This is a genomic window from Marinitoga sp. 1154, from assembly GCF_013363285.1.
Lineage (GTDB): Bacteria > Thermotogota > Thermotogae > Petrotogales > Petrotogaceae > Marinitoga.
In genome coordinates, this window is sequence record NZ_LBFB01000005.1 from 57,672 (window position 1) to 111,824 (window position 54,153).

Annotated in this window: 54 protein-coding genes, 1 tRNA gene, 1 other RNA gene, 3 pseudogenes and 1 CRISPR repeat array (1 of these 60 cut by a window edge); of the genes and pseudogenes, 16 read left to right on the plus strand and 43 right to left on the minus strand. The window is 26.8% G+C overall.

Going from position 1 to position 54,153, the window contains the following annotated elements; genetic code table 11:
• The 3 genes in view from murB to XO12_RS03735 are tightly spaced (at most 2 nt apart) and all read right to left on the minus strand, a layout consistent with a single transcriptional unit that may run on beyond the window.
• Nucleotides 1-736, minus strand: partial view of a UDP-N-acetylmuramate dehydrogenase gene (murB, locus tag XO12_RS03725; protein ID WP_175419688.1) — the 5' portion only. The gene continues 161 nt to the left of window position 1, outside the view; the window shows 736 of its 897 coding nt (coding positions 1-736); it begins with the start codon at nucleotides 734-736; its stop codon lies off the left edge, out of view.
• A 2-nt stretch (nucleotides 737-738) separates the two neighbouring features.
• Nucleotides 739-1,353, minus strand: a complete 615-nt coding sequence (locus XO12_RS03730) for a hypothetical protein (protein ID WP_047267182.1) — start codon at nucleotides 1,351-1,353, stop codon at nucleotides 739-741.
• Nucleotides 1,343-2,983 carry a DNA repair protein RecN gene (locus XO12_RS03735; protein WP_175419689.1) on the minus strand — a complete coding sequence of 547 codons (1,641 nt, stop codon included), beginning with the start codon at nucleotides 2,981-2,983 and terminating at the stop codon, nucleotides 1,343-1,345. The genes XO12_RS03730 and XO12_RS03735 overlap by 11 nt, the downstream gene beginning before the upstream one ends.
• A gap of 171 nt (nucleotides 2,984-3,154) precedes the next feature.
• Here XO12_RS03735 and XO12_RS03740 point away from each other — a divergent pair, with 171 nt between their 5' ends.
• The 3 genes from XO12_RS03740 to XO12_RS03750 all read left to right on the plus strand — a co-directional run bounded on the left by XO12_RS03740 (nucleotide 3,155) and on the right by XO12_RS03750 (nucleotide 4,710).
• Nucleotides 3,155-3,682, plus strand: a complete 528-nt coding sequence (locus XO12_RS03740; RefSeq protein WP_175419690.1) for a DUF402 domain-containing protein — start codon at nucleotides 3,155-3,157, stop codon at nucleotides 3,680-3,682.
• Between the two features lie 25 nt (nucleotides 3,683-3,707).
• Entirely contained in the window at nucleotides 3,708-4,592 is an 885-nt protein-coding gene (locus tag XO12_RS03745; protein WP_254867671.1) for a sugar transferase, read from the plus strand.
• Between the two features lie 43 nt (nucleotides 4,593-4,635).
• A tRNA-Glu gene (locus XO12_RS03750) sits at nucleotides 4,636-4,710 on the plus strand.
• Nucleotides 4,711-4,776: 66 nt separating this feature from the next.
• Here XO12_RS03750 and XO12_RS03755 read toward each other — a convergent pair.
• Complete coding sequence (locus XO12_RS03755; protein ID WP_156166114.1) at nucleotides 4,777-4,923, minus strand: hypothetical protein; 147 nt, start codon at nucleotides 4,921-4,923, stop codon at nucleotides 4,777-4,779.
• Nucleotides 4,924-5,189: 266 nt separating this feature from the next.
• On the opposite strand from XO12_RS03755, the gene XO12_RS03760 reads away from it, so the two are divergent.
• The 10 genes from XO12_RS03760 to XO12_RS03805 all read left to right on the plus strand — a co-directional run bounded on the left by XO12_RS03760 (nucleotide 5,190) and on the right by XO12_RS03805 (nucleotide 9,163).
• Nucleotides 5,190-5,552, plus strand: coding sequence for a helix-turn-helix domain-containing protein (locus XO12_RS03760; protein ID WP_175419691.1), 363 nt, complete (start codon nucleotides 5,190-5,192; stop codon nucleotides 5,550-5,552).
• Nucleotides 5,549-5,695, plus strand: coding sequence for a S24 family peptidase (locus XO12_RS03765; protein WP_175419692.1), 147 nt, complete (start codon nucleotides 5,549-5,551; stop codon nucleotides 5,693-5,695). Before XO12_RS03760 ends, XO12_RS03765 begins: the two co-directional genes overlap by 4 nt.
• A 284-nt stretch (nucleotides 5,696-5,979) precedes the next feature.
• Entirely contained in the window at nucleotides 5,980-6,189 is a 210-nt protein-coding gene (locus XO12_RS03770) for a hypothetical protein (RefSeq protein ID WP_175419693.1), read from the plus strand.
• Nucleotides 6,190-6,425: 236 nt separating this feature from the next.
• Nucleotides 6,426-6,938 carry a helix-turn-helix transcriptional regulator gene (locus XO12_RS03775; RefSeq protein ID WP_217683632.1) on the plus strand — a complete coding sequence of 171 codons (513 nt, stop codon included), beginning with the start codon at nucleotides 6,426-6,428 and terminating at the stop codon, nucleotides 6,936-6,938.
• Between the two features lie 12 nt (nucleotides 6,939-6,950).
• Nucleotides 6,951-7,397 (plus strand): hypothetical protein, encoded by a 447-nt coding sequence (locus XO12_RS03780; RefSeq protein WP_047265136.1) that lies wholly within the window; start codon nucleotides 6,951-6,953, stop codon nucleotides 7,395-7,397.
• A 2-nt stretch (nucleotides 7,398-7,399) separates the two neighbouring features.
• Nucleotides 7,400-7,660 (plus strand): DUF2283 domain-containing protein, encoded by a 261-nt coding sequence (locus XO12_RS03785; RefSeq protein WP_047265135.1) that lies wholly within the window; start codon nucleotides 7,400-7,402, stop codon nucleotides 7,658-7,660.
• A gap of 111 nt (nucleotides 7,661-7,771) precedes the next feature.
• On the plus strand, nucleotides 7,772-8,155 hold the full coding sequence (locus tag XO12_RS03790; RefSeq protein WP_175419694.1) for a hypothetical protein: 384 nt from the start codon (nucleotides 7,772-7,774) through the stop codon (nucleotides 8,153-8,155).
• A gap of 49 nt (nucleotides 8,156-8,204) precedes the next feature.
• Nucleotides 8,205-8,528 carry a hypothetical protein gene (locus XO12_RS03795; protein WP_175419695.1) on the plus strand — a complete coding sequence of 108 codons (324 nt, stop codon included), beginning with the start codon at nucleotides 8,205-8,207 and terminating at the stop codon, nucleotides 8,526-8,528.
• 11 nt (nucleotides 8,529-8,539) lie between these two features.
• On the plus strand, nucleotides 8,540-8,686 hold the full coding sequence (locus XO12_RS03800) for a hypothetical protein (RefSeq protein WP_175419696.1): 147 nt from the start codon (nucleotides 8,540-8,542) through the stop codon (nucleotides 8,684-8,686).
• A 318-nt stretch (nucleotides 8,687-9,004) separates the two neighbouring features.
• Nucleotides 9,005-9,163: a hypothetical protein gene (locus tag XO12_RS03805; protein WP_175419697.1), complete on the plus strand. Its 159-nt coding sequence runs from the start codon at nucleotides 9,005-9,007 to the stop codon at nucleotides 9,161-9,163.
• 118 nt (nucleotides 9,164-9,281) lie between these two features.
• Here XO12_RS03805 and XO12_RS03810 read toward each other — a convergent pair whose 3' ends face one another.
• From XO12_RS03810 to XO12_RS03840, 7 genes and pseudogenes are all read right to left on the minus strand, one after another.
• A complete protein-coding gene (locus XO12_RS03810; RefSeq protein ID WP_231580367.1) occupies nucleotides 9,282-10,259 on the minus strand; it encodes a dipeptidase in 978 nt (325 codons plus the stop codon).
• 53 nt (nucleotides 10,260-10,312) lie between these two features.
• A complete protein-coding gene (pcp, locus tag XO12_RS03815; RefSeq protein WP_175419698.1) occupies nucleotides 10,313-10,933 on the minus strand; it encodes a pyroglutamyl-peptidase I in 621 nt (206 codons plus the stop codon).
• 11 nt (nucleotides 10,934-10,944) lie between these two features.
• Nucleotides 10,945-11,931 (minus strand): 2-hydroxyacid dehydrogenase, encoded by a 987-nt coding sequence (locus tag XO12_RS03820; protein ID WP_047265129.1) that lies wholly within the window; start codon nucleotides 11,929-11,931, stop codon nucleotides 10,945-10,947.
• Nucleotides 11,932-12,135: 204 nt separating this feature from the next.
• Nucleotides 12,136-12,576, minus strand: coding sequence for an OsmC family protein (locus tag XO12_RS03825; RefSeq protein ID WP_047265128.1), 441 nt, complete (start codon nucleotides 12,574-12,576; stop codon nucleotides 12,136-12,138).
• 120 nt (nucleotides 12,577-12,696) lie between these two features.
• Complete coding sequence (locus XO12_RS03830; RefSeq protein ID WP_047265127.1) at nucleotides 12,697-13,728, minus strand: L-Ala-D/L-Glu epimerase; 1,032 nt, start codon at nucleotides 13,726-13,728, stop codon at nucleotides 12,697-12,699.
• Nucleotides 13,721-14,308: pseudogene (locus tag XO12_RS03835) on the minus strand (transglutaminase-like domain-containing protein); the annotation flags it as partial. The gene XO12_RS03830 and the pseudogene XO12_RS03835, both read right to left, overlap by 8 nt.
• A gap of 57 nt (nucleotides 14,309-14,365) precedes the next feature.
• Nucleotides 14,366-17,341: an alpha-mannosidase gene (locus XO12_RS03840; RefSeq protein ID WP_175419699.1), complete on the minus strand. Its 2,976-nt coding sequence runs from the start codon at nucleotides 17,339-17,341 to the stop codon at nucleotides 14,366-14,368.
• A gap of 192 nt (nucleotides 17,342-17,533) precedes the next feature.
• Here XO12_RS03840 and XO12_RS03845 point away from each other — a divergent pair, with 192 nt between their 5' ends.
• On the plus strand, nucleotides 17,534-18,502 hold the full coding sequence (locus tag XO12_RS03845) for a 2-hydroxyacid dehydrogenase (RefSeq protein ID WP_368493424.1): 969 nt from the start codon (nucleotides 17,534-17,536) through the stop codon (nucleotides 18,500-18,502).
• A gap of 8 nt (nucleotides 18,503-18,510) precedes the next feature.
• On the opposite strand, the gene XO12_RS03850 is transcribed toward XO12_RS03845, so the two are convergent.
• Nucleotides 18,511-19,284, minus strand: coding sequence for a nitroreductase family protein (locus XO12_RS03850; RefSeq protein WP_197073311.1), 774 nt, complete (start codon nucleotides 19,282-19,284; stop codon nucleotides 18,511-18,513).
• 160 nt (nucleotides 19,285-19,444) lie between these two features.
• Entirely contained in the window at nucleotides 19,445-19,630 is a 186-nt protein-coding gene (locus XO12_RS03855) for a PfkB family carbohydrate kinase (RefSeq protein WP_217683633.1), read from the minus strand.
• 393 nt (nucleotides 19,631-20,023) lie between these two features.
• Between XO12_RS03855 and XO12_RS11600 the strand changes: the two genes are divergently transcribed.
• Nucleotides 20,024-20,233, plus strand: coding sequence for a DUF4258 domain-containing protein (locus XO12_RS11600; protein ID WP_368493425.1), 210 nt, complete (start codon nucleotides 20,024-20,026; stop codon nucleotides 20,231-20,233).
• A 48-nt stretch (nucleotides 20,234-20,281) separates the two neighbouring features.
• Nucleotides 20,282-20,674 (plus strand): helix-turn-helix domain-containing protein, encoded by a 393-nt coding sequence (locus XO12_RS03865; protein WP_197072570.1) that lies wholly within the window; start codon nucleotides 20,282-20,284, stop codon nucleotides 20,672-20,674.
• A 342-nt stretch (nucleotides 20,675-21,016) separates the two neighbouring features.
• Nucleotides 21,017-23,123: direct repeats of the CRISPR family, unit length 30 nt; unit sequence GTTTCAATTCCTCATAGGTACTGTAGAAAG.
• A 161-nt stretch (nucleotides 23,124-23,284) separates the two neighbouring features.
• On the opposite strand, the gene cas2 is transcribed toward XO12_RS03865, so the two are convergent.
• The 30 genes and pseudogenes from cas2 to XO12_RS04015 form a co-directional block, all read right to left on the minus strand.
• Nucleotides 23,285-23,545 carry a CRISPR-associated endonuclease Cas2 gene (gene cas2, locus XO12_RS03870; RefSeq protein WP_175419700.1) on the minus strand — a complete coding sequence of 87 codons (261 nt, stop codon included), beginning with the start codon at nucleotides 23,543-23,545 and terminating at the stop codon, nucleotides 23,285-23,287.
• Between the two features lie 2 nt (nucleotides 23,546-23,547).
• Nucleotides 23,548-24,543, minus strand: a pseudogene (gene cas1b, locus XO12_RS03875) (type I-B CRISPR-associated endonuclease Cas1b).
• 4 nt (nucleotides 24,544-24,547) lie between these two features.
• Entirely contained in the window at nucleotides 24,548-25,048 is a 501-nt protein-coding gene (cas4, locus tag XO12_RS03880) for a CRISPR-associated protein Cas4 (protein WP_217683634.1), read from the minus strand.
• Nucleotides 25,049-25,071: 23 nt separating this feature from the next.
• Nucleotides 25,072-27,765 (minus strand): CRISPR-associated helicase Cas3', encoded by a 2,694-nt coding sequence (gene cas3 / locus XO12_RS03885; RefSeq protein WP_175419701.1) that lies wholly within the window; start codon nucleotides 27,763-27,765, stop codon nucleotides 25,072-25,074.
• Between the two features lie 15 nt (nucleotides 27,766-27,780).
• Complete coding sequence (locus tag XO12_RS03890; RefSeq protein WP_175419702.1) at nucleotides 27,781-28,596, minus strand: type I-B CRISPR-associated protein Cas5; 816 nt, start codon at nucleotides 28,594-28,596, stop codon at nucleotides 27,781-27,783.
• A gap of 59 nt (nucleotides 28,597-28,655) precedes the next feature.
• Nucleotides 28,656-29,639, minus strand: a complete 984-nt coding sequence (locus XO12_RS03895; protein WP_175419703.1) for a type I CRISPR-associated protein Cas7 — start codon at nucleotides 29,637-29,639, stop codon at nucleotides 28,656-28,658.
• A 1-nt stretch (nucleotide 29,640) separates the two neighbouring features.
• The gene (locus XO12_RS03900; protein WP_175419704.1) at nucleotides 29,641-31,551 is read right to left on the minus strand and encodes a hypothetical protein; all 1,911 of its coding nucleotides are present in this window, start codon (nucleotides 31,549-31,551) and stop codon (nucleotides 29,641-29,643) included.
• A gap of 232 nt (nucleotides 31,552-31,783) precedes the next feature.
• Complete coding sequence (gene cas6, locus XO12_RS03905; protein ID WP_217683635.1) at nucleotides 31,784-32,545, minus strand: CRISPR-associated endoribonuclease Cas6; 762 nt, start codon at nucleotides 32,543-32,545, stop codon at nucleotides 31,784-31,786.
• Between the two features lie 248 nt (nucleotides 32,546-32,793).
• Nucleotides 32,794-34,539, minus strand: a complete 1,746-nt coding sequence (locus XO12_RS03910; protein ID WP_175419706.1) for an AAA family ATPase — start codon at nucleotides 34,537-34,539, stop codon at nucleotides 32,794-32,796.
• A gap of 455 nt (nucleotides 34,540-34,994) precedes the next feature.
• Nucleotides 34,995-35,519, minus strand: a complete 525-nt coding sequence (locus XO12_RS03915; RefSeq protein ID WP_175419707.1) for a DUF996 domain-containing protein — start codon at nucleotides 35,517-35,519, stop codon at nucleotides 34,995-34,997.
• Nucleotides 35,516-36,124, minus strand: a complete 609-nt coding sequence (locus XO12_RS03920) for a hypothetical protein (protein WP_175419708.1) — start codon at nucleotides 36,122-36,124, stop codon at nucleotides 35,516-35,518. Before XO12_RS03920 ends, XO12_RS03915 begins: the two co-directional genes overlap by 4 nt.
• Before the next feature lie 167 nt (nucleotides 36,125-36,291).
• On the minus strand, nucleotides 36,292-37,497 hold the full coding sequence (locus XO12_RS03925; protein WP_175419709.1) for an acetyl-CoA C-acetyltransferase: 1,206 nt from the start codon (nucleotides 37,495-37,497) through the stop codon (nucleotides 36,292-36,294).
• A gap of 30 nt (nucleotides 37,498-37,527) precedes the next feature.
• On the minus strand, nucleotides 37,528-38,265 hold the full coding sequence (gene fabG, locus XO12_RS03930) for a 3-oxoacyl-[acyl-carrier-protein] reductase (protein WP_047265115.1): 738 nt from the start codon (nucleotides 38,263-38,265) through the stop codon (nucleotides 37,528-37,530).
• The gene (locus XO12_RS03935; RefSeq protein ID WP_175419710.1) at nucleotides 38,262-39,074 is read right to left on the minus strand and encodes an OAM dimerization domain-containing protein; all 813 of its coding nucleotides are present in this window, start codon (nucleotides 39,072-39,074) and stop codon (nucleotides 38,262-38,264) included. Before XO12_RS03935 ends, fabG begins: the two co-directional genes overlap by 4 nt.
• Nucleotides 39,071-40,627, minus strand: a complete 1,557-nt coding sequence (locus XO12_RS03940; RefSeq protein ID WP_175419711.1) for a lysine 5,6-aminomutase subunit alpha — start codon at nucleotides 40,625-40,627, stop codon at nucleotides 39,071-39,073. Before XO12_RS03940 ends, XO12_RS03935 begins: the two co-directional genes overlap by 4 nt.
• Nucleotides 40,620-41,963, minus strand: coding sequence for a DNA mismatch repair protein MutS (locus XO12_RS03945; RefSeq protein ID WP_175419712.1), 1,344 nt, complete (start codon nucleotides 41,961-41,963; stop codon nucleotides 40,620-40,622). Before XO12_RS03945 ends, XO12_RS03940 begins: the two co-directional genes overlap by 8 nt.
• Nucleotides 41,951-42,934, minus strand: coding sequence for a hypothetical protein (locus XO12_RS03950; RefSeq protein ID WP_175419713.1), 984 nt, complete (start codon nucleotides 42,932-42,934; stop codon nucleotides 41,951-41,953). The genes XO12_RS03945 and XO12_RS03950 overlap by 13 nt, the downstream gene beginning before the upstream one ends.
• Before the next feature lie 3 nt (nucleotides 42,935-42,937).
• On the minus strand, nucleotides 42,938-43,348 hold the full coding sequence (locus tag XO12_RS03955) for a MaoC family dehydratase (RefSeq protein WP_175419714.1): 411 nt from the start codon (nucleotides 43,346-43,348) through the stop codon (nucleotides 42,938-42,940).
• The gene (ablA, locus tag XO12_RS03960) at nucleotides 43,335-44,627 is read right to left on the minus strand and encodes a lysine 2,3-aminomutase (protein WP_047265109.1); all 1,293 of its coding nucleotides are present in this window, start codon (nucleotides 44,625-44,627) and stop codon (nucleotides 43,335-43,337) included. Before ablA ends, XO12_RS03955 begins: the two co-directional genes overlap by 14 nt.
• Before the next feature lie 14 nt (nucleotides 44,628-44,641).
• Nucleotides 44,642-45,676, minus strand: a complete 1,035-nt coding sequence (locus XO12_RS03965; protein WP_175419715.1) for an L-erythro-3,5-diaminohexanoate dehydrogenase — start codon at nucleotides 45,674-45,676, stop codon at nucleotides 44,642-44,644.
• 4 nt (nucleotides 45,677-45,680) lie between these two features.
• A complete protein-coding gene (locus XO12_RS03970; protein ID WP_047265107.1) occupies nucleotides 45,681-46,496 on the minus strand; it encodes a 3-keto-5-aminohexanoate cleavage protein in 816 nt (271 codons plus the stop codon).
• Nucleotides 46,496-46,888 carry a hotdog domain-containing protein gene (locus XO12_RS03975; RefSeq protein WP_047265106.1) on the minus strand — a complete coding sequence of 131 codons (393 nt, stop codon included), beginning with the start codon at nucleotides 46,886-46,888 and terminating at the stop codon, nucleotides 46,496-46,498. Before XO12_RS03975 ends, XO12_RS03970 begins: the two co-directional genes overlap by 1 nt.
• 11 nt (nucleotides 46,889-46,899) lie before the next feature.
• On the minus strand, nucleotides 46,900-47,550 hold the full coding sequence (locus XO12_RS03980; protein ID WP_175419716.1) for a 3-oxoacid CoA-transferase subunit B: 651 nt from the start codon (nucleotides 47,548-47,550) through the stop codon (nucleotides 46,900-46,902).
• A complete protein-coding gene (locus XO12_RS03985; RefSeq protein WP_047265104.1) occupies nucleotides 47,550-48,203 on the minus strand; it encodes a CoA transferase subunit A in 654 nt (217 codons plus the stop codon). The genes XO12_RS03980 and XO12_RS03985 overlap by 1 nt, the downstream gene beginning before the upstream one ends.
• A gap of 307 nt (nucleotides 48,204-48,510) precedes the next feature.
• Nucleotides 48,511-49,692 carry a class I SAM-dependent rRNA methyltransferase gene (locus XO12_RS03990; RefSeq protein ID WP_175419717.1) on the minus strand — a complete coding sequence of 394 codons (1,182 nt, stop codon included), beginning with the start codon at nucleotides 49,690-49,692 and terminating at the stop codon, nucleotides 48,511-48,513.
• A gap of 84 nt (nucleotides 49,693-49,776) precedes the next feature.
• Nucleotides 49,777-50,937 carry a hypothetical protein gene (locus XO12_RS03995; protein WP_175419718.1) on the minus strand — a complete coding sequence of 387 codons (1,161 nt, stop codon included), beginning with the start codon at nucleotides 50,935-50,937 and terminating at the stop codon, nucleotides 49,777-49,779.
• Between the two features lie 133 nt (nucleotides 50,938-51,070).
• Nucleotides 51,071-51,395, minus strand: an RNA gene (rnpB, locus tag XO12_RS04000) — RNase P RNA component class A.
• The gene (locus XO12_RS04005) at nucleotides 51,395-52,306 is read right to left on the minus strand and encodes a TIGR01212 family radical SAM protein (RefSeq protein WP_175419719.1); all 912 of its coding nucleotides are present in this window, start codon (nucleotides 52,304-52,306) and stop codon (nucleotides 51,395-51,397) included. The genes rnpB and XO12_RS04005 overlap by 1 nt, the downstream gene beginning before the upstream one ends.
• Complete coding sequence (locus tag XO12_RS04010) at nucleotides 52,306-53,583, minus strand: amidohydrolase (RefSeq protein WP_175419720.1); 1,278 nt, start codon at nucleotides 53,581-53,583, stop codon at nucleotides 52,306-52,308. Before XO12_RS04010 ends, XO12_RS04005 begins: the two co-directional genes overlap by 1 nt.
• 378 nt (nucleotides 53,584-53,961) lie before the next feature.
• Nucleotides 53,962-54,153: pseudogene (locus XO12_RS04015) on the minus strand (hypothetical protein); the annotation flags it as partial.

The following is a 54,153-nucleotide window of genomic DNA, read 5'->3' on the forward strand; positions in this document are numbered from 1 at the left end:
AATAACCTTTTAATCCCAGTTTTTCAATTGTGGTTCCAACATAAAAATCCGAACGCGGCCTCTTAAATATACTTCCTGCGCTAGGATATTCGAGAGGCTGCTTTTTCCATCTTTTAATAGACATATCTTTCATTTTTTCATTGATTTTATGTTTTTCTTTTTTAACCATCTTTAATTTCGCACTTAAAGCTATATATCTCCTTTCCTGAAATATACTTTTTCTATAATCAAAACTCAACTCTTTTTTATTTAATTTTTTAATTGTTTCTTCTTTTAAATCAAAAACTTCTACTTCATTAATAATATTTGAAATCTGCCCTCCATATGCTCCCGCATTCATAAACAATGCTCCACCCAGAGTACCTGGAATTCCACAGGCAAACTCCAAACCGGATAACGAATTTTCCATTGCAATATATGATAATCGCGAAAAAGGAATACCAACTTCAGAATAAATATATTCATCTTGAATATTATAACCTGTTAAAAATTCCGTACTAACAACAACAAAATCCATATATTCATCCTTTACAATAAGATTTGCTCCTCCACCTATTATTCTAAAATCAATATTTTTATTCTTTAAATACCTTATTGCTTTTATAAATATTTCTTTGGTTTTTGGAACAACAAATAATGGAACTACTCCTCCTAATTTAAAAGTTGTATGTAATCTAAGAGATTCATTGACTAACACATTACATCCTAACAAATATAAATCTCTACCTATTTCCATATTCACTTTAACATCCACTCCAACATTTCAGAAATTTCCTCTCCAGCAGGATGAATTTTTACCTCATTAAATAATTCTCTTTTCTTAAAAATCATTTTTTGAATCGAATCAAGAATAAGAGCTTTCTCTGATTTCGTTATATTCTCCATATATTTGTTTAATAAATAATTTATACTTTTTTTCGTAGGCAATTCAGCTAATGCCATTATTGCCAATTCCTGAATATCTCCTTTATCATCTAAAAATGTGGATAAAATATCTATATATTTTTCATCTTTAGTTATTCTCAACAAAGCTTCTAATATTATAGGAAAAGCTCTTTCATCAGAATATAAATTCATCATTCTTTCCAGATATGGCTTCAACTCCTGACACTCCATCTCAGATAATACATCTATCAAATATAGCATTACAACATCATCCAGATTTCTTCTTTCGAATCTTTTTATAAATTCATTAAAAAGATACTTCTTTGCTTCATCACCTAACACATCAATTATATCTGTTATTAGAGAATATGTTTCTGAATCACTATTTTCCATCATGTCTATCAAAACAGGTATAGCATTAACTCCTTTTTCTTCTATTATTCTCTGAATCACATCTTCACGTCTCATTTTCAGCCACCTCTTTATTAAAGACTTCTTTATCAATAATTATTTCTCCATACATTTCTTTAATTTCTTCTAATCTTTTTTTATCATCTAATTCAATAATTTGAGAATATATTTCATTATTTTTATCAATTTTATATATTTTAAAATGCTTATCGGCATAATTAGCTACTTGCGGCATATGAGTAATCACTATCAATTGTTTAACTTTTGAAAATTCTTTTAATTTTTTTCCTATCACATCCGCAATTCTCTGACCAACTCCAGAATCTATTTCATCAAAAAGCATTGTTTCAACCAAATGCGATTCACCAATTACCTTTTCTATTGCCAGAATAATTCTAGACAATTCCCCACCAGAGGCTATTTTTTCTAAAGGTAAATACGGTGATTGAGGGGTAGTTTTAGCCAATATACGAATACTATATGTTCCATATTTCCCGGGTTCTTTTAATTTCTTAAAATCAAAAAATATTTCTGCATATTTCATATTTAAAACTAAAAGTTCTTTTTTTATTTTATCCTCTATTTTTCTTAATATTTTCTCTCCTTTTACTTTTATTCTTTCACCAATTTCAAATAATTCTTTCTTTTTACTTTCAATCATCGGATTAATTTCATTTAATATTTTTTCTAAATCATTTAATTCCTTTAATTCAATTCTAAATTTTTCTAAATTTTCAAAAACATTTTCAAGCGCAGGACCATATTTTCTTTTTAAATTCATTATTTCATTAAGTCTATTAGCTACTTCTTCTAATCTTTGAGGATCTAAATCGAGATCATATAACTTAGATTCTAGACTGCTGTATAATTCACTTATCATATCCTGAATAGAAATTGCCATATTTAAATCTTCTTCAAAACCATAATTTGAAATATCCGAAAGATCTTCTACAATCTCCCCAATAAATATATCTATATTTTTCTCTTCATCCTTTAAAATAGCCATTGACTTTTCTAATTTACTTTTTATTTCTTCTATATTACTCAATTTTTTATATTCAATCTTCAATTCTTCATCTTCATTTTCTCGTGGTGATATATGTTCTATTTCATCTATTTGAAAATTCAAAATATCGATTTTTCTATATATTTCAGACGGATCAGTAGGAATATTATTCAGTTTTTCTTTTAAAGATAAATATTCTCTATATTTTTCTTCATAATTTATAATTAAATCAACTATATTTTCCTTAAATATATTATATGCTATTTGATTATGATATTTTGGATTTCTTAATAAAACTTGCGAATTTTGGGTATGAACTTCCATTATATATGAACCCAGTTTCTCTAAAATAGTTTTTGGGATAATAGTACCATTTGCCCTGAAAACAGATCTCTTTTCATTAAATTTTACATTAAGTACTATTTCATTGTTTTCTGGGATATCTATATAATCCTTTAATTCATTTTTTACTTTATCATCAACAGTAATATATGCAGAAATTGAACCCTCGTTATTTCTTAAGTTCTTTGGAACCTTTCCACTCAATAAAGAAATTAAAGCTTTTACAAACATCGATTTTCCTGCTCCAGATTCGCCGGTAATAATGTTTATTCCTTCAGAAAAGTCCACATTTACATCTTTAAACAATCCAAAATTTTTTATCGCCAATGAATGGATCATATGGCACCTCCACTTTTTCTTTTCTAAGTATATTTTACATCATTTTCTTTAAAAATAAAAATTAGATTGTATGAAAAGTGAAAATATGTTTTTTATTTACCTGACATAAATTTGACCAAATATTATATATATGTTATAATATTCTTAATATAAAAAGAAAGGAAATATAATATGAAACACTATAAATTTAATCTAAAAAATAAGAAAGAATGGTTATTATCGCCAACTCGTGAGGTAAATGTTGATATTGAAACTATATATAGTTTTAACAATTCTTTCGGCATTGAAAGAAAATGGATCATTTTAGATAATCATAATTCAATAAAAAAAATAAAAAGATTACTTCTTCCAGATAAAATGATTATGCTTACTTCATTTCTAACCTCTGATGATTGTGATATAAAAGATTATTTAATTTACATAGATTTTGGAAAATATTCAAAAAAAAATGACATAATTGAATTCTTTGATTTAGAATTAGATATTATTATTAAAAGGGACATGGCATTTAATATAGAGGATATGGATGAGTTAATTAAAGAATTCAAAAAAGGGAATATCACTAGTCATGATTTCTATTCTGTATTGATAGAATCAACGCGTTTAATAAATTCTTTCCAGAAATACAAAAATCCCATAAACTCATTGATGACTGAAATAAACAAAGAATCTATTGAGTGGCTAATTGATTTAGGATAATATACATTATACATATAAATATATAATGAAAAAACAATTGGGTGAGAAAATGATAAAATATCTTGTAATAGGGAAAAAAGATGAACTTAAAGAAATTATAAATGAAATAGAAAAAAAATCAAATGGAAAAATTATATTTGGTGATTTTTTAAATCCTTCACCAGAAGTTTTTATGGAAAAAATTAAATATCATGATAGAATTTTAATTGCTGATCCTGAATTAGAAATTTATATAAAAAATGAGTTAGAAATTGTTAAAAACAAAGGAATAATTATTAACATACTTCCAGAATTAGTAGAAAAACATTTAAAAAGAATACCACTTGATGTTTTAAAAAAATTTGAATATTATTATTCTGAATTTTTTTTAAGTAAAAAGGAAAATAGAATTTTAGATTTAACATTAGCCTTAATTTCGCTAATATTGACTTCTCCACTTTTTATAATAATATCAATAATTAACCTATTAACTATTGGGAAACCTATAATATTCAAACAAATTAGAATCGGAAAAAATAAAGAAAAATTCTTGATGTATAAATTTAGAACTATTCACAATGAAAAAGTTCATTCATTTAGCAAATTTTTAAGAAAAACAAGGCTGGATGAAATACCTCAATTTTTAAATGTATTAAAAGGAAATATGAATTTTATAGGGCCAAGACCAGAAATGCTTAGTTTCCATAAAATGTGCGAAGAACATATCGATTTTTATAATTATAGATTGTTTGTAAAACCTGGAATAACAGGTTGGGCTCAGGTAAAATATAAATATACAACATCACTGGAAGATTATAAAATAAAAACAGAATATGATTTATATTATGTGAAAAATAAAAATCTTTTACTTGATATCAAAATATTATTATTAACTTTTTTAGCAATTTTTAAAGATAATGGTTCATTATAATATTTACAAAATATATTTTTTATGATATAATATAGATTGATATGGCCCCATAGGATAACGGCTAGTCCATCGGATTCTCAGTCCGAGAGTCGGGGTTCGATTCCCCGTGGGGCTGCCAATCAATATAAGTATTTTTACTTATAGAACGAACTGCTCTGACAGATCCAGAGCAGTTCTTTTTTATTTACAATATCTTTATCATTTCTTCACTTTTAGCTATATCATCCGGACTAACAAATTCAAGATTTTGTTTTATATCAACTCCAACATCGTGATAAATTCTTGCTATCAATTCACTACATATGTAAGCATTCGGATTATCGAAATTCAATGAATCTTCAAATCTTTCTTCATCAGCAACTATTCCAACTATTTCTGAAACAGAATTTAATACTATTCAAAACATTGATGAATTAAACATTTTATTTTTTTGGTCCATCTTTCAATTGTAATCATGTCCACTGCCCACTTGACAAATACAATTTGTATTACACGACAATAATATCGCTATGCCAATTACAAAATAATTGCGTTATTATTAAAAGTTTGTTTTTATGTCAATGTTGTAATTCTTGACATTTTGTTATATAATATCAATTGAATAGAAAAATAAAGGTGATTATTATGGACTCAAAATTTAGTCAGAGAATTAAAAATTTACGAGAAAGAAAAGGTTTGAAGCAAATAAAATTGGTAAATATGTTGAACGTTGAACGTTCAATCGTTTCATCTCGGGAATTAGGTAAAAGCAAACCGAATTTAGAAGTAATCAAACAACTTTCTAAAATCTTTGACATCTCAGTCGATTTCCTTTTAGGAATAAATAACAAAACAACTCCCATCGAAGATAGCAAACTTACTTTAAAGCAAATCCCTGTCTATGGTTATGTTGCTGCTAACAGTGAACATGGGGAAATTGCGTACGAAGAATTGATTATATTGTTATATCAAATGGCATGAAAGGAGATTCAATGGGGCCTCGTTTAAAGGATAGAGATGTAGCTGTAGTTTTAAAACAACCAATACTTGAAAACGGAGTAATTATTATCAACAGAGATGAGGGAGTAGTAAATATTATAAATCCGAAAACGCAACAACTTTGATCAGTTTAAACGAAAATCACCCGTCAATAGTAATACCAAGGCGAAATTGGAATGACATTCTCATCGTTGGTAAAGTGGTGGGAAAATACGAGAAGTGGGAGTGAGAAATTATATCTTTTTTGGAATTTTCACATTTGTTATAGGAAGTTGTTACATAATATAAAAAAAGAAGAATATCGGAGAAAAACGAAGATTTTAACTCTTAATTAATAATAATTTATTTCAATCAAGTTGCTAAATATAACATATATGTTATATAATACAGATGTAGGAGAAAGATATTTATGAACGAATATTTATATTATTTCCCTATTTATAATGATGAAGATAAGAATAGAATAAAAAAAGAAGTTGAAGAAAATTTTAAAAATAAAGGCTCAAAATCCTCTTATAAGAAATTAAAACTATTTCTAATAAACATAAACAAAGATGGAAGTCTGGATTTAAACAAATTGATGAAAAGAAATTTAAAACACTCAAAAATAAAAAAATAGCTCATATAGACGATTATAATAATTTTTCTCTTTACGAACTAAGAATACCTCCACAAAGTCGTACAGGTGTTTTTAGAGTCTATCTTACACTCTATCCCGAGAAATTTTATTTAAATAATAATGTAATTATATTAGAAGCAGAATTTAAAACAGAAAAAAAAGCTAAAAAAATTGAATCCGCGTACAATAATTTGAAAAGTTTAGTTGATGACGCTTCAAAATAAGGAGGCTTTTTTATGAATAAAAATATGGAAAATGATATAATCAGGAAAATCAAAGAAGGAAAGCTTGAAAAATTTGAATTAAAATCAGAATCGTTGGAAGAAGAATTAGAAAATATTATTATAGATTTAGTAAGCGAATTAACTTTAATGAGGATGGAACAAGGTGTTTCTCAAAAAGAGCTTGCTGAAAAAATAGGTACAAAACAAACAGCTATTTCAAGATTAGAAAATGCAAGTTCAAATCCATCATTAAAATTTTTATTAAAGATAACTAAAGCATTAGGCGGAGAAATGAAAATAACTCCACATGGCAAATATACTTATACTATACCGGAAAATTATAGAGAAACTTTTGAAAAAATTGCAAAAAGCGAAGGTAAAACAATTCAAGAAAAAATAGATGCATTAATTTCAATGGAAATTATGAACTTTTCTTATAAAAAAATAAAAGTTGAATTTAAAAATTTTAACAGAAAATCAAACAGAAAATCAAAAAATAATGAAAATGCATTTAAAGCAGCCTAAGAGGTGGAACTAATGAAGGAGTCTTATATTCAATTAATTTCAGATAGAATAAAAAAATTTTCATTTGAATTTGATGATACTCTAATTAATGAACCTTTTCAACCAGAATTAAAAATTGAAGCTATTCAAAAATTTAAAGAAAAAATTGCTAATACTCCTTATAATTGTATTCTTGGTTTAAATATTAAGTTGATTTTTAAAAAAGGGAGAAAACATTTATTAAAACTTGAAATGCGTATTGAAGGAGAATTTATGGGTCATCCTGAAATGGAAGAATATGAATTTAGAGTTCTAGTTATTAATTCTGGAATTATAAACCTTTTCCAAATTGCACGGGCTAAAATATTATCGATCTCTTCACAATTTGGATTTACTCAACCAATTTATTTACCTTTAATGGATATAACAGATTTTATAAAAGAAGAAAGGGAAAAAGCTTTAAAAAATTTGGAGGAATAATTATGAAAAACAAATACGGATATAGTCCGAAAGGTGATGTTGTTTATATAAAATTAAAAGATTCAAAAAGTAAATATGGTGATATGATTGACGATAACATCGTACTTTTTTTCGATGATGATACTGATGAAATTGTAGGAATTGAAATATTATCGTTTAAAAAAACTTTAGAAAAAGGAAATTTAGAAAGAAAATTAAAAAATTATAATTTAAATATTTTTGATGATCTAAAGAAAATATATTCTTCAACCAATATTAGTTAGCGAGACCTTAGCGGTCTCGTTTTTTATTTACATATCTTAGATATATTAATTTTATGTTAAGGAAGGGAAAGTATAGGTAAATTTGATGCTTATGATTATGAAGAATTTATAGTGAATGCGTTTTATTTTGGAATTAAAAAAAATTATAAAATTAGGCAAAAGAAAAAATGGGATCCAGCTAATTTATGTGATAGTTATAATTTCAATATAAGAACATTCAATTCACCTTTATCAAAGGATATTGAAAAAATAAAAATAGGGTTAGGTTATGCTGTAGAAATATATTTTTATCATTTAATAGAACATCTTGGCAAAAAAAGAAAAGAAAATGATTTGAATTTTGTTTCTCAATATGAAAATAAATTTCTTAAAGACCTTATATCAGCAAAAAAATTAGATGAAATAATAGATTTAATGGAAGATTTTATAGAAAAAATACTTGATAAATATTTCGAAACAAAAAATGAAAATATTGTTTTAAAAAAGAAATGGTAAATTAAGATAAATTTTATGTTACTTTTATATAATAAAGGAGGAGTTGGAATTGTCTAAATTTGTTTTTTGTAAATTTAATTTTCAACACAAAATATTTATTACAAATTTAGATGAATCTTTACAAAAGGTACATAATTATATTTATAACTTATTTAAAAGAGGAGGTTTATATAAAGTTGAAGAACTTTCTCGTTCTAAAAATGGAAAATCTATTTATTTGAAAATAGAGAAACATATAGATGAGTCATTTTTTAAAGGACGTTTATACATTTTTCTTAACCAAAAAATAGAAGAAATAAAAGATGGAAATAGTATAAAAAGAGAGATTTTAAACGAAGTGAAAGATGATGAAATGATATTTTTTTTGATATAAAAAAAGAGATTTTGGCAATTGAAAAACCAAATTTATCAATTAATACAATAATTAGAGGATTAAATCATTTTTTTTCTTTAAATTTAAATACTGAAATAAGAATAGCTCCTATAATAAATCAAATTAAATTAGAAGAACTTGAAAGAAAAATAATTTGATTGGCCTTTATATTTGTACAAAATGTTTTCATTCAAATTTTTAAAATACTTTTTGCTATCTATTTTTTATTATTTTAATATATATAGTGTCTTATTTACTTATGATCTTTCTAAATCAGCTTTTAAAACTTACCTTTATGATATTAAGCTTTCTGAAAAACACGGGAAATAATATTTGTAATTCCAGACTTTAACGTCTGGATTTTTTATTTATAAAATAACAAAAATTCAGTATAATATAAATAATTATACAATCAAACCATAATCTAATGCATCCCTTTAACAAAATTATATTAAAATATTCCTGAGGTGATGCGAATGATAGTGATTAAATTACTTGTAACTGAAGAAGACTTAGACTTATTAAAAGATTTTGGATTTATTTTCTGGGATGAACGAAAACTTACACAAGAAGAACTTTATAATTATTATAAATTTTTACTTTCATTACAGAAGGTTTCTAAAGAGGGAAGCTGAGAATCATGAAAAAAGCTACTGCTTATGCGAGAGTTTCGACAAAGGATTAATCAAAAATTTCAATTGATGTACTTGTCAAGTGAAAGGAGGACGTGACTACAGTTGCTCCTTTTTGTCACTAAAACATATTTTTATATAATCTCAAAAAATTATCTCCCAATATATTCTTAATTTCTTTACTATTATATCCATGTTTTATTAACGTCTCTACAAATTTATCCATCTCATGATAACCTTTTAATGTATCTCTTGGTTCGTTTCTAAACATATCACAAAAATCAAATCCAAGCCCAACATATTCAACACCAACAAGATTTGAAATATAATCTATATGTCTAACAAGACCTTCTACATTATTTTCATCTGGACTATCAGAAACAAATGAACCATTTGCATTTATACCTATAACTCCACCCGTTTCTGCAATAGATTTTATCTGTTCATCGGTTAAATTTCTCATAGAATTAAATATTTCTCTGACATTAGAATGCGAAGCAATAATAGGATTAGATGAAAATTTAATAACATCCCAAAAACCTTCGTCATTCAAATGACTTACATCTATAATCATTCCAAGCTTTTCAGATTCTTTCAAGACTTTAACACCAAAATCAGTTAATCCTCCTCTTTTTCCTTCAATTTTCGGCATAAAAAAACTTCCATCTGCAGCATAATTTCTTCTACTCCAGGTTAAGCCAACAAATCTTACGCCGAGTTCATAAAAAATTTTTAGTAAATTCAGATCATTTCCTATTGGTTCTACTCCTTCAAAAGATAACATAATCCCTATAATGTCATTCTCAATCGCTTTTTCAATATCCGAATAATTTCTACATAACATTACTTTTCCTTTTAAATTTTCAAGTTCCTGATAAAACATACTTATTTGATCCAGAGCCACACGAAGCGCCATTTCTGGTAAATAGTTATTACTTATAAATATTGATGAAACTATTATATTTACTTCACCCTTTATAAAATCAGGAAGATGATATTTTTTAATTATATTTTCTTCACCTACAAGTCTTTTTTCATAAATATCTGCAAGCAAATCTAAATGTGCATCAACCACAATATGATCTTTTAACATTTCCATAATATCACTCCATCATTATTAAATAATAGAATTGGTATTTAATATCTAATGTTTTATTTAATTCCTTTATAATATCTAATCGAAACTTCAATTATCTTTTCCAGAGCTTTAGTTATATTTTCTATAGACATACTTGGTATATTTGATTTTTCTATAACCTGTTCAGGTAAATAAGGCACATGAATGAAACCACCTATTGTATTTTTAAAATCTCTATGAATATAATACATAAGGCCATATAACAAATGATTACAAACAAATGTACCTGCTGTATTTGAAATTTTTGCTGGAATGCCTATATTTTTTATACTATTAACTATTTCTTTTATAGGTAAATTGGAAAAATATGCATTCTCTCCATCAAAAAAAATTGGTTTATCTTCGGGTTTATTTCCTTCATTATCTTCTATTCTGGCATCATCAATATTTATTGCAACTCTTTCTATTGAAATATGTGCTCTTCCTCCAGCCTGACCGACACAAATAACAATATCTGGCTGTATTTCACACATTTTACTTCTCAATACTTCTATAGATTTATAAAAAACCGTCGGAATTTCCATTTTTATTATTTCTGCATCCATTATTTTATCATCCAATCTTTTTACAGCTTCAAAAGAAGGATTTATTTTTTCTCCACCAAAAGGTTCAAATCCTGTTATTAATACCTTCATAATCCACCACCTTACACAACTATATTCTTCTTCAAAATATTATTTTCGAAATTATAAATATTCTCCAATGTTGTTTCAGCTATATTTATTAATGCCTCTTTAGTAAAAAAACCCTGATGTCCTGTAATTAATACATTCGGAAATGTTGTTAATCTTATAAAAACATCATCATCAATAAATTCTTCTGATAAATCTTCAAAAAATATATTTTCCTCTTCTTCATATACATCTAATCCTAAATATCCTATTTTCCGCGTTTTTAATCCTGTAATTACAGCTTTTGTATCTATTAAACCACCTCTACTTGTATTTATTATCATAACACCATTTTTCATTAAATTAATATTTTTTTCATTTATTATATGATATGTATCTTTATTCAAAGGACAATGTAAAGAAATAATATCCGATCTTCTAAATAAGTCTTTTAAATCAGTATATTCCCCAACAAACTCATTGCTGGGGAATTTATCATAACCCAAAATTTTCATCCCAAAACCTTTTAAGATATTTGCCACTATTCTTCCAATTTTTCCCGTTCCTATAAGTCCAACTGTTTTTCCATGAAGGTCAAATCCCAATAAGCCATCAAGAGAAAAATTATTTTCTTTTATTCTGAGATATGATTTATGAATTTTTCTATTTAAAGATAAAATTAATCCTATAGTGTGTTCAGCAACAGAATATGGAGAATACGCTGGTACATGAACAACTTTAATTCCATATTTTTTTGCTGCTTTTATATCCACATGATTAAATCCAGATGACCTCAAAGCAATTAACTTTACATTATTGTTCTTGAGTATTTTTATTACATCTACATTTATATCATCATTTACAAAAGCACAAACTACATTAAATCCTTTTGATAAAATTGCCGTTTTTTCATTTAATTTTGACTCAAAATATTTAATATCATATTTATATTTTTCATTTGCCCTATTAAAAAATTCAATATCATATTTTTTCGCACTGAAAAAAGCTACCTTTGTACTCATAAATATCCTCTCCTTAATAATAACTTATATTTATATTATACCGCATTTTAATTTCATTAAATTTATCTTATTATTAAGACTATTTTTATCCGAATTAAAATTGAAATAATATTATATTGTATAATTTAATAGTGAAATATAATAAATATATTAGATAAAAATAAAATTCATACTAAAAAATTATAAGAAGGAGAAAACTCCTTCTTATAATTTTGATATATTAAATTTTATAGGTGTTGGATTAGAAAGATTATCGGATACTGGACATCGTTTTTCAATAGTTGACAACCATTTTTTTAACGTTTCATCATCTGCGTCAGTTTCTAAATAAAATGAAACATTAATTTGAACATACCCCGTTCGATCAGGAGATTCTTTACCAAGAAATCTATCTGGATTTAGGTCTCCAGCAATATCTATTTTCATTTTTCCTAAATCAAAACCCATTTCCTTTGCCACCAAATGTCCTACAACATTTAAACATCCTGCAAATGCTGCTAGCAAATATTCAACAGGATTAGCACCTTCATCTTTTCCTCCCAAACTTTCTGGTTCATCTATAACCATTTCAAAATTTCTTGCTTTCACAATAGTTTTTGTTGGATTTTCGCTTTCAGACGTAATTTTAAAATTCATAAATGCCATAATATCCCCCCTATTTTAAAATGGATAATTCTTATCTAATTTAAGTATACATCAATCTTGTTACAAAAACATTAATATCATAACAAAAATATGTGGAAAAGTATACTGATTTTTATAATATTATATCACTTTATAAAATGGCAAATGCTGAATATATTTTCCTCTAAAGTTAGTTTCTTTCAACATCAAAGCCGAATCTAAATCATGAAAAACAAAAGCTCCTGTTCCCAATGCAAAATTAACACTTTGATTTATACCTACACTCGATTCACCCATACATCCTATCATTAACTGTAAATTAGCAGCTTTAACCATCTCAACAATAGCAAATGCATCAGAAATACCTGATTTCATAAGTTTTATATTAATAAAATCAACAGCTTCTAACTTAATTAACCTCATAACATCATACTTTGTTTTTGCACTCTCATCAGCTCCTACTGGAAAGGATGAATTAAATCTAACAAATTTAAGCCCTTCATAATTTGAAGCAATAACAGGTTGTTCAAAAAGTGAAATATCTATACCTTTAGAATAAATTACTTTTGCAAATTCAATTGCCTGTTTTGTGGTATATCCCATATTTGCATCAACAATATATTTAGCACCTTTTGTATTTTTATATATTTCTTCTATTACTTCTATATCTTTTTTTAAATCTTCACCAATTTTTATTTTTATAACATTAAATCCAGATTCAAAAATATATTTAGCTTCTTTTACCATCTCTTCGATATTATCAATACCAACTGTTTTATCTGTTTCTATCTTAGTTTTAGCCCCACCTAAAATTTGATAAACTGGCGTGTTAATTTCTTCTGAAAAAGCGTCGAGAACTGCATATTGTACCGCTGCTTTTAAACTTGGAAAAGCAAAAAATTTATCCATGATGTCGAAAATTTGTCTATAATTTTTTACATCTAATCCAATTAACAATTCTCTGATATCCTCTTCTAATGGCAATAAAGATTCTACTTTTTCCCCATTAACCCTAAACGATGGTGATGCTTCACCAAAACCTTTAATTCCATTTTCCAGTTCAACAATAACTTCTATATTTGTTGCAGAATCAGAAATACTTCCGGTGATATGAAAAGGTTTATTATATTCGTATTTTTTTAACGTAAAAAAAACATTTTTTATTTTACTCATTAATTTCAACCTCCTCAAAATTAATAACCTCTATATTATAATTATACTTATCAGAATATATATTTTCTATTTCAGTTTCTAATTCACCAACCTGATTATCATATGGGTCACTTCTCCAGAATTTTTTCCCTGGAAAAGGTTCCATAAAGTTATTATTAGCAACCATTCTAAACCCATCCAGATTACCAAAATAAAATTCTCTAAATTTTAGGATATTACGTCTTGCACCACCAAATGATAAATTGGCAGGAAGCCAACCATATGGTTCAATATAAAATAAAGCCCAATCATGTGGAGATGCAAAATATTTATTAATATACCACCCCGATTGCCAACGAGCTGGAATACCAGCAATTCTACACATAGTAATAAAAAGCAAGGCTTGAAATCCACAATCTCCTTTTAAATTCGTTGCCACAAATTGAGATATATTCCCATATATAGAGTAAGGTTTTACATATGAATAATTTACATTCAATGTGATCCAATCATATATTAACTTTGCTTTTAAATACGGATTCTTCTCATCATTAATTATTTCCTTTGTTAAATATTTTAAGTAATGAGTGAAAAGAATATTTAGTTCGCTATACTAACATTTTATCATATAAAAAAACTAAAATCAACTAATATATTTTTAAAGTTCAAAAATTATAGTATAAATTTTAAATGGCTTATAATGAAATTTTGAAGATTTTATTTCTTCCAAATTATCCAATAATATATCTGATAAATAGACCTTTTTATAATCGAATTTTATATTAAAGTCACATAAACCTCTTTTTCCTTCAACTTCCACTAATCTTATTATTAATCTATTTTTTGCTTTAAAAACAGAAATAACCTTCAATGGTGAAAAATCAATAAACTTATCTACAATTTTTATTTTTTTATTTAAAATTCGAAGAGGCTTATTTAATCTTTCGGATTCAACATATATCTCTTCAAGATTATTTGAATGACTCATAATTGAATATAAAAATTCATGTTTTCCCTCATCTGCTTTTAGATCAGGATAAACCGGACCGTGTATTAATGATAATCCTAAAACATTATGGTCAACTGATGCACTATATATTCCATCATTTAAAATAGCTACACCAAAATCCGGCTCGGATATTTCCATCCACCTATGCATATATACTTCAAACATTGCTTTTTCATACGAAGTATTCTTATGAACTGGCCTTGTTATATATCCTCCAGATATATCAAATCTGGCATACCGGGATAATACATCTACAGGAAATAAAACTTTCAATAATTTTTTTCTTAAATTCCAATTAACCACTGTTTTTATATCAATACGCTTTGAATCTTTAACCAATGAAATATATTGCATTATATCAGTTCCATCATATTCATAATACGTTCTTATAACCTTTCTAAAAATTCCATCCTCAACAATTTTTATATCCTTAATTTCTAATTTTTCACCAAAATACTTATAATTATAATCTATATCCCAAGCTCCCCAAGCTAAAGGAACATCATCATAAATCATTAAAATATTCCCTTTATCTTTAAACAAAGACCTTTTCTTTTTTTTATCATAAACTTTTATACCATCTTTCAAAATTTCTACAAAATAATTATTATTTTCAAGATTATATGTTTTATCACTTTTTTTCTTTTGTATATATGGTTTTCCTTTCTCTAATTTTTTATTTGAAAATTTATTTAAAGGCGATATACTATAAAGATATTTACCATCATATGTTTTTTGAGAAGGTAATTTAAACGGTTTATCCGTAATAAAATAATTATCACTACTATAATTACCATAATTTACTAATACAGCTTCATTACTAATTTCTAATTCTTCACTTATTATACCCTTACAATTCTCTATTTCCTTTTGTAATGAGGACTCCGATTCTTCATATACTTCTTTAATTGAAGAACCAGGAATAATATCATGAAACTCTCTTGTTAACAAAACCTTCCATGATTTCTCCAATCTTTTTGATGATTTATTTTCCAATGCTAATATATATTCTGTAAAAAACAACTCGTCTTCTAATTTTTTATGTGATTTCTTTGTTTTTAACTGAGAAAAATGGGTCGCTCTGTGAAATTCAAAATACAATTCATTATCCCAAATAGGTATTTCTTTATTTTTAATATCATTGTTTAAAGTTTCAAAAAATTTACTCCCTGTTGTGGAAATTAAATTCGGAACATATGGTAAATTATTGGTTACTTCAAAATCTATCATATGTATTTCAGAAGGGCCACCTCCACCATCACCATAACCATATGTTAATAATGTCCCATCAAATATATTTCTATTTCTAAAATTATTAAATGTCTTTAATACACATTCTGCATCTAAATGTCCATTATAACCTTCCTTTGGATTATTAAAGCTATGATATAAAATTTTACTTCCGTCAATTCCATGCCAATAACATATATCATATGGAAACTCATTTTTTTCATTCCATGTTAATTTAGTAGTGAAAAAATACTTTACTCCTGCCTGTTTTGCAATTTGAGGCAATATCCATGAAAATCCAAAAACATCTGGTAACCAGCATACATTAGAGTATTTTCCAAAATTTTCTTTAAAAAATTTTTGCGCATAATAAAATTGTCTAATTAACGATTCAATCGAAGGTATTTTTGTATCAGATTCTACCCACATACCGCCATTTGGATCCCACATACCTTTATCTGAAAGTTTTTTTATCTGATCAAACAGATTAATATCATTTTTTATATCCTCATACATTTGAGGACTGGATTGTATAAATGTAAAATATGGATACTTTTTAGCAAGTAAAGTTGCATTTGAAAATGTCCTCTTTATCTTTCTTTTAGTTTCTTCAATAGGCCAGAGCCACGCATAATCAATATGCGCATGGCCCACAACATATACATTTCCTATTTTCGGATATTTTTTATGTAATTTTTTTAAATTTATCTCTAAAAAATTCAATGCCTCAGATACATCAATATTCATACCATTGAATTTTTCAAATTTTGGTCTTGACCAGACAGATGAAAGTTGATTATATAAATTTGGTGAGTTATTTATTGATGAAAGATATTCAGAAGTTTTATGAGGAATATCTATTTTATGAAAGGTTAAATTAATTAAACTGGATAATTCATCATTTAATGAATCATTTTTAGAAATCTCTATTAATTGGGATATTCCTATAAAATATCGTATTAATTTTCTCATATCATGATTTATTTTTATTAAATTTGCTCTTTTAAATATAGTTTTTTTAGATGGGGTTCCAAAAAGATTATAAGGAACTGTCTCGGCTTCAAATAAATGTTCTTTACCATCTGCTATAAAAGATAAATCTATTTCTTTATGATATTCATTTATTTCACCATAAGGATTTCCATCTATCTTTATTAATGTTTCACCACCAAACCAGAATTCACCATAATAATCATGTGGTATTTTTAACTTTTTTCTAAAAACAACTGGAAAAGGTTTATATTCCCATTCAAAACCAACACTCACCTCAAAACTTTTTCCATTTTGAAAAAATTCCCAATTATTAATAGGAGTAATATCTATATATTGATATGGATAAAAATCGTCTATCATTTTTTTTATTCTTAATACTTCATGCTTAATTTTATGATACATAATATCCCCCCTAATAAAAATTTTCACTTAATTTTATTCTTTTCTTATTATAATTATTTTACCACATAAAAATAAATCTATTTTAATTTCGACAAAAAAAGCGTAATATGATTATAAATCATATGAAAAGTATATTTGCTATAATATGGCTGATTAAAAACATATTATTCTATTATTATTTAATTCAAAAGGGTGAGGATATATACGAAAATTGCTTTTTTTAGTACAAAAAAATATGATATAGAATTTTTTAATTATGCAAATAAAAAGTATAATTTTGACATTAAGTATTTTGAATCAAAATTAAATGAAAAAACTGCTATTTTAGCAAAAGATTATGATGTTGTTTGTGCTTTTGTAAACGACAATCTAAATGAAAATGGAATTAAATTAATTGCTTTAAGATCTGCAGGATTTAACCATGTCGATATTTCAGCTGCAAAAAAATATAACATAAAAGTCGTACATGTTCCAAAATATTCACCATATGCTGTTGCAAAACATACAATAGCTTTAATTCTTTCATTAAATAGAAAAATTCATAAATCTTATTTAAGAATAAGAGAAAATAATTTTTCACTCGATGGTTTATTAGGGTTCGATTTGCATGGAAAAATTGTTGGTATTATTGGCACTGGAAAAATCGGAAGAATTACAGCAAATATTTTAAAAGGGTTTGGCATGAAAATTTTAGGATATGACAAATTCCTAAATGATAAATTTATTGGAGAATATGTTGATTTAAATACATTATTTAAAAAATCAGATATTATTTCTTTACACTGTCCTTTAAATAAAGATACATACCATATCATAAATAAAAATACAATTAATTTGATGAAAAAGGGTGTAATGATAATAAACACAAGCCGCGGAGGTTTAATAGATACAAAAGCTGTAATAGATGGATTGAAATCAAAAAAAATAGGTTATCTTGGATTAGATGTTTATGAAGAAGAAGAAAATATTTTCTTTGAAGATTTATCAGAAGAAATCATTGATGATGAAACATTTCTTAGACTAACTACATTTCCAAATGTATTAATTACTGGTCATCAAGGTTTTTTCACTCAAGAAGCTTTAACTAATATTGCTGAAACCACATTAGAAAATATTAATAATTTTAAAAACGGAACACTAAATCAAAATATTGTAGTTTAAAAAGGGAATTAAACCTTCCTTTTTCTTATGTCATGTTCACTTTTTTGATGTTTATCACTTAAATTAGAAATATCACCATAATGTCCTAAAACAATCAAAGTAATCAAAATAAATTCATTTTCAATACCCAAAGTCTCTTTAACTCTTATAGGATCAAAACCTGCTATTGGATGAGCAATCAACCCAAATTGTGTTGCTTGAGCTAACAAATTACCAACAGCTAATCCTGTATCAAAAAGAAAATAATTTCTATTATCAGATAAAACACAATCATCCTCTTTTTTAGTATACACTGCTATTATTGCTGGAGATTTTTTTGCCCAATAATTTCCACCTGGCAAAGCCTCTTTTACCTTTTCTAAAAGCCCTTCCTCTGAAATTACCCTAAAATTCCAAGGTTGTTTATTTGCACATGAGGGGGCCAATTTAGCTGAATATACTAAAAGATCTAAAATATTTTTATCAATCTTCTTTTCAGATATTGCTCTATAAGCTTTTCGATATTTTATAATCTCAGAAATTCCAAAAAAAGAATTTAAATATTTTTCTAATTCGATAAAAAATGTTTTCAAACAGTAGAATTTTTTTCTTGAATTGCCAAATGGATCAATTATTTCAGCAATGTATTCCTTTTTCTCATCAGATTTTTCTATTTCTAATGAAATAGAAATTTTCATATCTACAGCATCAAAAAAATGCTTATCAGCACTATACTTAATAGTTATCACGTAATCATCTTTTACTTTAATATCTTCATATAGTTTCAATTTAAACTTACTCATAGTATTCCCCCTGGCATTTCCAAAGCTCTTAACGCTCCTTTTTTTGTACAAATCATTTCTCCTACTTCATTAGCAAACTTAACAATCTTAAAATAATCTTTTTCCCCTTTAGAGAAGTATCTACATTATATTCCTTCATCTTATTTACTAGAAAAATACCCTAAGAATCATTTCCTACATTTCCTAAAATCGAACTTTCACCACCTAAAAGAGATACAACAGCGTCAACATTTGCTGGAGCTCCACCAGCTTTTTTTTCAAAACGAACTCCTTTTGATAAATCTTTATTTTTATCCAAACATATAAAATCAATTAACATTTCCCCTATAGTCAATATTTTTTTCAAATTACCACCAACCTCTGAAATATTAACACTAATAATATCGTCTTTTTCATTATCTTTTATTAATAAATAAAATATATAATTATTTTATCCATCTCGAATATCTTGCAATATTTCTATATATTCCAACATGGATGATTAAAACTGTTTCTTTATTTTTTTATCTATTTTGTCCATTTTTATTTTCCTCTTTTTGTTCTTTTTTATTTTACCATTTACACCAACATCATCCATAACACTTATAATCTGAATTTCGCTTGGCTTTATTTCACTTCTTGCAATATTTTCACTCCTTTCAAATATAAAATATTATAAACACATATAAACACTTGACAAAATATATAAAATATTGTATAATAATATTGTTAATAAATCTTTGGAGGTGGTATTATAGATATTGAATTTAGCCTCCACGCCCTACAAAGAGCTGAAGAAAGAGGAATATCTAAGAATGATGTACTTGAAACACTTGAGAATCCAGATATCATCCACCCCGGAAAAGGTAATAAAAGGATTTCAATAAAAACACTTAATTCTAAAATTATCCGTGTTGTTTATGTTGAAGAAAATAACAAAAAAATTGTAATAACTGTGACGCTGGGTTAATCCCGGCTCACTTTATATAGAAAAATCAAATTCAAAGGAGGTATGATAATGAGAATGACTTATGAAAAATCAACCGATTCTGCATATATTTATTTTTCAAAGGAGAAAAATAATAAAATAGTTAAAACAATATCTTTAAATGATGACATGACATTCAATGCTGACATTGATGAAAATGGAAATGTTATAGGAATAGAAATTCTTGATTTCAAAGAAACTTATGGATATACTCCTAAAAATATTCAAGTTGAATCATTAAACGATGCTGATTCTTTAAAAGTTTACACTCCCGCTGAAGTTGCTAAAATATTAAAAGTAAATTCTGATACTGTAAGAAGATACATTAGAACAGGAAAAATTAGAGCTTCCCGAGTTGGAAAAACATATAGAATTACTCAAAAAAACATAGAAGAATTTTTAAATAGTACATTGGTAAAATAAAATGGGGAGAAAATCTCCCCATTATTTTTTATGCAAATTTAATTTGTCCTTCATTATATAATTCTTGAATTATTTCTGATAAAAACTCTTTGAAAGTTTGTTTGTGATCCAAAATAAAACTATCTGTTGCATTTAATTAATGTAATTATTTATAACTTCAGGGTCTTTCTGATTTTTCTTGATAAAAAAACGAATATAACATATATCGATTGAATTATAATAAATATCTAGCAATAATAAATCTTTTTGATTTAAATAGTGTAATACTAAAGAGTTTAGTAAAAATCTTCAAGTAATTTTAGAAAGAACCATTTTTCAATTGTAATCACGTCCACCGTTCACTTGACAAATACACATAGGTACTGTAGAAAGTACACAGATACAGACAGTATATTAACAAACATTTTTATGTTTCAATTCCTCATAGGTACTGTAGAAAGCAACTCTCCATATCTTAAATACTCCAAATACTCAGGAGTTTCAATTCCTCATAGGTACTGTAGAAAGCTATATTGAAAAGTTGGAAGATGGGAAAATACCCAGGTTTCAATTCCTTATAGGTACGATAAAAACTATAATTTTTCAAAGTACTTGAATTTACATTTTTTATGTTTCAATTCCTTATAGGTACGATAAAAACATTTATTTCATGAATTAGATACTGAATTATATGATTGTTTCAATTCCTTATAGGTACGATAAAAACGATTATAAGTTAGAAAGCAAATCTCCAATTAAAAAAATGTTTCAATTCCTTATAGGTACGATAAAAACGTTTTCTAAAGGTGGTAATGCGTTTGTGCCTTTGTTGTTTCAATTCCTCATAGGTACTGTAGAAAGAAAAAATTATTTGTCCTGGATAATTCTCATGACCATTGTTTCAATTCCTCATAGGTACTGTAGAAAGCGTTTATTTTCTCTATGTTCTACTTGACGGGACAGTGTTTCAATTCCTCATAGGTACTGTAGAAAGGCAGTCAAATAAGTTTAGGTCCTGTTTTTGATCCAATATGTTTCAATTCCTCATAGGTACTGTAGAAAGAGTTACCACTTCTCTAATTCATCACTAGTAAAAACTTGGTTTCAATTCCTCATAGGTACTGTAGAAAGACAGAAATTATTGGATAAGTTAATACATTTCCAATAGAGTTTCAATTCCTCATAGGTACTGTAGAAAGTGTTAATTTGTTTGTATCAGATAATGTAATGTTATTAGTTTCAATTCCTCATAGGTACTGTAGAAAGTTAGTATCTGTTGCAAAAGCTATTGTCCCACATTCTGGAGTTTCAATTCCTCATAGGTACTGTAGAAAGGTTAAACACCGAACTATTTGGATATGCAGGAGTTTTGTTTCAATTCCTCATAGGTACTGTAGAAAGGAATGAAGAATGATTTTAAATGTCTATTATTAATTGTTTCAATTCCTCATAGGTACTGTAGAAAGCAAACTATTCTCCTGTAGTAACTCCTTCTAAAACTTGTTTCAATTCCTCATAGGTACTGTAGAAAGTATACCCTAACAACAAGGCTAATAACAAAACTGCAAATGTTTCAATTCCTCATAGGTACTGTAGAAAGTCATCAGAAAATAACCAATCAGTCATTTCCTTTTTTAGTTTCAATTCCTCATAGGTACTGTAGAAAGAGATAAAAAAGTCTATAAAACCAAAGACTATTAAAAGTTTCAATTCCTCATAGGTACTGTAGAAAGAAACAGTTAGTTATATGACTGTAGCACAATTTGAAGGTTTCAATTCCTCATAGGTACTGTAGAAAGAAGCAAAAGAATATGCTGATTATATCGTAAAAAAAATGTTTCAATTCCTCATAGGTACTGTAGAAAGTAAATATTTATTATTTTCAATTTCGCTTAGTGTTGATGTTTCAATTCCTCATAGGTACTGTAGAAAGGTGTAAAAATATTAAGTATTGGAAGACAAGTATATTCGTTTCAATTCCTCATAGGTACTGTAGAAAGGTAAGAAGTGGGGGTTGGTTCAGTAAATCCACTTCCACGTTTCAATTCCTCATAGGTACTGTAGAAAGAAAAAAATATTTGATGATTTATTAGCAAAAAAAATAATGTTTCAATTCCTCATAGGTACTGTAGAAAGGTTTATGCGGCATTATTCCTGGACGTCTCATTCCTATGTTTCAATTCCTCATAGGTACTGTAGAAAGTAAGATTATTGTAGCTGGTGTATTCACAGAAAATTCAAAGTTTCAATTCCTCATAGGTACTGTAGAAAGCTTCAAAAAGTTTTATTCTTGCATAACTTGTTGTATAGTTTCAATTCCTCATAGGTACTGTAGAAAGTTTCTTCAATTAATAAAGATACACTATAATTCTTGGTTTCAATTCCTCATAGGTACTGTAGAAAGTCATCAAATTTTAACATATCCAATATAGGCAAACACGTTTCAATTCCTCATAGGTACTGTAGAAAGGTAATTTTTCTATAATCTTTTGACTAAATATATTTTTTATAAAAGTATTATATCATATTTTTTATTTAATTTTCTAATTATCATTGTTTTTTTTACAAAAAAGAAAGAAATTTTTCTGTCTATCTTCTACATTATAATTACTATTCCATATCGACAGATTCTTATATAAATTTATTATTTTCCTTTTTATCTATACCTATAACTTCTCTTTTACTATAATTCATACTTCTGAATTCGTATATTATTATAGAATCATTATCTTTAACTTTTATTTTTAATTCATATTTTAATTTTTCTAATTTTGCCTTTGTAATTTCCCCTTCAAACACTGAATTCTGAACCCACGTTAAATATTTTCGACATATTTTTAAAAACTTTGATACCCTTTTTTCATTTGCATCATAGTATAATATCACAAACATTTTCACCACTCCATTACAAAAGGTTTATATTCATCTTCTCCAATTAAATGCTTTTCAAGTTTATATAATTCTAATTTCATTAAACTTCTATAACTTACTCTTTTGTTTAATTTATAATGTTTTATTGTTTGTTTCAATCGCTCTTCCAACTTTTCAAGAAATTTTTGTTTTCCTTTATCATTTAGGAAAACCCCATCCATTCCTATTTCAAAATCTTTTTCGCTTATTATCTTTTTATTTAAAACGTTAAATATCGTTCTATCTCCTATTACTGGTTTAAATATTTCTGCTATATCAAGATTTAATGAAAATCTTCTAAAATTCGTTGTATGTAAATAACCAATCCTTGATCAAGATGTGTCGTATAAATTTCTTTTAATATCATATTATATATTATTGAGTTAGAAAAACTTATTAATGCATTTATTCGATCTTCTGGAGGCCTCTTACTTCTTTTTGTAAATTTAAAATCTTCATTTTCTATTATTATTTTAAATGTTTTATAATACTCTTTTTTTATTTCTGCCTCGATCGGCATAATTTCTGTAATTTCTGATTTTTTCTCTAACTGTTTTAAAAGCATTCCTATTTTTTTTATATATTCTTCAAGTTCTTTTTTTCTACGATTATAGTATTTCAAAATTTTTAAAGAATTTTTTGTTGCTCCTATTACAAAACTTTTTGCAAGTTTACTTCTTTTTATTCCGTTTATATAATGTTCTGCTTGTTTTAAAATCATATATCCTGAATTATAATGTTCTCGAGGATAATAACTTCCAACGTAATATCCATAATGATTATAAAAAGATACTATTATCTCTTTCTGACTTAAAAATTCTATAGTCTTTTTGGTCATATTAACTTCCCCAAAAATTATGATTTCTTTTAAATTTTCTATTGGTATATATTTTTTTTTTATTATCCGAAGTTATAAAAACAATTGAATTGTCTTTTCTCTTCAATTGACCACTACTAAATATATATATACTCTCTTTCATTTTCTCATCCCCAACAAAAATCATGATACGAACAAGTTTTACAATATTTTATTTTTTCTGATTTCGGAGGTAATTCTTTATTAATTATGGTTATAATTTCTTCTTCTATTTTTTCTAACTCTTTTTCTTTTTTTTCTGTTATTTCAATTTTTATAATCTTTTTTTCAGTTGGTATTCTGATTTCTGCATTTTTTATATTTATTTTATGCCTTAATCGTTTTAAATAAAACAACAATTGATATTCTGCACTTTTCAAATTTTTAGAAGATTTTTTTACTTCCGCAATTATTATTTTTCCATCTTCTTTTTTTATAAAATCTATTATTCCACCATCAATTTTAATTTCTTTTTTTGTATTTTGATAACTTTTTTCTGCTATAAACCTTCCTATTTCTATAAAAGCATTATCTTGCTCACCAATTAATTGATGGGCAAGCAACCAAATCTGCCTTTTACAAATAAAGTATGCTTGAATTAAACTACCATAAATTTTTATTGATTTCATTATATTCTCCTTATTTTAATATTTTACCATATAAAAATATCACTAAATTCAAGTTTTTTAAATCCTGTATTATAATCATATACATCATCTGCATTAATAATTTTATAAAATCCATATTTATTTTCAATATTTCCAGATTTTATAATGTTTTGAAATTTTTCAGAATATAAATTGGCTGATATTATAAATTTAGACATGATTCCTTGCATAATTATTAATTCAATTTTATTATTAATAAAGTTTTTATTTTTATTCTCTATAATACTACAATATAAATCAAAGATTTTTTCTCCATCAACATAAACATCATTATTATTAATTATTTTTTTACTTTTTAAAAACTTTATCTCTTCATTCGTAAAATTTTTTATTTTCTCATCTATAACAATAGGAACTTTTACCGGAATAAAAACAGTTATATCTATAAAATCATTTTTGATTATTTGGAAATTTTTATCTATTTTTTCAAAATTTAATTTTTTAATAAAGTTTATATATGCTGGTAAATTATCTCTAAAATCTAATTGATTATTGTGTATTCGTTTTTCTTGCATCACATCATCATAAAGTCTATCAAATGATTTTTTTTGCAAAATATCTTTATAGTATTCAATACTCTTATTAAGTTTTTTAAATCTATTATCATTACCATAAATTTTTGAACTATCATCATAATTAAATAAAAATAATTTATTATTTGATTTATTTACATTTCTGTTGATTCTACCTGCTAATTGCTCATCAGAATCTACAATTGATATATCCTTAAATCCTAAATCCATATCAATATCCATACCTGCTTCTACTATCTGAGTGGTAATCAATAAAATATTTTTCTTTTTATAATTATTATTCTTTATTTTGCTAATAATTTCTTTCCTTCTTGGTTCTAAGATTAATCCTGATAAAATAAAAATTTCATCAAAAAATCTTTCTTCATCATTTCTTTGAATAGCAATTTGGTAAAATTCATCAGCTGTTTTTTTTATTATAAACTCAATAATAGTGTGCACATAATCATTTCTTTTTTTATATTTTTTTGATTCAATTAGTACTTCTTTATATAAATTCCTTAAAAAATTTTCTTCTTTATCCTTTTTTATTTTTTCTAAAAGTGAAAAACTTATCTCTACTCTTTTCTTAAAATTAGGATTATTAAAATATTTTTCTTTTTCACTTATAAGATAAACAAAGTCTTCTCCTTTCTTTTCATCTTCTAATAGTAATTTCCCTATTTTAGGTAGGGTCGCTGACATTAATATAAATTTTATATTAAAATAATTTGAATACTTTTTGATAAAATAAATAATTTTATCCCATTCTTCTGGTGGATAACTTTGAAGTTCATCAATAATAACAATTGAATTAGCTAATCTATATAACAAATAATTGTTACTTTTATTATTTGACTTTAATATATTAAAAAATTTAACATGAGATAAAAGAACTACTGGATAATTAACAAATAAATAATCAACTATATTTAGTCTATCTTTTCCATATTTATTTTCATCTTCTTTTTGAAAAAAACCTGTTTTTGAATGAATTTGTACTATTTCATTATTATTTAATTCAAGAGTTTCTTTCAGAACATTAAAAGTTTGAGTTATAAGCGTTGTAAAGGGAAAAACATAAAATACTTTTGTTATATCTTTTTTATTATTTTTTATAAATTCAGTTAATGCGAGTATTGATAGGTTCGTTTTTCCTCCGCCTGTTGGGGCTTCAATATAAAAGAGTTTTTTATCTATATTTTTTCTTATTCCAGATATAACCTCATAAGCCAAATTTTGCCTTAATTTATTCAAATTTATATTGCTTTTTTCATCTGGAAATTCTAATTTATAATTATCAATTTTATTATACAATTCTTTATTATACTTTTTGGTAGTTTTTACATTTTCAACAATTTTATCTTTTATCTTATCTGTTAATATCCCAAAATCACCATACATTTTTTCCCAGTTATTCATAAAATGCGTTGTAGCATAATAATCTGCTGCAGTTAAAAGAGAATAGTTTAGTTTTAATAAAGCAAATAAAGCAAAATAATCAAACTTTATTTTATCAAATATATCTCTCAATATTTTTGTATTAAATTGTTTCTTTATATTTTTTTGAAACTCGAAATCCGTTTCTATTAAAAGTTCTTTATTTATAAATTTCAATAATTCCTCAATAAAATTATCCTCAAAATATTCATTATTATAATTTAAAGTTGGAGAATGATGATTTAAAATAGAAAAACTTAATGCAAATAATATAAATAAATTTATAACTTTCTCATCACTTAAAAAATGCTTTTCATTTGTTTCTTTTAAAAATGCTTGAATATATATATATGCACCTATTTTAGAATGACTACTTCCAATATTTGATAATTTCTCTTTTTTAAATTTATCATTTCCCATTTTTTCAATCTGAAAGTTAGGGTTTATTTTTCCAATATCATGAAATAAAGGAATCAAATTAAAATATTTTTTTATTAATTTTTCCGCTTCCTTTTTATTTTCATAATTAAAAACAATATTCTTTATTAAATTTTCAATAATAATTTTTAGGTTATTTTTTTCTATTAGTTTATTAAAATATTTCATTACTAATTCCGTATGTTCTATTAATAATTCTTTCTTATTTTCATCTTCATTTATATGAGCATAATATTGATTTTTTTTCAAAAATTGTTTTATTTTTTCCAATTCCATTTTTGAATTCATCTCCACCTATTTTTTTTAAAATAAACTAATAAATATATTATTATCATTATAAGTTATTTTGTAGATATCACTCTTTATAAAATCTTTAGAAAATTTTATTTTAAAATTGGTAAATACAAAATTTTTATATTCATATTGCTGTACTACCTCATCATATTTTACAGGCAATCTCTCAAAATATGCAAAGTAATTTTTTTCCTTATCTATATTCGAAAAATCAAATAAATCAAAATTTTCATTTTCATTTTCATTTATCTCTTTAAGAGGTCTTCCTTTTATAAAAATTGTAGAAATTTCTATTGCTTTTTCTATATTATCTATATGTTTCCAGTTAGAATATTCAATAAATTCTGTCCACCATATCGGATAATCGTTTTTCCCCAAATAAGGTAAATATTCTGCTTTTTGTTCTTTTATATAATTATATAATTTTTTTTGATATTTATTTCTCAGATCAAGTAAAACATAAATTTTGTACGACGGTTTCAGAAGAGTCTGCTCAGATATTAGTAAATTTGTACCTTTTTTATTCTCTCCTTCGTTTGCAAATCCAGTAGTATTACTATATTTAATCACTGTTTTTTGAAAATATCCATTTTTATGATTTATAGGTTCAATTCCCACGAGAACTTCTTGTAATTCGTTATAATATTCAGGAAAATTTGTACCTTTTTTAAATCCTTCTAATCCTGCAATAGCACCTAATATTCCTAATAATACAGGTTTATGAAGCATATTAAATGTAAGATAAATACTATCATTAATATCAGGTTTTTTTAAAAATCCCATATTTGAATTTATTATAAAGGAAATAAGTTTATTATTCTTCATTTTTTCTTCACCTCTTCATTTTTTATTTATGGGCTGTAAATAATTACAGCCCATAAAATTTATCCCTCATATTTTTCACCATTTAAAGTATATTCTACGCAATCTTCAGGTAAATTCTTTATACATATAATATTTTTATCATAATAAATTTCACATTTTTCAATTTCAGCTTTATATTTTTCTAATTCATCTTTTATGACTTTCAGATCAAAACACCTCTTTTCTCCATCATCCTTCATTTTTATTAAATCGGTGAAATTTGGTAAAACTATTTTTGAGTTTTCGTTTAATTCTACATAAAATAAAATTTCATTTTCAACACCTGACTTTGATGATGAGTCGTAATAACTTACACCTTTTCTCAAAGCCTCTTTTAAGATCGATATATCATTTTCTGTTAAAGCTAGTTCGATCATATTCTCTTCTTCCGCCACATTTTCAATAATATTTTCTATGGTTTTAGGATTTATTGAAAAATGATGTATATAATGTCCTTCTTCTAATTTTGACTGTCTTCCCAATGTTGATGCTGACTTTTCAGCGCCTTCCTTATCTGATGGATTCCTAAAAGGTGACATAATCTGTTCTGAATAAATATTTCCTTCTTTCCAAATATTAATACCATGTGTAATTTGAACAGGACCATGAATAGAAATATTTTTATCTTTTATATCTTTTCCTCCATTACCTTTTGGAGCAAAGGTAACACCAAAAAACCTTACATCAACAGCAGAAAGAAGATTTTTAATAATAGCTTTTTTATCATCCTTTTCAACATTCGTGTTAAAAAAATTATTATATGATTCCGCGAGAGTGTAAGGATTTAAATTATTATTTGTTCTTTTAAATATGAATACTTTTTTATCTTTATATTCATTATCAAGATAATATCTTACTGTATATTTCAAAGCCTTATCTGTTGCATAAACAGTTCCATTAGGTAATGTTCTGGGTTGTCCTGTAAAATCAGCATTGTAATTAGAATTAATAGCTTTAATAACTACAAATCCATACGCTCTTTTTTTGAAAATTTTATCCTTCATTTTATCCCTCCTCATTATTTTCATTTTTCTCATAAATTATAGAATTAGCAAAATACCCCGCAAGTAAATATTTTTGATATGGTTTAAGATTTTGTTCTGTTTCAAAACCCAAAACTTCTGCTGCCAACTTTTCAAATTTCTTATTCCCAAATGAAATATTATATTTATAAGCATTAATTGCATGGGATATAGCATTTTGAAGTTGTGTTGCATTTATTTTTTGAATAAATGGTTCTAATAATGCATGAGTTTTTTCCGATGTTTCACTAAGACTAATTAAATAATAGATAAGTTGTCCTGCTCCAAAAACAAACTCTTCAATAGACTCGAAATGTTTATTTTCATTTTCATTAACAATTTCTCTTATTTTGTTTAGTAATTCAGGAATTTTTGATGCCATATCTATCCTCCCTTCTTTTTTATCAAAGTAATTATAAAAACTAAACCATATATTAAGTTTTTCTTTTATATTATTTTCTTTTGTATGGTAACCATTTTTATCTATCTCATCTTTTCTTAGATCTGATATTATACTATTCCATAATATTTCATCCCATATAAAAGAATTAATAGCCTCTGTTTTTGATTTATAAATGTAATCGTAAAAAGCTTTTCGGTATTTCATAATCATTTGATAAACTAACTCGCCACCACTAACATAATCTACTTTAATTTCACCAAAATAATTCATAGATATGTTATTTTTCTTAATTTTTACTAATGAGTTATTAAAAATAGTCTTTACTATATCCTTTTCAAAATGAAAAATATTTTTAATTTCTCTATCTTTCTTTATTTCTCCATGCTCCTTTATTTTAAATATGTTTTTTACCATAGGATATTTGTCGTCTTCTTTTAAAGAATATCTAAATTTAGAGACATAATCAAAATCTTTTATCTCTTGACCTAAAAAAAACAAAAGATAATAATTTTGAAGAACTCTATCACTATTTTCTTCAAAAATTTCTTTTATGACTTCTGAATAAGTTAGTTTACTGTTTTTTCTAAAAATTTTTAACATATCATCAGCATTTACAAATTCTCTTTTATCTATAAAAATAGGAATTGGATTAGGAAAAAGTTTATTTTTTTTCAATATATTAAATAAATACAAATAATATGCAATATCGCTATTAAATCTATAATTAACATTCTGTTTAAAAAAAGAAGTTCTATGTTTTAAAAAAATTTTATTATCATTAAATGTTGTATAAAAATCTATAACTCCAAAAATTTCATTTTCTTTTTTTAAATTAAATTCTTCTTTATTAAAGATATTTTTATCTAAATATTTCTTATATACATCTTTATAATCATCGAGAAAGATATTTTTCAAATAAAATTTAATGTACTCATTATTTTTTAACTTTCTAATCATCTCATAAAATTCACTACTATCATTTATATTATCCTTTAAATTTTCTAATATTTTTTTTAAACACTCTTTAAATTTATTGACCATATTTTTGTATTGTGTTTGAATAGTAAATTCTTTTTCAATATTATTAAAATAATCTTCTATACGCTCTAAAATTAATTCTATTTTATACACTTTAGGATTTTTTGAACCTAGTTCCTCCTTTTCTTTATCATTCAATTTAAAATTAAACCCAAAAGCAAAAGGGGATGTCGTGTGTATTTTTTGTTTTTTATCGAATTTTTTTTGTTTATTCATATCCAGATAATGGCTATTTACATCATAATCAACTATACTTTTCAAAAATTCATTTATATTTTTACCGTTATAATATCCCCACTCTATATTTTTTTCTCCTGGGAAATTCTCTAAATTATCACATTTCTCAACATCAAAAAAAATATGTATTCCTTTATCTGGTTTTAACCCCTCTTTTAATATATCAGGAGAATTTCTTTCTAAATGTTTTATATAATTTACTATTTCATATATCATCTTAACCCCCCTTACACTGCTATAATATTATATTTCAAAATTTTAAAAATATTTTTATATTCCTGGTGTAGTTATATTGAGTTAAATATCCATTCAATCCGGTTAATCACTAACTAACTTTTTCTGCTGGAAGGGAAAAAACATGAAATATAGATCTTTATTTCTGACATTAAAAATCTTGATACCAGTAGAGTTGATTATTTTTATTTCGTCTATCTTTATTTTTACCTCTTTACTCATCCACTACTTCAAACATTCCAAAACCTTGAGAATTTTTACTTCCTAATCCTGTATCATATAAAAATTCAATTATTTGAGGACTACATTCAAGTTTATATTTTCCCATCCAACCCTCAACAATATAACTTTTTTTTCCAAAACCATAATAAACTATCTTTTTATAATTATCTCTTTTAAATAGTGGAGTAATTTTTATATTTTCTTTTAATTCTTCATTATAAAATGCCTCCCATTTATGTTTTAAATTAAGATTAATTAATTCTTCAAACTGTTCATGAAAAGGGGAAATATATATAGTTTTCTTTTTATTATTTATTATTTCTGTTTTATGAACTTCAATTGGGGTTAACATTGATATATTCATCTTATTAGTTTCTATATGATAAGTTTCTAAAGCTAATATACTGGAAAGATATAATCTGTTTTCTCCTAATTCGAAAATTTCCTTATCAAATAAATTATCAATGATATCTTCCAAAATTTTATTTATAGGTGATGAAATAAAAAAACTTATTTTATTTCCAAAATTAAATATTTTCATTTTTTTATAGTATTTTCCTTTTTTTAATATAGAAGAAAACGTAAAAAATCTATACACTCTTTTACTAAAACTTTCAAAACCTTTTTCATGAATAAATTTGCGTAGTTTCAATGAAAACATATTATATATCAACGATTGTAAATACTTATTAAATCCTAATGGCAATATTATATTTTTTTCTGAAATAAATTCCACTTTTATTCTGATAAACATCACTCCTTTACTTAAAATTAATATATCACTTGATATATTAATTCAAAGAAACAAAAAAGCCCGGCTCCAAGCCAGGCTTCTTTTGTTTTATATTAATTTTTCTGTTTTTATTATTTAACATAATATCCCCATCCCGAAATATTTGTTTTTTATAATTATAACAAATTACTTTAGATTTGTCAACCTTTTATTACAATAGTTTTATAATTATAGTTACATTTTATTATTCAACATCTTTTTGAATATTACTATTTAATTTCTTCTACATATTTTGCTTCTTTTCCAACAAAAACGATTATATACTTTTTCATCGTTTCATTTTTTGTGTTTAATTCATATGATTTCTTGTATTTTTCTATTTGTTCTTTTGCCTGTTTTATTTTCCTTTTTAATTTTTCTTCTGTGTATTCTTTTTGTTTTATGTATTTTACTTCTATTATCGCTTCATATGGCACTTCTTCGTATCTTTTGAACATTGCTATGTCTATATATCCATTTTCTACTGGATATTCCATTTTTACCATTGCATATGGCGTTAGTATTAGATAACTATACATTATTGCTTTTATGTATTTTTCGTCTAATCCCATGAATATTCTGTTGTCCATTTTGTTCAGTAGGCTTTCTATTTCTTTTGCAAAGCTTTTTATTTCTCCATCTGATAGTATCTTTCTTACCGCTATTTCTATTGGCTCTGGGTCTATGTATTCTGTTAGTTTTTCTTCTATATATTCTGTGAAATATTCTGAGAATATTTTTTTCATTGAGTAATTTGGTATTTTTAGATATGTTATTATTCCTTTTTTTTCAAATGTCATGAATCCCAGATAGAATAATAATGATTTTATGTCTTTTACTTCTATCCTTTTTCCTGGATTGAACATTGTTGTTAGTTCTGTTAGCTCTGTTTTTCCTGTTAATAATATTTCATTTAATAGTTGCCCTATTATTTTTTTTGATGTTGTTTTTTCTCTTTCTTCTTTGGTTTCTTCTTTGTCTATTTTTACTCCAAGCAATTCTCCTAAGCTAAATAGATTCTGTACTTTTTTGTAATCACTCATTATGTTGTCATCTATTATTTTTTCTGGTGGTTTTTTTGTTCTTCCATATTGTATTATAAAATAAAATACCATGTCTGGGTTATATACTTTTGCTTTTACTTCTTTATTAAATCTATATCCATTATAATTTTCCTGCATTTCTTTTAATAATTTTTCTGAATATATGTCATAATATTCCAATAATTCTTTTACTTCTTCTTCTTTAAATCCAAGCATCTCGTTGAATTTTATATCTATTGTTTTATTTTTAGTTATATTAAATCCACTGGTTAATGAGTCTAACATTATTGGACTTACTCCTGTCATGAATAATCTTTCTATTATTGTTTTTGTTCCTTTTTTTATTTCTTCATAGAATTTCCTTACAAATCCATGTTTTGTTACGCTGTCTTTGAATAAATCAAGATTGAAACTCAATAATTCATTTGCAAAGTGATCATATTCGTCTATTAATAAGTATATTGGTTTGTCTAACTTTTCTTTAGAGTCTGTTAAAAATGCTCTTATTATATCTGCTGGTTCTGTGTATTCTTTTTCTATTTTTAGTTTTATTTCATATCTGTTGTTGAAATCATCCAGTGAAGATATTACATTATTTTTAAAACTATTTATTAATACTTCTTTATTTTCTGTTTGTATTCCAGAAAAATCCATATACAAGATATAATAACTGTTTTTTAATGGTGTTGGATTTTTTCCTATGTATAAGTATTTAAATAATTTTTCAAATTTCTCTGCATAATTGATATCATAATACTTTGCAAGTGTATCTAAGAACAATGTTTTTCCAAATTTCCTTGGCCTTAAAAACACTATATTAGTTTCATTCAATGATTCTAATTTTTCTATATATTCTGTTCTGTCTATGTAATAATAATTCTGCATTATTACCCATTCAAAATTTTGTTCTCCATATGGTATTTTTTTTCTCATGGTTCACCTCCACGTGACATACCTCCGGTAGGGTATTGGATTAAAAAATTAAATTTTAATAAACAATTTAAAAACCTCTGAATAATTGCAAAGCAATTATTCACGCTTACGGCGGGTAATAGGATAAAGGTTTAAGATTTTAAAATAAAAACTTTTTAATATTTTCAAAGAAAATATTCATACCTTCGGTAAGGATTAGGATTAAAAATAGATATTAATAAAAATTAATCTGAATAATTGCAAAGCAATTATTCTCGCCTACGGCGGGTTTTAGGATTATTAAAAACTTTGGTTTTTAATTAAAAACATCAAAATCTTCGAGCTTACGCTCTCTTACTTAAAATTCTACAGTATCTTTTATGCTAATTATACCATAATTATTTTTTTAATACATAATATAAAACCGGGCTTTTCGCCCGATTTTTATGTTAATTTAATAATATAGTTAATGTCTTTTATTCAACATTTTTGCTTATATTTTCCGTATATTCATCTGGTAATGTGAAATATCCTATTATTGCAAATATATTAGCTACGAAAGTTAATATAAATCCAACTAAAACTATTGACAATATTATTCCCCAGAATAAAAATTTGGATGCTTTATAAAAATTGTCATTTCCAAAATAATCACCCATTAGATTATATACTTTTATTTTATAAATAACTGGTATTATCATTGCAGCTATATATATTATAAGCATCAAAAATACATTTGGCATGTTACTCATGATATACATATCCGGTTCTATAACGGTTCTAAAAAATGACCCAAATATACCCAAAAAACCAACAAAATAGATTATATATATTACTACTTCAGATAATAATAAATAATTAAATATTCTTTTGTCTTTAACAGCTTCACTAATTTTATACACTCCAATTAATTCTAAAATTATACCTAAAATCCCAAAATGTCCAAACATTCCCAAAATTCGCCCAACTCCAGCTAATATTTTTGAATTTTTTAAATTCATTCTATCCCCTCCTTCTCAATATAATTTATATTTAAAAATCCAATTATTTCAAATATTTTTAATATTAAAATTAATACGGAATTTACTATTATGATTATTAAAGCTATTGACGTTATAAATCCAATACCATCCAATACCCACTTTGCAAACAATATATAAGAAAAAATAAGTATAATTAATTTTATAACTATCAATTTTAAAACAAATAGAAATTCTTTATTTAAAGTTCTTTTATAAAGAGATTTATAGGCTATTCTTTCAAAAAATAAAGATATTATATAAGAAAAAAAGGATAAAGATATTATTGACATATGATCTTTTATACCTGTATATATATAATATTCCATACTTTTTAATGAATAAAAACTATCATTATCTCCACTTTTAAATATGGAAATTATTGTTTGTGGAACAAAAAAATTAATTACAGTATAAAATAAAAACAGTGAAATTACAAAATAATAAAATAATTTTTTATCATTTAACCTTTCACTAATAATATAAATACCTATAAACTGAATAATTAAACCCGCTAAACTCAGATTTTCAATAAATACTAATATCATTCCAATAGCAATCATATATCTTGCTGTTTTAAAACTCACACAATCCTCCCCCTTTTTTAAATTTTTATTAATTGGTAAAAACATTATTATTATACCAATTTTTTTATTAATTTTCAATATCATTTTAAAAATAGTTGTTATAAAATATTTTATATAAATAAAAACAGCCCTTATTTTCAAGGGCTGTTAGTAGTTACTATGTAATCTTATATATTTTTAATTACTAACGCTGTTCCCATTCCTCCGCCTATACATAATGATGCTAATCCATATTCTACATTTCTCTTTTTCATTTCATATAATAAAGTTACTGTTATCCTGTTCCCTGACGCCCCTATTGGATGTCCTAATGCTATTGCTCCACCATTTACATTTGTTCTTTCCATAAACCATTCTTTTGTAAGTCCATATTTTTCACTAAGTTCTTTTATTACTCCTAATGATTGCGCTGCAAATGCCTCGTTTAATTCTAATAATTCCATTTGTTCTAATTTTATTCCCTTCTTTTCTACAAGATTTGTTATTGCTGCTACTGGTCCCATTCCCATTATACTTGGATCAATACCACCCTGTTCATAGGCTATTATTTCTGCTAATGGTGTTAGTCCATATTTCTTTACTGCTGTTTCGGATGCTATTATTATTGCACTTGCTCCATCATTTATTCCTGATGAATTTCCTGCTGTTACTGTTCCATCTTTTTTGAATGCCGGTCTGAGCCTTGCAAGTGATTCTTTTGTTGTTCCAAATCTTGGATATTCATCTGTATCAAATATTTTCGTTTCTTTTCTTGTTTTTATTTCTATTGGTACTATTTCGTCTTTAAACTTTCCTTCTTTTATTGCTTTTTCTGCTCTTTGCTGACTTGTTGCTGCAAATTCATCCTGTTCTTCTCTTGTTAATCTATATTTTTCTACTATATTTTCTGCTGTTATTCCCATGTGATATTGATTAAAAACATCTGTTAATCCATCATAAACCATATGATCTATCATTTCTATGTTTCCAAATTTTAACCCAAATCTTGATTTTGATGGTAGTAGCATGGGAGCATTTGACATACTTTCCATACCAGCAGTTACTATAATTTCTGCATTTCCTAATTTTATTTCATTTGCTCCTAACATTATTGCTTTCATTCCACTTCCACATACCATATGTACTGTATATGCTGGTTTTTCTACTGGTATTCCAGCATATATTGCTGCTTGTCTTGCTGGACCCATTCCTTGACCTGCTATTAATACGTTCCCTACTATTGTTTGGTCTATTTGTTCTGGAGTTACACCTGCTTGCTTCATTGCTGCTTTTATTGCCTCTGCACCTAATTCTGCTGCTTTTTTATCTTTTAATGTTCCTCCAAAGCTCCCTATTGCGGTTCTTTTTGCACCTACTATATATACTTTTTCCATTTTTTGTCCCCCTTTTTTTAGAATGCTAACTTATAATACCAATCCACCATCTACACTAAGTATATGACCTGTTATGAAACTCGATTCATCACTTGCGAGAAATAATGCCGCATTTGCTATTTCTTCTGGTTCTCCCATTCTTTGTAATGTTGTTTTGTTTTTTACTATTTCTATTACTTTTTCTGGCAAATCTTTTGTCATAGGTGTTTTTATAAATCCTGGTGCTATCGCATTTACCCTTACCTGTGCTCCTTTTCTTGCAAATTCTTTTGCCCATGTTTTTGTCATTGCTATTACTCCACCCTTTGTTGCCGCATAGTTTGTTTGTCCTATGTTTCCATATATTCCAACTACTGATGATATGTTTATTATTGATCCTTTACCCGCTTTTATCATTTCTGGTCCAAATTGTTGTGTCATGTTAAATACACCTTTTAAGTTTACATCTATTACCATATCCCAATCTTCTTCACTCATTTTCTGTATTAATGCATCTCTTGTTATTCCTGCATTATTTACTAATACATCAACTTTTCCTTCTTCTTTTATTACTTTTTCTTTAAATTCCTCTATTGCTTTTCTGTCTGTTACGCTTAATTTATAACCTTTCACATTTTTATATTCCTTTTCTAATTCTTTTAATGCTTCTTCATTTAAATCACATGCATATACTTTTTTAGCTCCTTCTTTTGCAAATTTTTCCACCATGGCTTTTCCTAATCCTCTTGCTCCCCCTGTTACTATACATACTTTTCCTTCTAATCTCATTCTTTTTTACCTCCTTGTTTTTTTTCTTGTTGTCTTTTATACATTTCCTGAGCTATATATGAAGCTACATCATCCGCATATGTGTTAGCACCAAATCCTGCATCATAACCTATTTCTTTTACTAATTCATGAGTTATTCTTGGTCCACCTGCTATTAATATTACTTTGTCTCTTATACCTTCTGCTTCTAATAATTCTACTAACTCTGTAAGATGTTTTATGTGAATATTTTTTTGTGTAACTATTTGAGAGACAAGCAATACATCAGCATCAAACTCTATAGCTTTTTCTACAAATTCTTCGGGTGGAACTTGACTTCCCATATTTAATGTTTCAAACATTTTGTATCTTTCTAATCCGTAATGTCCTGCATATCCTTTCATATTCATTATTGCATCTATACCAACAGTATGAGCGTCTGTTCCTATACATGCGCCTATTACTCTAATTTTTCTTCTTATATTCTTTTCAATAAATTCATCTGTTTCTTCCATTGACCATGTTGTTGATTCTACTTTTGGCACATGTATCGAGGTATAATCTACTGTATGTGTACAGCTTCCATATGCAATTATAAATGTGAACCCTTTTGTTAATTCTTTATGATAAACTACCATAGGTTCTTCAAAACCCATTTTTTTCATCAATTGTTTTGCAGTTTCTACTGCTTCATCACCATCTGGTACCGGCAATGTAAAGCTAAGCTGTGTTTTCCCATCATTCATTGTGTCTCCATATGGTTTTATTGCTTTTAAATTTAATGTTTTATCAAAATCTTTTTTCTCTGTAGAATATAATCCTCCACTCATGGTCTTTCAGCCTCCAACATTATTTTAATAAACGGATTAATGTAATTTTCTCCTTTTTCAAATACTCCATCTAATCCTTTTCCACCATCAATTGGTCTTTTTATATTTGCAAATGTTCCTTTTGATAATGATACAAATAATCCATCATGCATCATTTTTTCTAATAATTCTATTGATTTATCTAACACTTCTTGTGCTCTTTTTTGAACAATTCCATCTTTTTTGAATTCTATTTCATCTCCAAGATTTTTCAAATTATTGAATATGTATCTAGCATTTTCTATTGATAGATATCTGTCAGACATAAATGGTGTATGTATAGCTTCTGTTAGCATTCCGAGTAATTGAATACCTTGTTGTGTCCATATTGATATTACGTTAAACAAAGCATCCTGAACATGTCCTTTAAATATATTTCCTGTCATATATTTTGTTGGCGGCATGTATTTTAGAGGTGCTTTAGGAAATATTTCTCTTAACATTTGTGCTTGAGCTAATTCATATAAGAAACCATTTGTAAGATCTGGATTCATTTCAAATGCATGTCCCAATCCCATTTGTTCTTCAGGAATACCCGCCATCAATGCAAGTTGCTCATTTATTAAATCCGAGGTTAATACTGTGTGAGCTTCTTCATATGCATCTGCTGTTGTTAGATAATTATCTTCTCCGGTATTTATTATTATTCCTGAAAATCCATTTATTACACGTGAGAAATATTGATCTATTATTGTTCTTTTCATATTAATATCTCTAAATAGTATTCCATATAATGCGTCATTAAGCATTACATCAAGCCTTTCCATGGCGCCCATTGCTGATATTTCAGGCATACATAAACCCGATGCATAATTAACAAGTCTTATATATCTTCCGACCTCTTCTCCAACTTCATCAAGTGCTTTTCTCATTATTCTAAAATTTTCCTGTGTTGCATATGTTCCACCAAAACCTTCTGTTGTTGCACCATATGGCACGTAATCCAATAAACTCTGCCCTGTTGTTCTAATAACTGCAATTATATCTGCTCCCTGTCTTGCTGCTGCTTGTGCTTGGACAACATCTTCGTATATATTTCCTGTAGCAACTATTACATAAAGATATGGCTGTTTACCTTCACCTAAGTTTTTTATATATTCATTTCTTTTTTTTCTATTATTCTGAATTTTTTTTATCATATTATCAACAAATGGTTTTATTGCTTCGTTTGCTTTTTCAGGAGAATATATTTTTATTTTTGATAGGTCTATTTCTTCTTTTGCAATTTTTTCCGCTATTTCTTGAGGGGTTAGTCCTGTTTCTAATATTGCATTTCCCAATAAAAATGCTGCTCCCTGATCTAATAATCCGATTTCTTTTATATGTTCTACAACGACATTTGGCAATGGAACTTCATTTTCATCAATTCCATCTATTCCTAATAGCCTACATATTGTTCTTTCTACAGATACTGTAGATTTTCTATCTACAAAATCCTGAACGTCTTCTGCTATTTTTTTTGCTAGACTTCTTGCATATTCAATTTTTTTTATATCCAATCCTAATTTACTCATTAAGTGTTTCCTCCTTTTTTAACTTTTCAATTGTTTTTATTAACTCTTCATCTATTTTTAGCAGTTTTGCTATCGTTAATGCTTCTTCTGGAACAATTTCTTTATCTTCTTCAATTAATGTATAGTCTATTATTTCCGTTATATTTTCTGGAGTTATATTGCTTTTTAATTTTTCCTTTTTTATTCCTTTTATTCGTAATTTTCTTATATTTTTGTCGGCCACGTTATTAAAATGCGTTGTTATTAATGTTATTGAATTATGTTTATTAAGTATTTGAATTACACTTTTTACTATTAGTTTTCCTTCATGTGGATTGGTATTTCGGGCTAATTCATCAAGTAATATCATTGCATTATTTTTTTCTTTTATATATTTCAATATTTCATTTAGTTTTAACATTTCAGCTGCGTATGATGATAATCCGTTTAGTGTTGATTGATAATCACCTGATATAAGAAATATTTTGTTTATTATTTTCATTTTAGCAGATTCTGCAGGAATATAGAACCCATATTGCAAAAGAGATTGAGCTAATGCAATTGTCCTTAATATCACTGTTTTACCTGTCATATTTGCTCCAGTTATTAATGTAACACCATTTTTTAATTTTATATTTATTGGCTGATATTTCCCGTTTTTTAATCTATCTTTTATTAATGGATTATATAATCCATTAATACATATTTGATTCGATAATTCAGGTCTGGCTAATTTATATTCTATAGCCTGCTGTGATTTTGCTATTACAAAATCAAGTTCTCCTATGTCATCTAATGCCTGTTTTAATGCTTTTTTATATTTTTTTAATTTATTTGTTAGTTTTTCTCTTATTTTGTTTTCAATTTCCATTTCTTTTATGTATAATTTTTCTTTTTCTTTGTCGTTTGCTTTTTTTCTTTGCTTTCTTATTTTTTTTAGTTCTGTTGAATATGAATCATATATATAAAATGTTGGTAAATTTGTGTTATCTGGATCAAGTATTTTTATAACTTCTTTAAGATCGGGCATTTTTAGATATGAAAATGTTGCTTCTTTTCTTATTTTTTCATAATATATTGAAAAATATTTTATTTCATATAGTTCTATATCATCTAATATATATTCACTGTTTATTCTTTCTATAGTTCTTTTTATATCTTTTATATACATTAAATTATGTTTTATTTTTTCTATTTTTTCTTTTTCTGTATTTATTTTCTTTATTGTTTCTTCTATTTTGTCTAATTCACATTCTATACTATCTTTATCTATGAGAAATTTTAAATTTTTTAATAAATCTTTTCCTAACGGTGTTATTATTTCTAATTTTTGGAATAAATAATCTAATTCAACCATAATTCATCTTCCCTTACATTTATTATTGGTATATCTGTTAATTTACGTAATCTTTTTTTTATTTCATTAGAATCCAATATATATCCTTGTGGTGAATATGGATTTATTGTTATCGCTATTAGATTGGTTTTTTTTAAAACTTTTATTTTACCACCTTTTTTTGTATATATTTTATATGTTTCCGGGGTTATAAAGATTTTTGTGAAATCTTTTACTATAATTTCTACATTTTTCAAATCTTTTTGTTTTATTAAATATTTCAAGAAATTTTCCGTCAACGCTCCTGTTAAATATATTTTTTTCCCATATTCGAGTATATGTTTTTCTAAATTTTTAAATGAAAGTAATGATTTTATAGGTAATTTTTCTATTTTTTCTGCTATTGTATATATGCCATCACTCAGATTTTTTATTTTTTCTTTTTTTTCTGTTTCATCTAATTGAATCATTTTAACTGTATGTATGGTTCTTTTTACCAGCTCATTTATATTTATTGTTAATGCTGCACCTGTTGCAAGAATCATTGCATCTGTTATTACTGGAGAAGCGGGGCTTAATCTGGATAAAGCCCCGTCTATTAATATTAATTCTGCTCCAAACGTTTTTAACTTTTCTATTAATTGTTTTAGTTTTTCAGCACTTTGAGGACCAGCTAATATTATTTTTCCTTTTTCCAATGCTTTAGCTATTATTATCCTTCCCAGAGATGTTCTTAGTTCATCCTCTATTGATAATATTTCAGATGTAAACTTTTTTTGTTTATAGAATTTTTCAGCTGTTGCAAATATTGTTTCTTCTTTTATTTCAATTTCTGGTTTTTTTGTATAGGTAACCTGATCTATAGATTCTCCATCTATACCTATAGAGGTTATTCCTATATTTTTTTTTATTTTTTTTATTAAATAGTTTATTGTTTCTGTTTTTCCTGTGTTTTTTTCTAACCCAACTATTGATATACTTTTAAATTCCACTTTTTATTCTCCCTTGAATAGTACTAATGCTTCACCATCCACTGCAATTTTTCCGTTTTCTTTTATTATTTGTGTTGTTAGTATTAATCTTGATTTTTCATCTATTTTTTCTTTTACTGTTATTTTTATGGTTATCTCTTCATCAAGATATATGGGTTTTAAGAATTTTGTGTCCTGTTTCATATATATTGTTCCAGGACCAGGAAATTCCATCCCCAATACCGCTGATATTAATCCAACACTTAATATTCCATGGGATATTCTTTTTTTAAATACTGTTTTTGATGCAAATTCTTCATCAAGATGAACAGGGTTTTTATCTCCTGTGATCTCTGCAAATGTTTCTACCATCTTTGCTGTAATTTTTCTTTTCACTTCATATGTTTGACCCAATGTTATTTCATCGTATCTCATTTTTTTCCTCCTGATCATATTTTTCTCTTAATTTAGCCCTTTCATGTCTCTCAAGATGATTTGGCTCAAGAGAAATTCTATCCTTACTGTCAAATAATCCTGCTACTCCATACCATTTGTATTTTTCTCTATATATTGTATCGTCTACATCCGTTGTCGTATCTTCTGGTTCATGATATGTTGTTATTACACCTTCATAATTTCTGAGTATTACAGTATGATCTGTTTGAGAAATTAAATAATTCGGCATTAATCTTATTTTCCCTCCACCACCAGGTGCATCCACAACAAAGGACGGAACTGCAAACCCAGATGTGTGACCAATTAATGATTCCATTATTTCGAGGCCTTTTGCTACTGAAGTTCTGAAATGCTCTATTCCCTGAGATAAGTCACATTGATATATATAATACGGCCTTACCCTTATTTTCACCAGTTGATGCATTAATTCCATCATTATATATTTGCTATCATTTATTCCTCTTAATAATACTGTTTGATTTCCAAGTGGTATTCCTGCATCTGCTAATTTCCTACATGCTTCTGTTGATTCTGGAGTTATTTCTTTTGGATGATTAAAATGAGTATTTAACCAGATCGGATGATATTTTTTCAACATATTTACCAGTTCATCTGTTATTAATTGTGGAAATACTACCGGTGTCCTGGTTCCTATTCTTATTATTTCAACGTGAGGTATTTTTCTTAATTCTTTTAATATATATTCAAGCATTGGTATTCCAACCATTAATGCGTCTCCACCTGATAACAATACATCTCTAACTTGTGGCGTGTTTCTAATATATTCTATTGCAGCATTTATTTCATCCATTTTTTTATGAGCATCAGTTTGACCTGCAAATCTTCGTCTTGTACAATGTCTACAATACATAGAACACATATCTGTAATTAAAAATAATACTCTATCTGGATATCTATGAGTTAAGCCTGGCGCAGGTGAATCCTCATCTTCATGTAGAGGATCTAACATATCCCATACACCTTTTACTAATTCTTTAGATGTGGGCACAGCCTGTCTTCTAATTGGACATTTTGGATTATCCGGATCCATTAATGATGCATAATATGGTGTTATAGCCATCCTCAAAGTTTTTAACGCATTTCTTACTCCCTCTTCTTCTTCGGGTGTAAGATTTATTATCTGTTTTAATGTATCTACATCTGTTATTCTATTTTTTATTTGCCAATGCCAATCATTCCATTGTTCTTCTGTAACATCTTTCCATAATGGTATTTCTGTGTAATGTCTTCTATTCATGAATTTTCCTCCCGTTATATATATAATTTTTCAAATAATTTCCTTATTATTTTTGATTCCCTGAGTATTTGAAGCGTTAATTCGGCATGCCCTTTTGTATATCCATTTCCTATTATCATTGTTATATCTTTTCCAACACCTTCTGCTCCTAATGCTGCTTTGGTAAATGATGTTGCCATTGAAAAGAAATAAACGATACCCTCATCTTTTGTTATTAATATTGAAGACATTTCTGTATCTGGAACATTTACATTGTTTATCGTTACATCACAATATTTTCCATTCGTAACTTTTAAAACCTTTTCATATATTTCCACAGGTTTTGTTGCATCTGCCACTATTACATCATGGGCAATATTCATTTCTCTTATTCTTTCAGCATTTTTTTCAGAATATTCCACCACTATTACTTTACCTTTATCACCGGCATTTTTCATTGCCTGATACGAACATAACACACCTGATTTTCCGCCACCACCTATAATACAAACTGTATCTCCTTCTTTCACCAATTTATCTACCTGTGCTGGCGCTCCTGCTACATCCAGTGCTGCCAATGCTAATTTTTCTGGTATATCATCTGGTAATACTGCATAAAGACCTGTTTCAAATAATATTGCCTGACCTTCAATATCTACCTGATCATTTTCTAAATTTATATTTTTTATTTTTTCTATTTTAAGAGGTGTAAGGGACAATGATACCAATGTGGCTATTTTATCTCCGATTTTTAAAGTTTTATCTGGAAAGTCCGGTCCAATTTCTTTTACTATACCTATTAACATTCCGCCTGATCCTGTAACTGGATTCTGCATTTTTCCTCTTTCATTTACTATTTCAAGAATCATTTTTTTCATTTTTTCAGTGTTATGATTACATGCCTCTTTTATCTGGGTAAAACTTGCAGAGTCTATATTTAATGTAATTACATCTATTAATATTTCATTTGAATATATTTTCATATCATTATCTATTTTTTTTGCTGCTTGGGGTAATAATCCTTTTGGTTCTATTACTCTATGTGTTCCAAATGGACAGCCTTTTTTCATAACTTTACCTCCTGATATTTAATATTTTTCTTGCTTCATCCGGTGTGGCTATTTCTCTTCCCAATTCCTTTGCTATTCTTACTATCCTTTCTACTAATTGTGCGTTTGATTTTGCTAATTCTCCTTTTTTATAATATATATTATCTTCAAATCCTACTCTTACATGACCTCCCATTAATATTGCATGTACAGCTAATGGAAGTTCATATCTTCCTATACCAGCAACTGTCCATGTGCTTCCCTGAGGTATATGATTAACTAAATAAACGAGATCATCTATTTCACCCGGGATTGCCCCTGGAACTCCCATAACAAAGTCAAAATGTATAGGAACATCAAATAATCCTTTTTTTACTAATCTTAATGCATTTGCAATATGCCCTCTTTCAAACACTTCTATTTCTGGCTTTATTCCTCTTTTTTTCATTTCATCTGCAAATTTTTCCATATACTCTTCTGAATTTACGAATATATCAGAACCAAAATTTGTTGTTCCAGCTGATAATGTTGCCATTTCTGGATTTAATTCAAGGGGTTGTTTCCTTTGCTCGAATGTATGGTATACTGCTCCTCCTGTTGATGGCTGAAATATCATATTACATTTAGTTTCTATTTTTTCTTTTATTTCTTTATATACTTCATATGATTGAGTTGGATTTCCTTCTTTATCTCTTGCATGAACATGTGCTATAGAGGCACCTGCAAGGTAGCACTCGTATGCTGCCTGAGCTATTTCATCAGGCGTGAGTGGAAGATTTGGTTGTTGTTTTCTTGTAACTTCAGCGCCGGTTAAAGCTACTGTAATTACTAATTTTTCCATTATTTCCCCTTCCTTTGTTTATCTTTTGGAACAACACATGTTCCACTTGCTCTACATACCACTATCGGTTCTTCAAGATAATCTGCCGCTGAATCTGATATATCAGGTCTTGGTGTTATTACTTTTTTTGCTTCAAATACCATTTTTCTCGATGTATTTCCAACTTTTACAATTTCACCTGTCACTTCTATATAATCCCCAGCATATACCGGAGCTATAAACTCTATATTATCATACGCTTTAAATAATCCTTCATCTCCATCATGTCTGATTAGTAATTCTGTTGCAACGTCACCAAACAACTGAAGAATTTTTGCACCATCTACAAGATTCCCTCCATAATGCGCATCATGAAGACTCATTCTAACTCTTATCATTACCTTTTCTCCCATAATTATCCTCCTTAAATTTCCATAATTTTTAAATCTTCTGGAATTATTAGACTTGCATTTGTTATTTCTTTTAGTTCATCAAGGGTTATATCTGGAGCAATTTCTTTTAATACTAATCCTTTATCTGTTGGTTCTATTACAGCATATTCTGTAACTATTAAATCTACTTTCCTCGATGAAGTTAAAGGCAAATTACATTTTTTTACAATTTTTGGTTTTCCTTTTGCTGTATGTGTCATGGCTATTATAACTTTTTTCGCACCTGTAACAAGATCCATTGCACCTCCCATACCTGGAATTAATTTTCCAGGTACCATCCAGTTTGCTAAATGTCCTTCTTCATCTACCTGTAATCCTCCTAAAACTGTATAATCTAAATGCCCCCCTCTTATTAAAGCAAATGAGAAAGCTGTATCAAATGTCATGGCACCAGGCACCGTTGTAATAAATCTCCCACCTGCATTTGTTAAATATGGATTGGAAATTTCTTCTATAACTTCTGTTCCTATACCAAGAACACCATTTTCTCCATGAAAAAATATATTCATTTCTTTCGGTACATAATTTGCAACTAATGTTGGTAATCCTATACCTAAATTTACTATATTTCCAGGTTTAAATTCTTTTGCTACTCTTTTAGCAATTCTCTCTTTTGGATTCATTATTTTCTCCCCCTTATTACGACATAATCAACAAGTGCTCCTGGAATATGAACTTCATCCGGACCAAATGTTCCCGTTGGAACTATTTCATCAACTTCAACTATTACAATGTCTGCCGCCATTGCAATTATTGGATTAAAATTTCTTGCAGTAAATTCAAATTGCAAATTGCCAACATAATCGCATCTTTTTGCTTTAACCAACGCAATCTTAGCTTTTATAGCTTTTTCTATTATATAGCTTTTTCCATCTATTTCTATAATTTGTTTCCCTTCTTCTACTACTGTACCTATTCCAGTAGGCGTTAATATCCCACCAAGTCCTACTCCGCCTGCTCTAATCTGTTCAATTAATGTACCCTGCGGGACAAGTTCAACCTCTAATTCTTTCTCTATATATTGTCTTTGTGTTTCTTTATTTGTTCCTATATGTGAAGTAATTACTTTTTTTACTAATTTGTGAAAAATTAATCTACCTATTCCTTTATCTTCAAAGGATGTATCATTACAAATAATCGTTAAGTTTTTTTTATTTTGTTTTATTAACTCATCAATTAATAACTCAGGTGTTCCAACAGTTAAAAATCCCCCAATCATTAAACTATCTTCGTCGTTAACAAAAGAAATAGCCTCTTCGGCTTTTACTACTTTCAACTAACTCACCCCTCTATTTTTTATTTATGAAAAATTCTTCATAGTTATTATATCTTTTTTAACATTTGATACAAAACTGAAAAAAGAGTGTCTAATTACAAATATCAATGCCAATTCTTATTTAATCTTTTTTAATGAAATTTTTTTCATTCTTTCATATATGAAAGAATAATTTTATGCATACTAAAATTATTAGCATTTTAAAATTATAATAACGAATGTACAACATCGTATAATAAATAAAAAAAACGAATCAAAAAGATTCGTTTTTAGATAATCGCTCCTTTGAATAAATATTAAATTTAATTTATATTTTATAACTTTCTATTTCAAATAAATAAAATTTTAAATACTCAGTTTCCAATATATTGTATATTACGGGATGATCTGGACATTGTGAACCTTTATATATCTGTTTTAATAATATTTTATTGTCTTTCGCAGCATCAAATATTATTTTTTTAAACTCTTCTTCATATACTAATTGGGTACATGATGCTGTTGCAAATAACCCTTTATTTTTTGTTGTTCTCATTGCTCTAAGATTTAATTCTTTATACCCCCTTATAGCATTTTTTATTGATTTTCGTGATTTAGCCAATGACGGGGGATCTATAATTACAAAATCAAAATATATATTAGCATCATCAAATTTTCTTAGTTGGTCAAATGTATTTGTTTCATATAATTCATATTTATCTTTTGGAATATTGTTTATTTTTAATGTGTGTTCCAATACATATAATGCTCTATCTGAATAATCCAGGAATGTAACATGTTTGGCATTACCCATCAGCGCATGTACTCCAAAATTCCCTGTATACGCAAATCCATCTAATACTGTCTTATTATTTGCCATTTCTTTTACTTTTAATGCATTATACCTCTGATCCAGGAAAAATCCCGTTTTCTGCCCTAATGTGTCTGCAAAAAATTTAATTCCATTAATCTCAAATGGTATTAACTCTGGTCCTTCTTTATATATCCATCTTTCTTCATAATCAAATCCTTCGATTTTAGCATTTTTTTCATCATCTTTTTCAAATATTCCTTCTGGGTTAAATAATTCTATTAAAGCATCTATTATATATTTTTTTAATCTGTATATTCCAAGTGTATTTACCTGTATTACAAAGTAATTTTCAAATTTATCTATGATTAATCCCGGAAAATAGTCACCCTCTCCAAAGATCAATCTAAATGTTTTTTCTTTGTTAAACAATAATTTTCTATATTCATATGCCTTTTTTATTTTATTTTTTATCCACTCATAATTTATTGTCTCATGTTTTTTTGTAAGAAGGCGTACTCTTATTTTTGAATTGTTATTAATATATCCACGACCAACGAATTTCTTATTATAAAAAACATCTACAATATCTCCATTATCATAATCTCCCAGTATTTTTTCTATTTCATTTTCATATATCCATGAGTGTCCATTTAATATTCTTGATTTTATATTATTTTTCAAATATATATTAGCCATTGTATCTCTCCTTATAATTAAAATCAATATTATTATACCACATAAAAAGCACCACATAATGTGGTGCTTTTAGAATCTCCCATATTAAAATCCTACTGACATACTGATATTCACAGATGTATTTCTTGCATTGAACAATTCTTCCAGAGCTTGTGCCTGTGTGCTCAACGAAGCATGAACTTCAGCAAGATATACATTTACACCAAACCCACCATTAAATGTCCAGTATTCAAATGTGTCATAATCTGTATTAATACTATAATTCTTTATTTCTGCCCAGAACGGTAAAAATCCCCAGAATAATCTTTGACCAGCAGCTACTCCCCATACAAAATCATTTGTTTCTGGTGCATATTCAATTGATGGAACGAAATCTAATAATATTGGTAATGTTATAAAAAATGTCATTTTCCATGGTTTGAAATCTGTAAATCTTTCTTCATCACTAATATGGCTAATATTAAAATTTTCAAATTCAAGAGTCTCTGTGCTATAATCAACCACTGCAAATGTATGGGATTTATATATCCCTATACCTTCTGCTATTGGTATATCTTTAATTCCAAAACCTATTGCAGGATAATCTTTTCCAGCAACAAAACCAACATCTAATGTGATAATACCATTGTTTAAGAGTTTATCCATAAGCATATCCATTTCGCTAAATATTCTATCTGGACCATCATGTAATAATGAATAATTATATGGAAGGTTATTTATATCATCTGGAAATGCTGTAATGATATAATATCTATCTCCATCTCCTGCTCTTACAACATCATAAATAGGAATATAACTTTTTATTGTTCCTCCAAAAGAAAAATCTTTCCCTTTTAATCCTATATGTAAACCGCCTCTTGCCAACAATGCATTTCTAAAATCAAGAGTTTCAAAATTATGTTTGTCAATATTTTGTATAGTAAATTCTGGTGCTAAAACAAAACTACCTAGTTTTAATTTTGCAAACATATTAAATTCAACATTTCTGCTTAAAATATTTGAATCACTTAAATCATAATAATTCCCTTCATTTCCAAATATGTTTAAGTCTATTGCTTCTTCCAAAGAATCTAAACTTTCCTGGATTAAACCAGATTTTATTCCTCCATTTATTTCTATAAAATTTCTTGCAGACCACGAAACCAATGCAGAATTCAAATCTTTATTCCATGGAGATAGTGGTTCAATCTGCGAAAAACTTAAAACGCTAAATACAAGTAGTAATACTATCATAATTTTTTTCATATTTTCCCCTCGCTTTCTTAATTATTTTCCTATTTACTTATCGTATATATTTTAAAAAACTTTATTGTTGCTATCTAATTAATATTATACAACATTTTTCCTCGTTTTTCAACTTATTTATTTTTTATTATTTAAAAACAGCGGGGCTATAAGCCGGATTCTGTTTTATCGGTCATTTATCTAAGCGGTCTACCTGGAAGAGGCTAAAAAGCATGCCGGGCAAGCTTACTCTTCCTATTTGACCTTGCTCAAGGTGGGGGTTACCAAGCCATCAGGTTACCCTGATGCTGGTGAGCTCTTACCTCACCGTTCCATCCTTGCCAATAATGGCGGTTTTCATTTCTATGGCCCTATTCCGAGGATTACTCCTCCCGGCAATTAACCGGCACCTTGCCCTTAGAGTCCGGACTTTCCTCATGACGAACTGTATTTCGCCATGCGACCGATCGCCCCACTGCTAATTATTAAGATAATTAAATAATCTTCCCTGATATGTATTTCTTTTTTTCATTTCTTTTTCGAGCATGTTTATTATTTTTATTTTTGACATTCCCCAATTTCCGTGCAAAACACCTGTTTTCGGCGGATCTGCAGCAAGACGATGTATTACTATATCCGGATCAAGATATTCTAAAAATAGGATATTTCTTTCTATAAATTCTTCAAGAGATAGAGGGATAACTTCATCTCTTTCATACATTTTTCCTAAAATTGTACTTTTTGTTATATATAGAGAATGTAATTTTACTCCATCTATTTTTAAAGCGGATAAAATTTTTGCTCCTTCTATTATATCTTCTTTATCATCCCATGGCATATCTACTATCATATGAACTATAATCTCTATATTTCTTTTTTTTGCCCTATTTACTGCATCAATAAATTCAGCAAGTGTATGTCCTCTGTTTAATATTTTTAATGTTTTATAATTTACACTTTGCAAACCAAATTCTAGATATACATCTAACTTTTCTTTATATGACGCAATCAGTTCCAGTTTTTCATCTTCTACTGTGTCCGGTCTCGTTGATATATCTAAAATTACTATTCTATCGTCAACCAACGCTGAATCATAAATTTTTTTCAGCACATGTACCGGTGCATATGTATTTGTATTCGATTGAAAATATGCCATATATTTATTTGCTTTACCTTTATATCTTTCAATCATATATCTTATTTGTTCTGATATCGGCGTTTTGGGTGAAAGTGATGCGAAACCACTTCCTGTTTCTTCACAATATATACAACCACCTGTTCCTCTTAATCCTGTTTTGTTTGGACATGTAAATCCTGCATTTATCGGCAGCCTTTGCACTCTTTCTCCATATCTTTTTTTTAAGTAATCACTTAATTTATTATATAACACTATTTATTCCCCTTTTGTTCATTAAATTTTCTTTCTAACTCAAAATATTTCTCATGAAATTTATTATAATAATCCATTTCTTTTAATTTTGGATACTCACCTTTATAATATACCCATTCACCATTTACCATAGTTGCATACACCTTATTTATAGGTGAATATACTATATGTGACTTTAATCTATTTATATCATTTGGATAAAATTCAAATGAATTTAAATCTATTACAGCTAAATCTGCTTTATAATTTTCTTCTATTCTCCCGATTTTTTCATTTAATGCATAACCTCCATTTTCCCATATCATTCTTAATGCTTCTTCTGTTTTGAATTTTTCTGGGCCTTTGATTTTTTGTAATAAAGAAGCTATTCTCATTTCTTCCCAGAGATTTAATGTGTTATTACTCGCCGCTCCGTCTGTTCCAATTGTTATATTTATTTCATGCTGCAACATTTTTAAAATAGGGGCAATTCCATTACCAAGTTTTAGATTGCTCGAAGGATTATGTGCAACTGTTATTTCATTACGCGATAAAATTTCTATATCTTTTTCGTTTACATGAACACAATGAGCAGCAATTACATTATTTTTAAACAATCCTGTTTTTTCTATATCTTCTAATGTATACATTTCTCTTTCATTTTTTGATTCATATAAATGTATGGTTGTAAATGCATTATAGCGTTTGGTTAACTCCGCAACCTCTTCTAATTTTTTCATAGGACATGTGTATGGCGCATGAGGTCCAAATCCTATTTTTATATTATTTTTATTATGGTAATTTTCAAATAGATAAAGTGTTTCATCTATCCTTTTTTTCCATCCATCATCATTATCATACCCAAGTCCTCTGGTTAAATATGCTCTTATTCCTGTATTCTTTACTGCTTTTGCTGTTCCATTCATAAACAGATACATATCTACAACCGTTGTTATTCCATTTGATAACATTTCTAATATCGATATTAAAGAGCCATAATATGTAATTTCTTCGTTTAATAAATCTTCTCTTGGAAACATTTCATTAAAAAGCCAATCTTTTAATGTTAAATCATCTCCAATTCCTCTAAATATGCTCATTGCTAAATGAGTATGCGTATTTATAAATCCAGGAATTATTAATTTATTTGACAAATCGTATATCTCTATATCTTCATCTATATCCACATTTTCATCTGCTATTTCTATTATTCTATCTTTTTCAACTAATATATCTAACTTTTTTATATCAGCATCAGCACTTATTAATACATATGCATTTTTCAGAAGTTTTTTCATATTTTCACCTCTATCCGTTTTTTAAATTATAACATATTTTTTTTAACATTATTTAAGTAAATAAAAGAATAAAATATAACAAATCCCGAATGGGATTTGTTATAACATTAACTTTTTTTATTTTAGATTGTCTAAAAAGTCTCAAATGAAACGAAGACTCGAAGATTGCCCTTAAAATTATGAATGAAAGCCGTCAAAAAAACAGGACGTTTTTTTGAGTGAAGCTTTTTCATGGATGAAAAATCTGAACGACGGCTGAGAATGAATAATTTTAAGGATTAGCAATCAAGCTGTCTGAGTGAATTTGACTTTTGGACAATCTTTTTTTATTTTTTATTTTCGTATTATTAAAATATAACAAATCCCGAATGGGATTTGTTATATTTTAAACTGATTCAATTTTTTGTTTAGTTCTTCTACTAATTTTTCTAATTCTTCTGCTTTTTCATTTACATTCTCTATTTCTTTGCTTTCTTCTTCTATATCTTTTGTTATTTCGTTTATTTCATTTGATATTTCCAGTATCATTTGCGCTGTTTTATCGCTCGCAGCTGCCATTTCTTCTGTCGA

What these genes read in the sequence shown, in the direction of transcription:
- XO12_RS03990 (WP_175419717.1), bottom strand. Translation starts at nt 49,692, where the DNA reads ATGGCTAATATATATTTGAAAAATAATATAAAATCAAGAATATTAAAT.
- XO12_RS03825 (WP_047265128.1), bottom strand. Translation starts at nt 12,576, where the DNA reads ATGGCATTTATGAATTTTAAAATTACGTCTGAAAGCGAAAATCCAACA.
- XO12_RS04010 (WP_175419720.1), bottom strand. Translation starts at nt 53,583, where the DNA reads ATGAAAAAACTTCTGAAAAATGCATATGTATTAATAAGTGCTGATGCT.
- XO12_RS03940 (WP_175419711.1), bottom strand. Translation starts at nt 40,627, where the DNA reads ATGAGTAAATTAGGATTGGATATAAAAAAAATTGAATATGCAAGAAGT.
- XO12_RS03820 (WP_047265129.1), bottom strand. Translation starts at nt 11,931, where the DNA reads ATGAGTACAAAGGTAGCTTTTTTCAGTGCGAAAAAATATGATATTGAA.
- XO12_RS03895 (WP_175419703.1), bottom strand. Translation starts at nt 29,639, where the DNA reads ATGAAGGATAAAATTTTCAAAAAAAGAGCGTATGGATTTGTAGTTATT.
- XO12_RS03970 (WP_047265107.1), bottom strand. Translation starts at nt 46,496, where the DNA reads ATGGAAAAATTAGTAATTACAGTAGCTTTAACCGGCGCTGAAGTTACA.
- XO12_RS03945 (WP_175419712.1), bottom strand. Translation starts at nt 41,963, where the DNA reads ATGGTTGAATTAGATTATTTATTCCAAAAATTAGAAATAATAACACCG.
- XO12_RS03995 (WP_175419718.1), bottom strand. Translation starts at nt 50,937, where the DNA reads ATGAAAAAAATTATGATAGTATTACTACTTGTATTTAGCGTTTTAAGT.
- XO12_RS03780 (WP_047265136.1), top strand. Translation starts at nt 6,951, where the DNA reads ATGAAGGAGTCTTATATTCAATTAATTTCAGATAGAATAAAAAAATTT.
- XO12_RS03775 (WP_217683632.1), top strand. Translation starts at nt 6,426, where the DNA reads ATGAATAAAAATATGGAAAATGATATAATCAGGAAAATCAAAGAAGGA.
- cas6 (WP_217683635.1), bottom strand. Translation starts at nt 32,545, where the DNA reads ATGTTTATCAGAATAAAAGTGGAATTTATTTCAGAAAAAAATATAATA.
- XO12_RS03765 (WP_175419692.1), top strand. Translation starts at nt 5,549, where the DNA reads ATGAAAGGAGATTCAATGGGGCCTCGTTTAAAGGATAGAGATGTAGCT.
- XO12_RS03805 (WP_175419697.1), top strand. Translation starts at nt 9,005, where the DNA reads ATGATAGTGATTAAATTACTTGTAACTGAAGAAGACTTAGACTTATTA.
- XO12_RS03980 (WP_175419716.1), bottom strand. Translation starts at nt 47,550, where the DNA reads ATGAATCCAAAAGAGAGAATTGCTAAAAGAGTAGCAAAAGAATTTAAA.
- XO12_RS03935 (WP_175419710.1), bottom strand. Translation starts at nt 39,074, where the DNA reads ATGAGTGGAGGATTATATTCTACAGAGAAAAAAGATTTTGATAAAACA.
- XO12_RS03740 (WP_175419690.1), top strand. Translation starts at nt 3,155, where the DNA reads ATGAAACACTATAAATTTAATCTAAAAAATAAGAAAGAATGGTTATTA.
- XO12_RS03975 (WP_047265106.1), bottom strand. Translation starts at nt 46,888, where the DNA reads ATGGGAGAAAAGGTAATGATAAGAGTTAGAATGAGTCTTCATGATGCG.
- XO12_RS03965 (WP_175419715.1), bottom strand. Translation starts at nt 45,676, where the DNA reads ATGAAAAAAGGCTGTCCATTTGGAACACATAGAGTAATAGAACCAAAA.
- XO12_RS03735 (WP_175419689.1), bottom strand. Translation starts at nt 2,983, where the DNA reads ATGATCCATTCATTGGCGATAAAAAATTTTGGATTGTTTAAAGATGTA.
- XO12_RS03745 (WP_254867671.1), top strand. Translation starts at nt 3,708, where the DNA reads ATGAAAAAACAATTGGGTGAGAAAATGATAAAATATCTTGTAATAGGG.
- XO12_RS03865 (WP_197072570.1), top strand. Translation starts at nt 20,282, where the DNA reads ATGAGAATGACTTATGAAAAATCAACCGATTCTGCATATATTTATTTT.
- XO12_RS03925 (WP_175419709.1), bottom strand. Translation starts at nt 37,497, where the DNA reads ATGGAAAAAGTATATATAGTAGGTGCAAAAAGAACCGCAATAGGGAGC.
- XO12_RS03900 (WP_175419704.1), bottom strand. Translation starts at nt 31,551, where the DNA reads ATGATATATGAAATAGTAAATTATATAAAACATTTAGAAAGAAATTCT.
- XO12_RS03785 (WP_047265135.1), top strand. Translation starts at nt 7,400, where the DNA reads ATGAAAAACAAATACGGATATAGTCCGAAAGGTGATGTTGTTTATATA.
- XO12_RS03850 (WP_197073311.1), bottom strand. Translation starts at nt 19,284, where the DNA reads ATGAGTAAGTTTAAATTGAAACTATATGAAGATATTAAAGTAAAAGAT.
- XO12_RS03840 (WP_175419699.1), bottom strand. Translation starts at nt 17,341, where the DNA reads ATGTATCATAAAATTAAGCATGAAGTATTAAGAATAAAAAAAATGATA.
- ablA (WP_047265109.1), bottom strand. Translation starts at nt 44,627, where the DNA reads ATGAATAGAAGACATTACACAGAAATACCATTATGGAAAGATGTTACA.
- cas2 (WP_175419700.1), bottom strand. Translation starts at nt 23,545, where the DNA reads ATGTTTGTGATATTATACTATGATGCAAATGAAAAAAGGGTATCAAAG.
- XO12_RS03890 (WP_175419702.1), bottom strand. Translation starts at nt 28,596, where the DNA reads ATGAAGAATAATAAACTTATTTCCTTTATAATAAATTCAAATATGGGA.
- XO12_RS03730 (WP_047267182.1), bottom strand. Translation starts at nt 1,353, where the DNA reads ATGAGACGTGAAGATGTGATTCAGAGAATAATAGAAGAAAAAGGAGTT.
- XO12_RS03770 (WP_175419693.1), top strand. Translation starts at nt 5,980, where the DNA reads ATGAACGAATATTTATATTATTTCCCTATTTATAATGATGAAGATAAG.
- XO12_RS03810 (WP_231580367.1), bottom strand. Translation starts at nt 10,259, where the DNA reads ATGGAAATGTTAAAAGATCATATTGTGGTTGATGCACATTTAGATTTG.
- XO12_RS03830 (WP_047265127.1), bottom strand. Translation starts at nt 13,728, where the DNA reads ATGAGTAAAATAAAAAATGTTTTTTTTACGTTAAAAAAATACGAATAT.
- cas3 (WP_175419701.1), bottom strand. Translation starts at nt 27,765, where the DNA reads ATGAATTCAAAAATGGAATTGGAAAAAATAAAACAATTTTTGAAAAAA.
- fabG (WP_047265115.1), bottom strand. Translation starts at nt 38,265, where the DNA reads ATGAGATTAGAAGGAAAAGTATGTATAGTAACAGGGGGAGCAAGAGGA.
- cas4 (WP_217683634.1), bottom strand. Translation starts at nt 25,048, where the DNA reads ATGAAATCAATAAAAATTTATGGTAGTTTAATTCAAGCATACTTTATT.
- pcp (WP_175419698.1), bottom strand. Translation starts at nt 10,933, where the DNA reads ATGAAGGTATTAATAACAGGATTTGAACCTTTTGGTGGAGAAAAAATA.
- XO12_RS03955 (WP_175419714.1), bottom strand. Translation starts at nt 43,348, where the DNA reads ATGAGATACGATGAAATAACATTGGGTCAAACATATGAAGTGAAAAGA.
- XO12_RS03915 (WP_175419707.1), bottom strand. Translation starts at nt 35,519, where the DNA reads ATGAATTTAAAAAATTCAAAAATATTAGCTGGAGTTGGGCGAATTTTG.
- XO12_RS03910 (WP_175419706.1), bottom strand. Translation starts at nt 34,539, where the DNA reads ATGAGAAAAAAAATACCATATGGAGAACAAAATTTTGAATGGGTAATA.